This window comes from Xanthobacter autotrophicus (assembly GCF_005871085.1).
GTDB classification, from domain to species: Bacteria; Pseudomonadota; Alphaproteobacteria; order Rhizobiales; family Xanthobacteraceae; genus Xanthobacter; species Xanthobacter autotrophicus.
Genome location: NZ_VAUP01000015.1, coordinates 562,424 through 620,094, shown reverse-complemented (window position 1 = coordinate 620,094; position 57,671 = coordinate 562,424). Strand labels below are relative to the sequence as shown.

The following is a 57,671-nucleotide window of genomic DNA, read 5'->3' as shown; positions in this document are numbered from 1 at the left end:
GCCCACATAGGTGCGGGATTTGGAGGCCAGGAGGCGAATCGAGACGATGCCGAGGTCACGCAGGATCTGGGCGCCGAGGCCGACCTCGCGCCAGTGGCGGTCGCGCTCGATCTCGCTGGAGGACTTTTCCCCGCCATGGCCCATGGCGATGGCCGGCACGCCGGCGGTACCATCGCGCAGATAGACCAGCACGCCGCGGCCTTCCGCCTCGATGCGCTCCAGCGCGCGCTGGATGGTCTTGCCGCCCCCGAAGGCGTCGGCGATGGGATCGGCGCGGTGCAGGCGCACCAGCACCTTCTCGCCGTCGCCGATGCGGCCCTTGACCAGAGCCAGATGGTTCACGGGATCAAACGGCGTGACGTAGGAAAAGCCCTGCAACTCGCCGACGCAGGTGGGCACGGGGAATTCCGCCGCGCGCGTCACCAGCTTCTCGCGGGCCTGGCGGTAGGAGATGAGGTCCGCCACCGAGATGCGGGTGAGGCCGTGCTTCTCGGAAAAGGCGGTGACCTGCGGGCCGCGCTGCACGGTGCCGTCGTCGTTCACCAGCTCGGCGATGACGCCCACCGGCGGCACGCCGGCAAGCCGGCACAGGTCCACCGCCGCCTCGGTGTGGCCAGAGCGCATGAGCACGCCGCCTTCCTTGGCGATGAGCGGAAAGACGTGGCCGGGCCGCACGAAGTCGGCTGCGCCCATGTTGGGATTGGCCAGCGCCCGCACGGTGTTGGTGCGCTCTTCCGCCGAGATGCCGGTGGTGGTGCCGTGCTTCACGTCGATGGAGATGGTGAAGGCGGTGCCCATGGGGGCATCGTTGTTCGACACCATGGGATCGAGCCGCAGCCGCTTGGCCTCGGACGGGGGCAGGGGCGTGCAGACGATGCCGGAGGTGTTGCGGATGACGAAAGCCATCTTCTCCGGCGTGGCGAGGGAGGCGGCGAGGATAAGGTCGCCTTCGTTCTCCCGATCGTCGTCGTCCGTGACGACCACGATCTCTCCGCGCGCGAACGCTTCGATGGCGGACTGGACGCGGGCCTGGGTGTTATCGGTCACGGGTAAACCTCGGATACTGGGCGCGGGAAGCCCGAGGAAATCGTTGGGCGTGACCTCGTGTCCCGTAGCCTGCGCGATCTTCTCGGCGGTCTCACGGGATATCCAGGCGCGGTCATCGTTGCACAGAGCCGTGACGCTGGCGGGCGACATGCCCACCTGCTTCGCAAAGGCGCTACGCTTCGTTCCGGTCGCTGAAAGCCATTCCGCGAGCTTCATGCCGACAGCATAGCGCGGGAAAATTCAGTGACAATGAAAATTTTGAATCGTTCACGGGCGCTGAATGTTGTCGAAGTCCAGGCACCATGCCGTTGGGCATCCACTGGGAGCCGCATGAACGGTAGAAAGGCTGCCGGGCAGGCAGCCTTTCCGTTGCGCGGGTTGGATCCAGATCACATGAACCCAGATCACATGAACCCAGATCACATGGCGGTCGCGCCGAACGGCGGCACGCCATAATAGTCCGACACCCGTTTCCCGTTGTCCGAACTCCAGTCGTATTCGTCGGACGGATTGTATTTGGGCGCGTTCTCGATCTGGTCGCGGGAGATGTTGACGCGGAAGCCGCCGACGGCTTCGTCATAGGTCAGCATCTGCCACGGCACGGGATAGTAATCTTCGCCAATGCCGAGGAAGCCGCCGAAGCTCAGCACGGCGTAGGACACCCGTCCGCTGGTCTTCTCCAGGATCAGGCGCTCGACCGAACCAATTTTCTCGTCCTGCGGATCGTAGACAGCGGTGCCGACCACCATGTCGCTGGCGACGAGGCTGGGGGTTTCCTTGATGTTGGGGTTCTGCACGCCGGTATGCATAGGTGTGACCTCCGAAAAGAAGACGTATGCTTACCTAACGCAGGTGCGCCCACCCCGTTCCAGCGACCTGAAAATACTGTTCTCCAGCCAAGCTATACAGTCGAGCTTCAGCGCAAACGCAGTTTCATCCCTTGAGCGGCCAGGCGACGTTTTCGCCCACCTGCCCACGATGGCGCAGGAAATGATCGGCCAGCACGCACCACATCATGGCTTCGCCCACCGGCACCGCGCGGATGCCGACGCAGGGGTCGTGCCGGCCCTTGGTGAAGATCTCCGTCTCCTGGCCGGCGCGGTCCACGGTCTGCCGGGGCGTGAGGATGGAGGAGGTGGGCTTCAGCGCGAACCGGGCCACGATGGGCGCCCCGGTGGCGATGCCGCCCAAGATGCCGCCCGCATGGTTGGAGAGGAACTGCGGCCGGCCCTCGTTGCCGAGGCGCATCTCGTCGGCATTCTCCTCGCCGGTGAGGCGGGCGGCGTTGAAGCCCTCGCCGATCTCCACCCCCTTGGCCGCGTTGATGCCCAAAAGGGCGCTGGCCAAGTCCGCGTCGAGCTTGCCGTAGAGCGGGGCGCCGAGGCCCGCCGGAACGCCTTCCGCCACCAGCTCCACCACCGCGCCGATGGAGGAGCCGGCCTTGCGCACTGCATCCAGATACTCTTCCCAGAGCGGAACCGTCTTCGGGTCAGGGCAGAAGAAGGGGTTGTTGGGGACCTCGTTCCAATCCCAGCGGCTGCGGTCGACCTCGATCTCGCCGATGCGCACCACGGCCCCGCGCACGGTGACGCCGGGCAGCACCTTGGCGGCGATGGCGCCGGCGGCGACCCGCGTCGCGGTCTCCCGCGCCGAGGACCGCCCGCCGCCGCGATGGTCGCGGATGCCGTACTTGATGTCGTAGGTGAAATCCGCATGCCCCGGCCGGTAGGCGCCGGCGATGTCGGCATAATCCTTGGACCGTTGGTCCACGTTCTCGATGAGCAGCGCGATGGGCGTGCCGGTGGTGACGAGGCCGCCTTCGGGATGCTCCAGCGTGCCGGACAGCACCTTCACCTGGTCCGGCTCGCGGCGCTGCGTGGTGAATCGCGACTGGCCGGGCCGCCGTCGATCGAGCGCGGCCTGCACGTCTTCAAGGGTGAATCTCAGGTTCGGCGGGCAGCCATCCACCACGCAGCCAATGGCGGCCCCGTGGCTCTCGCCGAAGGTGGTGACCCGAAACAGATGCCCGAACGTGTTGAACGACATGACGCGACAAAACCCCTCACTCGTCCCGGCTCAATAAACGAGGATCACGCGAGAGGAAACTCAAGTCTCGAATCAAGGCGTCCAACGTCCGGCCCAAGGTCAGCGCGGAACCTGCCTTGCGGCGCCGGGACAATCGGTTTTGCGAAATCGTGGCGTCAAATGTGGCCCGCCTGTCACACAGGCATGCGCAGATGTGCTATGAGGAGCGCCGACGGAGAATTTTCTACCCCGCCATGCCTTTGCTCGAAATCCTGATCGTCCTTTTCCTGGTGTTGCTCAATGCCGTTCTCGCCGCAGCGGAATTGTCCATCGTCTCGTCGCGCCCGGCGCGGCTGAAGACCATGGCCGATCGGGGCCGTCGCGGGGCGACTGCCGCGCTGAGGCTGGGCGAAGATCCCGGTCGTTTTCTCTCCACGGTCCAGATCGGCATCACCCTCATCGGCATTCTCGCCGGCGCCTTTTCCGGCGCCAGCCTGGGTGAAACCTTCAGCAGCTTCCTGCGCGACTCCGGCATGCCGGACAGCTTTGCCCAGCCCATCGGCTATACAGTGGTGGTGGCGGCCATCACCTATGTGTCGCTGGTGATCGGCGAACTCATCCCCAAGCGGCTGGCCCTGCAGAATCCCGAGCCACTGGCCTGCATCCTCGCGCCGCTGATGATCACCCTCTCCAAGGTGTCGCTGCCGGCGGTGTGGCTGCTCGACAAGTCGACGCGGCTGGCGCTGCGGCTGCTGGGTGAACGGGGCGCCAGCTCCAGCGCGGTCACCGACGAGGAAATCCGCGCCATCATCACCGAGGCCGAGACCGCCGGTGTCATCGATCCCGCCGAGCGGCGCATGATCGCCGGCGTGATGCGCCTTGCCGACCGGCCGGTGACCGCCATCATGACGCCGCGTCCCGACGTGGAATGGGTGGACATCTCCAAGGATGCGGAAGAGGTGCGCCAGGTGCTCCTCCACACCCCCCATTCGCGCCTGCCCGCGTGCGAAGGCTCGCCGGAGGAGACCATTGGCGTCATCCAGGCCAAGCGGGTGCTCGACGCCTACCTGAAGGGTGAGCGGCCGGATCCGCGCCAGTTCGTGCAGCAGGTGCCGTTTATCGTGGAGAACGTGGGGGCGCTGGAAGCCATGCGCATCCTGCGCGGGGCCGAGGTGCCCATGGGCATCGTGGTGGACGAGTATGGCGACATGGCCGGCGTCGTCACCGGCTACGACCTGCTCCTCGCCATCACCGGTTCGGTGGACGCGCCCGAATATAACGAGGCCCGCAACGTGGTGGAGCGGCAGGACGGCAGCTATCTGGTGGCTGGCGAAACGCCCATCGACGAACTCAGGGACCTGCTCGACGTGGGCTTCCCGGTGGATGAGGGCTACCACACGGTGGCGGGCTTCGCTCTGTCGCACATCAAGGAGCTGCCGCAGGAAGGCGCGGTCTTCACCGCGCTGGGGTGGCGTTTCGAGATCGTGGACATGGACGGCCGTCGCATCGACAAGCTGATCGTGTCCCGTCCCCACATCCTCCACCGGCAGAAGGTCGCCGGGGAGGCCTGACGATCTTCTCCCAGACCACCCCCGCCCGCTTGGGGCGAGGGCAGGGCAAGGCGGCCTCAGTCGCGTCGGGCGAGGGAGCGCAGGAAACCCTCGTATTCCTCGGTCAGCTCCATATCCACGCCGAAGGCATTCTTCAGCAGGATGTTGGCGATGAAGGGCTGGTCGTTGCGCTTCTCCTCAAGGGTTTCGCGCAGCACCGGCACCGTGTCCTCGATGTGCTTGAGGAAGGCGATGCCCTTCTCCAGCGTCTCGTTCCACTTGGCGCGATGCCAGAGCGCCAGCGGATACATGATCTCGTGCACGAAGTTGGACTTGCGCGCCTTCTCGAAAAACCGCAAGCCAGCGCTCCAGTTCTCCTTGGCACGCAGCGGCGGCGGCGGGATGTCGCCAAGCAGCATCTTCTTGCCGGCCTGACCGACGAAGTCCTCCAGCGTGATCGGCGTGTCGATCTGGGTGCGGAAGTGCCAGAGCGCGAAATTGCCGGGATATTCCTTGCCCATCATGTCGATGAGGGCGGCTTCCACCTTGTCCACCGCGGCTTTGTCGCCTTTCAGCGCTGCGGTCATGCAGAAGGCGAAGACCGCGTCATTGGCCACATTGTGCACGCCGCCATTGGCGAGCTGGGCGGGGGTCAACGCTGGCGTTTTGCCGTCGGCCGGAACAGTGGTCTCGCCCGCGCGCAGGTCGGTGATGAACTTGGTGATTTCGAGCCAGCCCATGTAGTTGGCGATGAAGGCGTCGGGGTCCACGTGCACGATGGCGAGGTTGAGCGGCATCTTCCGCTTTTGCAGTTCGGCCATGTCGGTCATGAAAGGGTCCCCCGGGGGCTCGGGTCAAAAGGCATCAAGGAAAGGCGGTAGCGTCGCGTTCACGACAACGCCGCCGGGCGTACCGGTTTGACACAGCAAGAAAAATGCCAACGGAGCCGGTGCCGCCGGACGTGTGCGGGGACCCTTAGTCCGCCACCTTGAAGCCGCCGGGGGTCACTACATAGACCGCGCCCTGGCGCACGGGCAGGACGGCAGCCTCGCTCGCCGGCATACCGGCCTTCACGTGCAGGAGCGCCCGGATGACGCCGCCATGGGTGACGATGACCGCATCGTCCTCAAGCTCGGCACAGGCCGCGCTCACCCGGTCGCACAGGTCGCCGTAGTTTTCGCCGCCGGGTGGGGTGAAGTTCCACGGGTCGAGGTCGCGCTTGCGCACGTTGAGCTGGTCGCGACGGCGCAGTTCGGGCCAGGTCTGGCCTTCCCACTGGCCGAAGGAGATTTCGGCGAGGCGTGGGTCGGTGGGGAACTCGCTGGCCGGCAGGTCCAGGCTGGTGCGCAGGATGCGCATGGTTTCCACCGCCCGCGACAGGGGGCTCGACAGGTAGGCCAACGCCTTGGGGTCGCCTGCGAGCTGGGGGAGAACCCGGCCGACCCGCCCGGCCTGGATGCGGCCCAGTGCGTTCAGCGGCACGTCGCGCCGACCTTGTAGCCGCCCGACGACGTTCCAGTCGGTCTCGCCGTGGCGCACCAGGAAAAGCCGTCGTGAGGTGGGGGTGGAAGTCGTCATGGCAGTCGCACCGGCGCGCGGCCAGACCCGAGGGGCCGAAGCGCCGTCCTGGAGGTGATCACCGCGCTGGAACCGGAATGACGTGGTCATACCAGACACCGCGCGGCGGATAGGTCACCCTGAGGGTGATCTGCGATCCTGGTGCCGCCTTGCCCTTGAAACTGACCACCAGCCCCTTGGCCTGCCGGCCGAGGCAGAGCGTGGTGGCGCCGCCGTCGATGGCTCGCGCGGTGAAGCTGCCGTAGCGGATGAACACCTGCCCGCCCGGCGGGGCCGACAGCACCCGGATGGTGGGCACCTGGGTCTGCTGGCAGTTGAAATCTGCCGTGCCGGCCGCGAACAGGGCGCTGCGCGTGCCCGACCCACCGATGAGGTAGGCGGTGCCATATTCGTTGGGCGTCACATAATCGGGGAACACCGCGCCGCCGGGGCCGAAGATGCGGTCCCGCAGCGGATACTCCTGAAGGGTCGGCGGACTCTGCGCAAAACCCTCGCCGGAGAAGGCCACAAGACCAGCCGAAACCGCCAGGGCGGACAGGGCGGCGCGAAGGACGATCGCCGGCATGGGGGTCTCCTGATGGCGCGCGCGAGCGCGGCGGGTTTACGGACTCAGTCGCGGACGAGGGCAAGGTCGGGGGCGTCAGGGTGCTTCATGCCGACGATATGATATCCGGCGTCCACATGGTGCACTTCGCCGGTCACACCCCGCGACAAATCGGACACGAGATAGACGCCGGTGTCGCCCACCTCGTCGGTGGTGACGGTGCGGCGCAGCGGGGAGTTCAACTCGTTCCACTTGAGGATGTAGCGGAAATCACCGATTCCCGAGGCGGCCAGCGTCTTGATAGGGCCGGCGGAGATGGCGTTGACGCGAATGGCCTTGGGGCCGAGGTCGGCGGCGAGGTACCGCACGCTCGCCTCCAGCGCCGCCTTGGCCACGCCCATGACGTTGTAGTGCGGCATCCACTTTTCCGCACCGTAATAGGTGAGGGTGAGCAGGGAGCCGCCATTGGTCATCAGCTTCTCCGCCCGCTGCGCCACGGCGGTGAAGGAGTAGCAGGAGATGAACATGGTCTTGGTGAAATTGTCGGCCGAGGTGTCCACATAGCGGCCGTCCAGCTCGTCCTTGTTGGAGAAGGCGATGCAGTGGACCACGAAATCCAGCGTGCCGAACAGCCGCTCGGTCTCGGCGAAGACGGCGTCCAGGGTTTCCGGCTCGGTCACGTCGCAATGGCCGACCAGATGGCCGCCCAGCTCGGCCGCCAGCGGCTCCACCCGCTTCTTCAGCGCCTCGCCCTGATAGGTGAGGGCCAGCTCGGCGCCGTGGGCGCGGGCGGACTTGGCGATGCCGTAGGCGATGGATCGATTATTGGCGACACCGAGAATCAGCCCGCGCTTGCCCTTCAGAAGACCGCTCGCGAAACCGTCCGTCGCCATTGACCCAACTCCACATGCTTTCAAGCCATTGATGCCCTACGGCGCGGCCAAAGGCACGCTCCATGGGGCGCGCTTCCTATGGCATGGGGCCATCCACCGTTCAAGCGAGGTGGGTGCACTGTGCCTCTTGCATCGCGCAATAGGGGGCGCTATACGCAGCGCCTCTGGATCGGAGTGTAGCGCAGTCTGGTAGCGCACCACGTTCGGGACGTGGGGGTCGCAGGTTCAAATCCTGCCACTCCGACCAGCTGATCGATTGGCTTGGAACTCAGGTTCCACCATCCTTCAACCCACGTCATCTTCTTGCTGCCCTGAAACGCTGGAAAGCGCGCAGACATTGCGCCTCAGCGTCGAGGCTTGCCCATTGTGCGGGTGCGTCGTGGTTCGGGCTTCCGGCGAACGGGCGCGAATCCACGCGCGCGAATCGAACTTGCGGGATCTGGATCGGTGCCGCTCGAAGCGACGCCCCTTTGGTCCGTGACGAAACGAATCGCGCCTGGCGCGCGGCGCCATCCCCGGTTTTCGATGGGCAGGGGAATCCTCTTGCCCCGCTTTGCCGGACGCGCCGCAATATATCTCAGGTTGGGATTGCTCTCAGGTCGTCCCCTTCAGCCGCCAGGCGGCAAGGGCGAAGCCGGCGCAGGCCAGCGTTGCGAAGATGGCGAGGCCGTGGGGGTGGACTTGCATGGCAAAGCCGGCACCCAGCGGCCCCACCAGCGCGCCCAGCCCCCAGAACAGGCCCGACACCGCATAGATGCCCACCAGATCGCCGCCCTTGAAGCGGCTTCCCACCAGCGTGATCATGATGGTGTAGATGCCCACGAAGGCGCCGCCCCACGCGAACAGCAGGGCATAGGTGGCCACCGTGCTGCCAAGGGCGAGCGGCCACACTGCCGCCCCTGCGGCCGAAAGCGCCGCCAGCGCAATCACGAGGTGGCGCCGGTCCATCTTGTCGCCCAGCCAGCCGATGGGCAGCTGGAGCACGATGGCACCGATCATCATCACCGACATGAGGCGGGTGGCGTGTTCCTCGCCCCAGCCCAGGCTCACGGCATAGAGCGCAAGGAAGGAGAGCCCCGCCGTTTCGATGGCGGCGTTCAGCAGCGTCGCGCTCAAGGCCAGCGGCGCGAGGCGCACGAAGCGCACGGGATTGCCCACCGTCGGCTCGTCGAAATGGGGCGCGACGACGCGCGGCGAGGCGACGAACAGTGCGGCAAGGAGCGCGATTCCTGCCCCCACCACGTAAGGCAGCGCCCCGGCCGTGCCCACCAGCGAGAGGATGATGGGCCCCAGGGCCAGCCCCACCGAGAGCGCCGCTGTATAGGCCGCCATGGAGCGGGCGCGCGTGCCCTCGGTGGAGAGGGCATTGATCCAGGTCTCTGAGGTCACGAACAGGGCTTCCGCCGCCATGCCGAGGAACAGGCGCAGCACGAACCACGCCGCCAGCATGGGCAGTAGCGGGAAGGCGACAAGCGCCGCCGCCGAAATGGCGATGGAGAGGAAGATGAGCTTGCGCGGCCCCAGCGTTGCCACCAGTCGGGGCAGCGCCACGGCAGTGATCAGCACGCCCACCGCGTGCATGGCCGCGTTGGCGCCGATGATACCCTCGCTGAGCCCGCGGGCCGCGAGGTCGAAGGCGATCAGTGGCGCCGTGAGCGAATAGGTGAGGCCGAACACCATAGCGGTGGCGATGACCGCGCCACGGGCGAGCACGCTGGCCGAGCCTTCGGCTGGGGGGGCTTCCACAGGAGTGGTTTGGGCGGCCTGCTCGCTCATGGTTCGCTCGTGCTTGGCCGCGTGGAGGCGGTGGCGCCCGGGGCGGGATGATGGTGGCCCACGCGCTTAACGAAATCCCTCAGCCGCGCGGCGAATGGCGGTGGGGCGGGCTCGATGATGCGCTTCAAGGTGTTGGCGTAGTCGAGTACCAGACCTGGGGTCCAGCTCATGGCCTCGGCGCGGGAGCGGATATAGGCGCCCGCCCACACGTCCGGATTGGCCAGCAGCGTGGCGACCCTGAGCCAGGGCATACGCGAGGCGAGCACGCCTTCGAGCGCGGAATCGAGGGCCGCCGCCACCACCACGGAGCAGTTGCGGTTGGTGAGGTTATAGGTGTCGTCCTGCCGGTATCCGGCCCAGAACGCACGCAGGCGCCGGGCATTGAAGTGGGTGAATTCCACTCGCGCGTCCGCCTCGCACCAGCTCGCCGATTCGTAGGCGTAGGAGGGCTGGAAGCGGCCCTTCACATCGTTCTCTGCTGTGGCGCGCAGGATGCGGGCGAACTCCTCCGGCGGGTGCTCGATCTCGTCGGCCGGATAGTGGCTGATATAGAGATCCGGCTTCAGTTCCAGCGCCGCATGGCCGGTGGAGATGGCGCCGGCGCGGTCCACGGCGGCGATGTAGCGGTCGATGAGGGGCCGGTGCGCGGACACGTCCGCCGAGCCGACCGGCGTCCAGACATGCACGGTCATTGGACCTTCGGAAGGCGGCAGCGGGCCGCTCTCGTCCACGATCACCGGGGCGTTGTCGTACCAGTTGCGCCCGCCGAACAGTGGCAGGGCGAGGATCGCCACCTCGGCGGGATGGGCGCGGAGCATCAGGCTGGCGCGCATCAGGATCCAGCCGGACATGAGCAGCAGCAGGGCGATGCACAACGGCACTTTGATCTCGTGGGAAAACGGCCAGTGGCTGGCGATGATCGCCGCCAGAATGATCTCAACGACGCCCACCGCCACTGTCGCCCGCCACAGGCGGAAGCGCACCACCAGGGCGGTGGCGATGCGCGCCACGCCGTCGATGAGGAAGGCGGCGCCGAACAGCAGCGACAGCGCCATGCCGTTGCGCGCTGGATAATCCAGGATGAAGACGCCCACGAAGACGAGGGCGAAGGCGCGCACGAGCGCCAGCGTCCAGCTTTGGACGCCATGCAGGGCGAAGACGGCGAGCAGGCTGAGCAGCCCCTCCAGTACGAAAACACCGCCGAAGACCTGGGTCGCCACGGACATTGTGCCGTCCATGGCGTCCAAGAGAATCAGGCCGGCGACGCCGATGAAGGCGAGGGCGAGCACCAGAAGCACCCACCAGCGGTCGCGCAGGGCACGGGCCCCCACCAGGATGAACGCAAGCTGGACCATGAAGGAATGGGCTTCACTCTGGAGAGGACTTATCCCAAGGCGACTTCAGCCTAGGCGGTCACTCCTCTCGTCTGGAGATAAAAGGCGCTTCCTGGTCGGGACGAAAGCGGGCCAGCTCCCCTCCAGACCGATCGCACCTAACGTCAAGTCGCCAGCATGGGACCGTCGGCCCTGCCGATGCAAGAGGTCCCGGGGCTCAGTGCCGGACGTCCTGGCGGCACAAGGGACCAGTCGAGCGGCGGCGGCAAGGGGCTGTCTTCAGGGACGGGCGAGCCATCGCCTTTTGGAACATTGGCGGTCTCTTTGCGGTTGGCCTTCGAGATTCCACCGACACGGAGGTTCGAGATGACCAATCCCCACATGGAACGCTTGAAGGCGGATGCGTCGGGCAACACGGCACTGAGCGCGGTTCTGGCCGACGCGGTCGGCGGCTTTTCCAGTCCGGCGGATGCGGTGGGTTTCCTCGCCTCGCGCGGGTTCGAGGTGACCGCTGCGGACCTGGCCGATGCGGCGGCGGACGCGGATGAGGCGCCCGCCCCGCAGCCAGAGGAACAGGCTCAGGACCAGGCCGAGGCAGACGGCTACGGCGCGCTCATGCGGTTCCTGCGCCGCAACTGATCGGGTTCGTCACAGAATGGTGCCGTGCAGGAACAGCCACGCGACGGAGAAGTAGATGACGATGCCGGTCACATCCACCAGGGTGGCGATGAACGGCGCGGAGGCCGAGGCCGGATCGAAGCCCAGTCGCTTCAGCGCGAACGGCAGCAGAGAGCCGGCCATGGAGCCGAACGTGACGATGCCCACGAGCGCGGCGCCGATGGTGATGGCCAGCAGCGACCAGTGCTCGCCATAGTCGAAAATGCCGACCTTCTGCCAAAGGACGATGCGCACGATGCCGATGACGCCGAGGATGGCGCCGAGCGTGACGCCGGTGGGGAATTCACGCAGCGCGACGCGCCACCAGTCTCTCAGCCGCACCTCGTGCAGGGCCAGCGCGCGGATGATGAGGGAGGTGGCCTGGGAACCGGAATTGCCGCCCGAGCTCATGACCAACGGAATGAACAGGGCCAGCACGATGGCCTTTTCCAGTTCGTCCGCATAGACCTGCATGGCGCTGGTGGTGAGCATCTCCGACAGGAACAGCACGCACAGCCAGCCGCCGCGCTTCTTGATCATCTCGAAGAAGGAGATGTCGAGATAGGGCTTGTCGATGGCCTCCATGCCGCCCATGCGCTGCACGTCCTCGGTCTGCTCCTCGATCATGGCGTCAATCACGTCGTCCACCGTGACGATGCCGAGCACATGACCGGTGGAATCCACTACCGGCACGGCGAGGAAGTCATATTTGGAGATGATCCGCGCCACCTCTTCCTGCGACATGGTGGGAGGCACGGTGATGGGCGCGTAGGGATTTGCCACCGATCCGATGGGGGCGTCCGGCTCGCCGAAGATCAGGCGGCGCAGGGAGACGGTGTTGACGAGGCGCCTGGTGTCCGGGGTCAGGACATAGATGGCGTAGACGGTCTCACGGCTGTGCTCCACCTCGCGGATGTGGGCGAGGGTCTGCCCCACGGTCCAGTTCGAGGGCACGCTGACCACCTCGGTGGTCATGAGCGCGCCGGCGGAGCCGTCGGGGTAGGTGAGCAGGTGGTCGATGCCGTTGCGGGTTTCCGGCGTCAGGGCTTCCCGAAGGCGGCTCTTGGCCGGCTCCTCGATCCAGCGCAGCACGTCGGAGGCGCGGTCGGCCGACATGCCTTCGAGCAGAGCGAGCGCCTTGTCCTGGGGAAGGGCCTCGATGACCTCGCAGGCGTCCTGGAACTGGGGCTGGTCGAGCACCTCCACCGCCCATTGCAGGGGCATGTGGGCCACCAGCTCGGTGGCTTCCTCGGCGGTCTTGCCGTTCAGGAACTCGACGATGTCCGCTACGTGTTCGTGGCCGAGGCGGGCGGCAATGGTCGCCCTGTCCAGATCTTGCGTCGCGACGATGTTCATACGTGCCTCTCCGCCCCAGCTGCGGTTCCGGTGGCGTTCGCCTTGACCGGGTCCGTAACCCACGTAGCGAACCTGTTCTTCAGCGAAATGACACACAGGTGTTGCACGAATGCCCGCTGGTGGCGGGTCAGACGGCCTTGAACGTGCCGTCGTCGTCGAGCATTTCCAGCCGGCCCGTCGCGACGCCGAAATAGGCACCGTGCAACTTCAGGTCCCCGGCGCTGATTCGCTCCGCGACCCACGGAAAGCCGGCAAGGTTCGCCAAGGAGAGCTTGACACAGCATTGCTCGCAGAAGCGCTGCCGCTGGTCGCGGGGAATGCCGGAATCCTCGGCCATGAGGCGGGCGGGCTCGGCGATCTTCATCCAGCCGGCCACGAAGTCCTCGGCGCCGGGCGGTGCGCCCTCCAGTAGGGCGTGGACGCCGCCGCACTGGGCGTGGCCCATTACGATCACGTCCTGCACCTTGAGCACGCGCACGGCGAACTCGATGGCCGCTGACGTGCCGTGATAATTGGCGTCGGGCAGATAGGGCGGCACCAGATTGGCCACGTTGCGGACCACGAACATCTGGCCGGGCCCGGCATCGAAGATCATCTGGGGGTCAACGCGACTGTCCGAGCAGGCAATCACCAGGGTCTCCGGCTTCTGGCCCCGCGCCGCGAGCCGCTCGAAGAGCTGCTTGCGCTCCGGCCATGCGACCTCACGGAATCTCCTGTAGCCCGAGATCAGATCATCCACGCGCCGCTCTCCCGTTCCATCCAACAGGGCACGGAAGTCCGAGCGCGACGGCCGAGTCAAGCCCGCCAAATTGCCTGCCCTCAGGCCGGAGGTGTGGTCGAAGCGGCAAGAGCCCCGTACCCGGGCGCATGATCGTTCCACCCAACCCCATTTCGTCCGGCACAGGTTATCCGTGGAACCCGATGTGCCGAACGCACGTTGCTTATATGCGAAGTCAATTTCAACAACGGGGAAAGATCATGCGCGGGATTCTGCTTTGGCTCATGGGGGTTCCGGTTTTCGTAATCATCCTGCTTTATCTGTTCAACTTTCTCTGAGGCGTGTGATGCGAGCCAGGAGAAGACGATTTCACGAGGTAACGGCACCCACGCGACCGGGCTTGATCGCGACCGCTATACAGTAGTCTGCTTTAAAAATAGGCAATCCAAATGGATTGTGTGCGATGCCGCGTCGCAGAAGTGCGTGGTGTGCGGCGCCGCACGGGACAGCGCAGTGCCTCGCTCTGGATGTTGATACCATTTTCGCCTAAAATTTCAGCGGCACGTTAATCAATTCGTGCCTAATTCATATCCATATGGCCCGACCCTGCGCCTTCCCCGTCGGCTTCGGTTGCGCTTGCGCCTCCGGGTGCCCGGAAGCGGGGCCTCCAGCAAGCCTTGGCACGCGCCTTGCTGTCGTCCTCTCCGGCAGGCCCGATGGGCCGTCGCAACAGGGGAGAGAGCGCATGCTCGGTTTGCTGGGACAGGCGACCAAGGGTTTTGGGGCGCTGGCCGCAGCCGCCGCCATCGTGGGCACGATGGGGATGGGCGTTGCCAAGGCGCAGGAGACCATCAAGGTCGGCATCCTGCATTCGTTGTCGGGCACGATGGCCATCAGCGAGACAACGCTGAAGGACGCCATGCTCATGCTCATCGAGGAGCAGAACAAGAAGGGCGGCGTGCTGGGCAAGAAGCTCGAGGCCGTGGTGGTAGATCCTGCTTCCAACTGGCCGCTGTTCGCCGAAAAGGCGCGCGAGCTGATCACCAAGGACAAGGTCGCCGCCGTGTTCGGCTGCTGGACATCGGTCAGCCGCAAGTCGGTGCTGCCGGTGTTCAAGGAACTCAACAATATCCTCTTCTACCCCGTGCAGTATGAGGGCGAGGAGAGCGAGCGCAACGTCTTCTATACCGGTGCCGCCCCGAACCAGCAGGCCATTCCTGCGGTGGACTACCTCGCCAACGAGGAGAAGGTGGAGCGCTGGGTGCTCGCGGGCACCGACTATGTCTATCCCCGCACCACCAACAAGATCCTGGAAGCCTACCTGAAGTCCCGCGGCGTGAAGGCCGAGGACATCATGATCAACTACACGCCGTTCGGCCATTCCGATTGGCAGACGATCGTGTCCGACATCAAGAAGTTCGGTTCGGCCGGCAAGAAGACGGCGGTGGTCTCCACCATCAATGGTGACGCCAACGTGCCGTTCTACAAGGAGCTGTCCAACCAGGGCATCAGCGCCAAGGACATTCCGGTCGTCGCCTTCTCGGTGGGTGAGGAAGAGCTGGCCGGCATTGACACCAAGCCGCTCGCCGGTCACCTCGCGGCATGGAACTACTTCATGTCCATCGACACGCCGGAGAACAAGGACTTCATCGCCAAGTGGCACGCCTACACCAAGGATCCCAAGCGCGTCACCAATGACCCCATGGAGGCCCACTATATCGGCTTCAACATGTGGGTGAAGGCGGTGGAAAAGGCCGGCACGACCGATCAGGACAAGGTCATCGCCGCGCTGCCGGGCATCAAGCAGGCCAACCTCACCGGCGGCGTCTCCGAGATGCTCCCCAACCACCACATCACCAAGCCGGTCTTCATCGGCGAGATCGAGGGCAACGGCCAGTTCGACGTGGTGTGGAAGACCAAGGACCTCATCCCCGGCGAAGCCTGGTCGCGCTACCTCGAAGGCTCCAAGAGCCTGGTGGCCGATTGGGTGAAGCTGAACTGCGGCAATTTCGACACCGTCAAGAACGTCTGCCTCTCGGCGGCCAAGTGACCGCACCCGCCTGAGCGCATCCGCGTGAGCTTCGCCTCCCTGGGGGTGTGGATTTGGCGGGCGTGGATTTTTGAAGACTTTTTGATCTCGAACGCTCTCGTACCGTCCCGCAAGGGGCGCTCCTCCCTCTCCCCGGCAACGGGGAGGGGGAGCCTCGCTCTTCCCGTCGCGAGCTGCCGGCACCGCCCGGCTGCGCTGGAGCGGATACCTTCATGATGCGCCTTCCCGTTCCGCCGGCCCTCGCGCGGATCCTCGCGCTTCCCCTTCTCGCGCTTCTTCTGGCCGTCCTCCTCCCCGCCGGCGCCGCGCACGCCCAGGGACAAGCTGATATTTCGGCCATCGTCGCGAAATTCGCGAACGACAGCTATTCGGATACGACGGACGCGCTGGTCGAGCTTTCGGCGACCGGCAGCGCCCAGGCCGCAGCCGTGGTGGAGGCGCTGGGCGCCGGCCGGCTGATGTTCGACCCGGCCACCAAGGCGGTCTTCATTCGCACGCCCGCAGGCGTTGTCGACGCGGCTACCGGCGCAGCAGTCGCCAATCCGCCCGCGAACCTCTCCGTGGTGCGCGCCAACAACCGGGTGCGCCGCGCCGTCGATGCGGCCTCTGGCGCGCTCTCGCTGCTCAATCCCGATCCCGTGCGCCGCTCCGAGGCGGCCGCCGCCGTCTTCAAGTCGCGCGATGCCGCAGCGCTGGCGACGGTGGAAGCCGCCATCGCCAAGGAGACGGTGGGAAGCGTCAAGGAAGCGCTGGAGCAGGCCCGCGCCGCCATCCTCGTCGGCAAGGCGGAAGTGCCGGAGGCGGTGCGGCTCCTCGCCATCCAGAAGATCATCGCCCGCGGCGACCAGGAGGCCATCAGCCTGCTGCGCAGCCTACCGGCGGATGCCCCCGCCAGCCTGAAGGCGGCGGCCGAGGCCGGCATCGCCAAGGTGGAGCAGAACCTCAAGTTCTGGGCCGTGGCGCAGAATGTCTGGTACGGCCTTTCGCTGGGCTCGGTGCTGCTGTTGGCGGCCATCGGGCTCGCCATCACCTTCGGCGTCATGGGCGTCATCAACATGGCCCACGGCGAGATGGTGATGCTGGGCGCCTACACCACCTTCGTGGTGCAGGACTTCATCCGCCATTCGGCGCCCGGCCTGTTCGACTGGTCGCTGGCCATCGCACTGCCGCTGGCCTTCCTGTTCACCGGCCTCGTGGGCATCCTCATCGAGCGCACGGTCATCCGCTTCCTCTATGGCCGGCCGCTGGAAACCCTGCTCGCCACCTGGGGTGTCTCGCTGATCCTCCAGCAGGCGGTGCGCTCCGTGTTCGGCCCCACCAACCAGGAGGTGGGGGCGCCATCCTGGATGTCGGGCGCGTTCCAGGTGGGGCAGCTCTCCATCACCTACAACCGCCTGTGGATCATCGTCTTCGCCCTGCTGGTGTTCTTCGCGCTGCTCCTGGTGCTGAAGCGCACGCCCCTCGGCCTCTATGTGCGCGCGGTGACCCAGAACCGGCGCATGGCGGCGGCCATGGGCATTCGTACCGGGCGCATCGACGCGCTCACCTTCGGCCTCGGCTCCGGCATCGCCGGCATCGCCGGCGTGGCGCTGTCGCAGATCGACAATGTGAGCCCCAACCTCGGCCAGGGCTACATCATCGACAGCTTCATGGTGGTGGTGTTCGGCGGGGTGGGGAACCTCTGGGGCACGCTGGTGGGCGCCTTCACCCTCGGCATCGCCAACAAGCTGCTGGAGCCCTTCGCCGGCGCGGTGCTGGGCAAGATCCTGCTGCTCGTCTTCATCATCCTGTTCATCCAGAAGCGCCCGCGCGGCCTGTTCGCGCTCAAGGGCCGGGCGGTGGAATCGTGAAACAGTCCGGCATCATCGACCGCACCGGCGGCATCTTCCTTCTCGTCATGCTGGCGGTGGCCGTGCTGGTCCCCGCCTCCAACCTGCTGCTCCCGGCCGGCCATCCGCTGCATGTGCCGGATTACATGATCCCGCTGCTCGGCAAGTACCTCACCTATGCGCTGCTCGCCGTGGCGGTGGATCTGGTATGGGGCTATTGCGGCGTGCTCTCGCTGGGCCACGGCGCCTTCTTCGCGCTGGGCGGCTACGCCATGGGCATGTACCTCATGCGCCAGATCGGCCCGCGCGGCGTCTACGGCAATCCGGTTTTGCCCGATTTCATGGTGTTCCTGAACTACAAGGAACTGCCGTGGTTCTGGCATGGCTTCGACATGTTCCCCTTCGCCATGCTCATGGTGGTGGTGGTGCCGGGGGCGCTGGCCTTCGTGTTCGGCTGGTTCGCCTTCCGCTCGCGGGTCACGGGCGTTTACCTGTCGATCATCACCCAGGCCATGACGTTCGCGCTCATGCTCGCCTTCTTCCGCAATGACATGGGCTTCGGCGGCAATAACGGCCTCACCGATTTCAAGGACATCCTGGGCTTTCCCATCTCGGCACCGTCGACCCGGCTGACCTTGTTCGTGGCCTCGGCGGTGGCGCTGGCCCTGGGCTATCTGATCTGCCGGGCGCTGGTCACCTCCAAGTATGGCAAGGTGCTGGTGGCAGTGCGCGACGCGGAGAGCCGCACCCGATTCCTCGGATACCGGGTGCAGAACTACAAGCTCCTCGCCTGGGTGCTCTCGGCCATGCTGGCGGGGGTCGCCGGTGCGCTCTATGTGCCGCAGGTGGGCATCATCAACCCGTCCGAGTTCGCCCCGGCCCAGTCCATCGAGATGGTGATCTGGGTGGCCGTGGGCGGTCGCGGCACGCTGGTGGGGGCGGCGCTGGGCGCCGTCATCGTCAATGCGGGCAAGACCTGGTTCACCGGCGTGCTGCCGGAGGCCTGGCTGTTCGCCCTCGGCGCGCTGTTCGTGCTGGTCACCCTGTTCCTGCCCCGGGGCGTGCTGGGCCTGGCCTCCAGCATTTCCGAACGCTGGAAGGCGCGGCGGCCCGCCGCGACGCCCACCCCCGAGCCGGCGGAGTGAGCGCCATGAGCTTTGAAGCCCAGTCCTCCGAACCCTATGTGGTGAAGTCCCACGGCGCCCTGGCGCTGGAGGCGGAGATGCGCGAGATCGCGCAGGACCGCCCCGGCGCCAACCGGATGTCCATGACGCCGGCGCTGCTCTATCTCGACAACATCACCGTCTCCTTCGACGGCTTCCGCGCGCTGAACGCGCTCTCCCTCGTCATCGAGGAAGCCGAGATGCGGGCTATCATCGGCCCCAACGGCGCCGGCAAGACCACCATGATGGACGTGATCACCGGCAAGACCCGCCCCAACCAGGGCGTCGCCTATTTCGCCGGCACCCACGACCTCACCAGCCTGGACGAGGCCGCCATCGCCCAGCTCGGCATCGGCCGCAAGTTCCAGACGCCCACCGTGTTCGACATGCATTCGGTGGAGGACAACATCCTCCTCGCTTTGAAGGAGGACCGGCGGCCTTTCTCCAACATCTATTGGCGCCGCACGCCACACGAGCGCGAGCGCATCGACGAATTGCTGGAGCGGGTGCGCCTGAAGGACGCCCGCTTCCGCCGCGCCGGCGATCTCTCCCACGGGCAGAAGCAGTGGCTGGAGATCGGCATGCTGCTGGCGCAGGAGCCGCGCCTGCTGCTGGTGGACGAGCCCGCCGCCGGCATGACCGACCAGGAGACGGCGGACACCGCGGTGCTGCTGCGCGAGATCGCCAAGACGCGATCGGTGGTGGTGGTGGAGCACGACATGCAGTTCGTGCGCGACCTCGACGTGAAGGTCACCGTGCTGCACGAAGGTTCGGTTCTCGCCGAAGGCCCGCTCGACCAGGTGAGCGCCGACGAGCGGGTCATCGAAGTGTATTTGGGGAGGTGAGGGGATGCTGAAGGTTGAGAACCTCGACCTGTATTACGGCGCAGCCCACACCCTCAAAAAGGTGTCGGTGGAGGCCCATGCGGGCAAGGTCACCTGCGTGCTCGGCCGCAATGGCGTGGGCAAGACCTCGCTGCTGCGCGCCATCGTCGGCCAGCGGCCCATCGCCGGCGGCTCCATCACGCTGGACGGCAAGGAGATTTCGCGGATGCCGACGCCGGACCGCGCCGGGCTCGGCATCGGCTTCGTGCCGCAGGGGCGCGAGGTGTTCCCGCTGCTCTCGGTGAAGGAGAATCTGGAAACCGGATTCGCTCGCCTTGCCCGCAAGGACAAATACGTGCCGGACGAGGTGTTCGAGCTGTTCCCGGTGCTCAATTCTATGCTGCGCCGGCGCGGCGGCGACCTCTCCGGCGGCCAGCAGCAGCAACTCGCCATCGGCCGCGCGCTGGTGACGCGTCCGCGCCTGCTGGTGCTGGACGAGCCCACCGAGGGCATCCAGCCCTCAATTATCAAGGATATCGGCCGCGCGATCTCCTACCTGCGGGACAAGGGCGATATGGCCATCGTACTGGTGGAGCAGTATTTCGAGTTCGCCCGCGACCTCGCCGACAGCTTCATCCTGATGGATCGCGGCGAGGTGGTGGCGAGCGGGGACAGGAGCGGGCTCGATGGTGACGACGTCCGCCGCCTCATGGCGATCTGATCGCGAGGTGGATGCTGCCGCCGGGGGCGCCGGCCTGCCGGGTCCGTCCATCGCTTCTTCGCGAGAGCGCGCGCTGCGCCAGCGCAGTGAAGGGCGTGTGCGGATTGCCGCATCCGCGTTCGGTGGCGTGACGCGCCTGACCGACCTGGCCGAAATCGGCGCCTTGCGCGCGCGCCTGCCACGGGGCGGGCCGGGGCTGGAAGCCGTCATCGTCAACACCGCCGGCGGGGTCGCCTGCGGCGATGTCTTTGCCATCGAGGCCAAGGCGGGGCCGGGCGCCCATCTGACGGTGGCGACCCCCGCCGCCGAGAAGGTCTATCGCTCGGACGGGCCGTGCGCCGATATCCAGGTGCGGCTTGTCGCGGAGGCCGGCGCGCGGCTCGACTGGCTGCCGCAGGAAACCATTCTCTTCGACCGCGCCCGCCTCAGGCGCCGCTATGAGATCGACCTCTACGGCACGGCCTCCTTCCTCTCCTTCGAGGCGCTGATGCTGGGCCGCCTTGCCCACGGTGACGCCATGGGGGAGGGGCATCTGGAGGATCACTGGCGGGTGCGGCGCGACGGCGCCCTCGTCTTCGCCGATGCCCTGCGCCTTTCCGGCCCGGTGGGCGCGCTCCTCGCCCGGCCGGCGGTGGCCGGCGGGAATCGGGCACTGGCGACGCTGCTTTATGTGGGGCCCGACGCCGAAAACCGGCTGGAGGAGGCCCGCGCGCTGCTCGAAGGCGCCCGCTGCGAGGCCGGCGCCAGCGCGTGGAACGGGCTTCTGTGCGTGCGCCTGCTCGCCCCCGACATCGAAACGTTGCGTCGGGATGCGACCTCGTTTCTCATGGCCTTCAGACAAGCCCCGCTGCCCCGCGTGTGGGCCACCTGACGTTCGCTTCAAGGAGATTGCCGTGCTGCTGACGCCGCGCGAGAAGGACAAGCTCTTCATCGCCATGGCCGCCGAGGTGGCCCGCAAGCGCCTCGCCCGGGGCGTGAAGCTGAACCATCCGGAAGCTGTCGCCCTCATCACCGATTTCGTGGTGGAGGGCGCCCGCGACGGCAAGACCGTGGCCGAGCTGATGGAGCTGGGCGCCCGCGTCATCACCACCGAGCAGGTGATGGACGGCATCTCCGAGATGATCCATGACATCCAGGTGGAGGCCACCTTCCCGGATGGCACCAAGCTCGTCACCGTGCACCACCCCATTCGCGGCGCGCCTTCCGAGACGGTACCCGGCGAGCTGGTGCCCCAGGAAGGCGACATCCACTTTAACGAAGGCGCCGAGCGGGTGCGCCTCACGGTGTCCAACACCGGCGACCGGCCGATCCAGGTGGGCAGCCACTATCATTTCTACGAGACCAACCCGGCGCTGGCCTTCGAGCGGGAACAGGCGCGCGGCATGCGCCTCGACATCGCCCCCGGCACCGCGGTGCGCTTCGAGCCGGGCGCCTCACGGGAAGTGACGCTGGTGCCGTTCGGCGGCAAGCGCGAGGTGTTCGGCTTCCGTGGCGCGGTGCAGGGCAAGTTGTGAGAGCGTGAAGGTGTGAGCGCCCCCTTCCGGCTCCGCTCGCTCGTTTCCGCCCGCCCGTTTCTGCCGGTTTGAATTCCTGAAGGCGATTGCCCCATGTCCTCTTCCAAGATGCCCCGCGCCGCCTATGCCCACATGTTCGGCCCCACCGTGGGCGACAAGGTGCGGCTTGCCGATACGCAGCTGTTCATCGAGATCGAGAAGGATTTCACCATCCATGGCGAGGAGGTGAAGTTCGGCGGCGGCAAGGTCATCCGCGACGGCATGGGCCAGTCGCAGGTGGCCAACGCCGACGGCGCCGTGGACACCGTCATCACCAATGCGGTGGTGCTGGACCACTGGGGCGTGGTGAAAGCCGATGTTGGCCTCAAGAACGGCCGCATCGTGCGCCTCGGCAAGGCCGGCAATCCGGATGTGCAGGACGGGGTGGACATCATCATCGGCCCCGGAACCGAGGTGATCGCGGGGGAGGGCAAGATCCTCACCGCCGGCGGCTTCGACAGCCACATCCATTTCATCTGCCCGCAGCAGATCGAGGAGGCGCTGGCCTCCGGCGTCACCACCATGCTGGGCGGCGGCACCGGGCCGGCCACCGGCACCTTCGCCACCACCTGCACGCCGGGGCCGTGGCACATCGCCCGCATGATCGAGGCGGCGGACAGCTTCCCCATGAACCTCGCCTTCGCCGGCAAGGGCAACGCCTCGCTCCCCGCCGCGCTGGAAGAGATGGTGCTGGCCGGCGCCTGCGCCCTGAAGCTCCACGAGGACTGGGGCACCACGCCCTCGGCCATCGATTGCTGCCTCTCGGTGGCGGACGCCCTCGACGTACAGGTGATGATCCACACCGACACGCTCAACGAGAGCGGTTTCGTGGAGGACACCATCGCCGCCTTCAAGGGCCGCACCATCCATGCCTTCCACACCGAAGGGGCGGGCGGCGGGCATGCGCCGGACATCATCAAGGTGGCGGGGCTGGCGAACGTGCTGCCCTCCTCCACCAATCCGACCCGGCCCTACACCCGCAACACCATCGACGAGCATCTCGACATGCTCATGGTGTGCCACCATCTCGACCCCGAGATCGCCGAGGACCTCGCCTTCGCCGAGAGCCGCATCCGCAAGGAGACCATCGCGGCGGAGGACATCCTCCACGACCTCGGCGCGCTCTCCATGATGAGCTCGGACAGTCAGGCCATGGGCCGGGTGGGCGAGGTGATCATCCGCACCTGGCAGACGGCGGACAAGATGAAGCGCCAGCGCGGCAAGCTGCCCGGCGAGCGCGACAGCGACAATCTGCGCGCCCGGCGCTACATCGCCAAATACACCATCAATCCCGCCATCGCCCACGGCATGTCGCGCCATATCGGCTCGGTGGAGGCCGGCAAGCTCGCCGACCTCGTGCTGTGGACGCCGGCCTTCTTCGGCGTGAAGCCGGACCTCGTCATCAAGGGCGGGGCGATCGCCATGGCGCAGATGGGCGATCCCAACGCCTCCATCCCCACCCCGCAGCCGGTGCATTACCGGCCCATGTTCGGCGCCTATGGGCGGGCGCTGACCCACACCTCGCTCACCTTCGTCTCGAAATCGGCCATCGAGGACGGGCTCGCCTCCCGCCTCGGCATCCAGAAGGAACTGGTGGCGGTGGAGAACACGCGCTCCGGCATCTCCAAGAAGAGCATGATCAACAATGACGCCACCCCGGTGATCGAGGTGGACCCGGAAACCTACGATGTGCGCGCGGACGGCGAGTTGTTGGTCTGCGAGCCGGCAGAGGTGCTGCCCATGGCCCAGCGCTATTTCCTGTTCTGAGGGGAGCGAGAAAGAATTCGCGCGCGGCGGAACCTATGGCGTGGCTGGTCGCTTCTAGCGGGTGTTGCAACTCGTTTTGATTGAGGAGCCACCCCATGTCGAATGTGCGTTCATTGTCCAAGAAGTCGGCCAAGGTTTCCACCGTAGCCAAGACAGCGGCCCTCGCCACTCCCACGGATCTCGACAGCACGAAGGCGCAGAAGGTGGCGGACGCCATCAACCGCGTGCTGGCGGACACTTTCGTGCTGTACCTGAAGACCAAGAACTTCCACTGGCACGTCAGCGGCAAGCATTTCCGCGACTATCACCTGCTGCTGGACGAGCAAGCCGCAGCCATCTACGCCACGGTCGATCCTTTGGCCGAGCGCGTACGCAAGATCGGCTGCCAGACGGTGCATTCCTATGCCGAGATCCTGAAGCTCAGCGGGCTGAAGGAGAACGAGGCGGCCTATGTGGCGCCGCAGGGCATGTTCGCGGAGCTGATCGCCGACAACAAGGCAGCCATCGCCTCCATGCGCGAGGCCCACGGCATCTGCGACGAGGCGGAGGACATTGCCACCGCCAGCCTGCTGGAAGAATATGTGGACGAGGCCGAAAAGCGCCTGTGGTTCCTGTTCGAGACCAACCAGAATCGGCAGGACAGCGCCACCTGAGCGCACAGGTCCGCTCCATGCAAAGGGGCGGGCGGCGTTCGGGGGCGGTTCCGGAGTGAAGTCATGATCCGCGCCACCGTCGTCGTCCGCCGTCCCGCCGTCCGCGCGGAGAAGGTGGCCGACGAGATCACCCTCGATCACCACGCCCGCCACCGCCGCCGCTTTGCCCTGACGGCGGACGGCGGCACGGCCTTCCTGCTCGACCTCGACAAGGCGACGGTGCTGGACGACGGCGACGCGGTGAAGCTGGAGGATGGCCGCCTCATCCGCATCAAGGCCGCACCGGAGGATCTGGTGGAGGTCACCACCGCCAATCCGCTGCGGCTGATGAAGGTGGCGTGGCACCTGGGCAACCGGCACGTGCCTGCGGAGATCACCGAGAGCGCGGTCTATTTCGTGGACGACCACGTGCTCACCGAGATGGTGCGCGGCCTCGGCGCCGGCGTCGCCAGGGTGACGCGGCCGTTCCGGCCCGAGAAGGGCGCCTACGAGGCGGCCGAGGCTCATGGCGGCCACGGTCATGAAGAGCATGGGCACGAAGGGCACGGGCACGCTCATGGCCATCATGAGCATGGGCACGAAGGGCATGCTCATGGTGCGGCCCACGCCGAGGCGCATGTGCATGGGCCGGGCTGCGGGCACGATCACCCCCACGATGATCACCCCCACGATGATCACCCCCACGATGATCACCCCCACGATGATCACCCCCACGATGACCATGCCCATCATGCTCATTCCCATGGCGCCGAGCCGCACGGCAAATCCCACGCCGCCCATGGCGAGCCGGGCCACGTCCATGGTCCCGACTGCGGCCACGATCACGACCATGATCATCATGGCCACACCGACGCTGCTCACGATGCGCCGGGCCACATTCACGGCCCGGACTGCGGTCATGATCACGGCCATGGCCATGCCGGCCACAAGCATGGCTGAGTCCGGTTCGGACGATCCCTCTTCCCCCGCTCGCCCCGCCATGCCGGGGAGGGCGGGGGAGCGCCTGCAGGCCGATGCTGCTGCACCCATCAGCCTCCTGCCTTTGTTCGCCTGGCTCACCCCCTCCTTTCCGGTGGGGGCCTATGCCTATTCCCACACCTTGGAATGGGCGGTGGAGGCTGGCGACATAAAGAACGAGGACAGCCTCGGCGCCTTCCTGGGTGATCTGCTGGCCCTGGGGTTTGGGCGGTCCGACGCCATCCTCGCCGCCCACGCTCATCGCGCTGCCGTGGCCGGGGATGAGACGGCGCTGGCGGAAGTGAATGCCCTCGCCGTGGCGCTCGCCTCGTCCGCCGAGCTGCGGCTGGAGACCTGCCAGCAGGGCCGCTCCTTTCTCGATGCCGTGCGCGCGGCCTGGCCAGCGCCGGGCCTTGATGCGGCAGCCTCGGCGCTGGTGGGTGAAGTGGCCTATCCCGTGGCTGTCGGACTGGCGGCCGGCATCCACGGCCTGCCGCTGGCGCCGACGCTGGAGGCCTTCCTGCTCGCAACGGTGCAGAATCTCGTGTCCGCCGCCGTGCGCCTCGCGCCCATCGGGCAGACCGCAGGCACCCGCGTGGTGGCGCGGCTGGCGCCCACGGTTCACGCGCTGGCGCTGGAAATCCCCGCGCTCACGCTGGACGATCTCGGCAGCGCCACCTTCCGCGCCGATCTCGGCAGCTTCCGCCACGAAACCCAGTATACGAGGCTCTTCCGCTCATGAGTTCCGGAAACACCCCCAAGGGCGCGCCGCTGCGCGTGGGCATCGGCGGCCCGGTCGGTTCGGGCAAGACGGCGCTGATGGAGGCGCTCTGCAAGACCTTCCGCCAGCGCTACGACATCTGCGCCATCACCAACGACATCTACACCAAGGAGGACGCCCGCCTCCTCACTGTGGCCGGCGCGCTGGAGCCGGAGCGCATCCTGGGGGTGGAGACCGGCGGCTGCCCGCACACGGCCATCCGCGAGGATGCCTCCATCAACCTGCGTGCGGTGGCGGACATGAGCGCCCGCTTCCCCAACCTTGATCTGGTGCTGATCGAATCCGGCGGCGACAACCTCGCCGCCACCTTCTCGCCGGAGCTGGCCGACATCACCATCTACGTCATCGACGTGGCGGGCGGGGAGAAGATCCCGCGCAAGGGTGGGCCGGGCATCACCCGCTCCGACCTGCTGGTGGTGAATAAGACGGACCTTGCCCCCATGGTCGGTGCCGACCTCTCCATCATGGAGGCGGACACCATCCGCATGCGGGCCGGGCGGCCTTATGTGTTCGCCTCGATCCGCAACGGCGACGGGGTGGATGTGGTGGCCCGCTTCATCGAGCAGGCCGGGGGGCTGGTGGCGGCGGCCTGAGGGCCGCCCGCCCGGCCCGTGATCAGCTCTTGGGCTTGGCGCAGGCCGCCTCGAACTTGGCGGCAGCCGGGGCGATGCCGGTGAGCGACACGCCGCGCTTGGCGCCCTTGACCTCGATCGTCAGGGTGCCGCCCGCCTTGGCGATGGCCTTGAGGTCGGCGATCTGGGCCGGCGCCTCCACGTCCACAGCGCCGCTTTCCTCATTGGCGATGCCCTTGCCGGCAAGGCTCTTCTTGGTGCCACCGGCGGTGAGGATGAGACGGGTATCTGCGTCCTTCTCGAGGCCCTTCGAGCCGATCATGGACTGCACAGTGAGGCCGGGGGTGCCGGGCTTGCACAGGAAGAAGATGGCCACCTCATCCGTCTCCGGCACGCCGAAGACCAGGGCGGCGCTTTCATCGGACTCCTGCGTATGCCAAGTCATCTTCTGCTGCGCGGCTGCGGGCGCAGCCAGGGCGAGAAGAGTTGCGAATGCCAGGGCGGGACGAAACATGACGGGGGTCCTCGTTGCGGCGCGGATCATAACCGCTGCGCGGCAAAGAGGAAGATGGGCGCAGTGCACCGTCAGCTGTCGCGGGAGCAACCTTGCAACTCGGTAAATCCCTCCAGGAAAACCATTGAATTATAATGCGGTTTTCATGAACTGGCGGGAGAGGGACGGGCAGGGGCGCTGGCTGTCACGAGCCTCGCCCCCACTATGTTACCGGCCGGTGAGGCAGACTCTCCGGAAGTCGGCGAGCTTGGCCTTGGCGCCGGCGAGGGGGTAGCTCTCACTGGCGCCGGGCATCCGCACGATGAGCGTCTCGCCCTCGGTAAACAGGTCCAGCACCCGGCCATCCAGCGACACCGCCGCTTCCACCACCACGCGTCCCTCGGTTGCAGCCCGGAAGGCGGAGGCGGCCAGCTCCAGACGCCGCTTTCCTGCCACGAGGGTCAGGGCAACGCCATCCCCGGCCTTGACCTTGCCCGAGGCCGCCTCGACCGTGAACTGGATGAGCTGGGCCCCCGGCTGGCAGGCCACGGCGAACACCGGATCTGGGGCACGCGGCGTGCCGTAGCGCAGCACATAAGTGTCCTCCGCCTTGGCGAGCACCCATACGCGCGGATCGGGTTTGGCTTCAGGCTTCTTGGCATCCGGCTTCTTGGCTTCAGTCTTGGCCTTGTCCTTCGGCGCCGCCGTCACCGGCATCGCCGTCAAGGAAGCAAGCATCACCGCCAGCGCCGTCGCCACCGCCATCCGCGAAACATTCCATGCGCCCATGGATCAGAGATCCTCGCCCAACAGAGGGAAAAAGCCGTCTTCAAACACGCGAATTGAGCCCGTTCCGACCGGAACGCGTCCGACGTCCCACCTGATCCCCGTCGCCGCGGAGCCGTCCAGTGCCGATGGTTCCGAAAAGGCAGGTGTTTGCGTCCCCCGGAGCCATCGCATATCACGGCCCCCGGCGGCCTGCGACCTCGGGCAAGACGCCGCACGGAAAAAATGGTGAAGACCCAACCCGATCCACACCACGTTATGCCCGCGGCGTCCCCCTCCGGAGCGGCGCGGCGGACGCGCATCGACCGCCTGCTGGTGGATCGCGGCCTGTTCGAAAGCCGCGCCCGCGCGCAGGCGGCGCTGGCAGCGGGCCTGGTGCGGGTGGATGGCGTCGTGGTGTCGAAGCCCTCTGCCGAGGTGGCGGCAGATGCGCTGATCGAGGCGGCGGATGTTCACGATTTCGTGTCCCGCGGCGCGCTCAAGCTCATGGCCGGGCTCGACGCCTTCGACATCGATCCGGCGGGCAAGGTAGCGCTGGACGTGGGCGCCTCCACCGGCGGCTTCACCGAGGTGCTGCTGCGTCGGGGCGCGCGGCGGGTCTATGCGGTGGACGTGGGGCGGGACCAGTTCCATCCCCGCCTCGCCACTCGGCCGGAAGTGCAAGTGATGGAGGGCACCGACATCCGCGCCCTCGGCCGTGATGCCATCCCCGAGCCCGTCGACCTGGTGGTGGTGGACGTGAGCTTCATCTCGCTCGCCTTGGTTTTGCCGGCGGCGCTCGCCTTTGCGGGGAAAGAAGCGCATCTGGTGGCGCTGGTGAAACCGCAGTTCGAGGCGGGCCGCGCCGCCGTCCGCAAGGGCGTGGTGCGCGATGCCGCCGTTCATGAGGTGTGCTGCACCCGTGTGGAAGGGGAGATCGCGGCGCTGGGCTGGCGTCTCCTCGGCCGTGTTCCGTCCCCCATCGAGGGGGGAGACGGCAATCGCGAGTTTCTGGTGGGTGCAGTCCGGGAGAGCGGTGGGTTGTGACTGAATTTCTGATTACCGGCATGGGCGCCCAGGGTGATGGCCTCGCCCAGGGTCCCGACGGCCCCCTGTTTGCCCCCTTTACGCTGGCCGGCGAGCGCGTGCGCGGGCACATCGACAAGGACCGCCTTGCGGTGGACGCCATCCTGGCACCAAGCCCGGAGCGGACGGAGCCCTTCTGCCCCCACTTTGGAACCTGCGGGGGCTGCCTGCTCCAGCACTGGCAGCTTGAGCCCTACTTCGCCTGGAAGCGGGCTCTGGTGGTGGAGGCGCTGGCGCGGGAGAGCATCGAGGCGGAGGTTCGCCCGCTGGTGGATGCCCACGGCGCCGGCCGGCGGCGCGTCATCTTCCATGCCCGCCAGCTGGGCGCGCGCACGGTGGTGGGGTTCGCCGAGCGCAAGTCCCACGCCATGGTGGCGCTGGAAGCCTGCCCGGTGCTGGCGCCCAGCCTCGATATGGCCTTGCCGGCCGCGCGGGCGGTGGCGGCGGCCCTCGCGCCGCTGAAGAAGCCGCTGGACCTGCAGGTGGTGGCCACCGACACCGGGCTCGACATGGATGTGCGCGGCTCCGGCCCTCTGCCGCCGGCCCTGCTTGCGGAGGTGGCGGCCATGGCCGAGCGCTTCGGCCTCGCCCGCCTGACGCGCCACGGGGAGTTGGTGCTCCAGCGGGTGGCGCCGATCCTGTCCATGGGCCGGGCCAAGGTGGAACTGCCGCCCGCCGCCTTCCTCCAGGCCACCGCCGAGGGCGAGCGCGTGCTGGCCGATGCCGTGCTGACCGCCACCCAGGGCGCCCGCAAGGTGGCCGACCTGTTCGCCGGCGCCGGCACCTTCGCCCTGCGGCTTGCGGAAAATGCCCGGGTGTTCGCGGCCGAGAGCCATGCCGGCGCGCTCGCGGCGCTGACCAAGGCGTCGCGCGCCACCTCGGGCCTCAAGGCCGTGGACGGGGAGGCGCGGGACCTGTTTCGCCGCCCCCTCATGGCCGCCGAGCTTGGCGCCTTCGACGCGGTGGTGATCGATCCGCCCCGCCAGGGCGCGGAGACGCAGGCGCGGGAGCTGGCGCAGGCGAAGCTTGCCCGCGTGGTCTATGTCTCGTGCAACGTGGCCACCTTCGCGCGGGATGCGCGTCTCTTGGTCGCCGGCGGCTTCCGGCTCGGCGCGGTGACGCCCGTGGACCAGTTCCGCTATTCGCCCCATGTGGAGTTGGTGGCCACCTTCGATCGCGGCTGAGCGGGCCATTCCGCCGCTGCGAAAGCTAGGCGCGGCACCGGTTCTGCGGTTTAATGCGGTGCAGCATGGTGCTGGACCCGCCGGGGCTCGATGGCCCTGCGGGCCGGCCCGACCGTTTTCGAGGCTGCCCCGTGAAATCCCAATTGGACAAGGCCTTATCAGGAGTCGCCGGCGTGGATGAGCCCGCCGGCATCCGCGCCGTGGAGGCGCGTTCCCTCGAAGGGGCGCGCCTGCGCTATTACGATTATTGCATGGTGGCCTTTGCGGTCATCCTCATCTGCTCCAACCTCATCGGCGCCGCCAAGGTTTCGGTGGTTCAGGTGCCGTGGGTCGGGCCGGTCATCTTCGGCTCGGCTGTGCTGTTCTTTCCGCTGTCCTACGTGCTCGGCGACGTGCTCACCGAGGTCTATGGCTATGCCCGGGCGCGGCGCGTGGTGTGGGTGGGCTTCTTCGCCTCGGTCTATGCGGCGGCCATGGCGGCGGCCGTGGTGGCCATGCCGCCGGCTCCCGGCTGGCCGGCGCAGGAAGCCCTGACAACGGTGTTCGGCCAGACTCCGCGCATCTTTGCCGCCTCCATCCTCGCCTTCTGGTGCGGCGAGTTCGCCAACGCCTATGTGATGGCGTGGATGAAGATCCTCACCGGCGGCCGGCACCTGTGGACCCGCACCATCGGCTCGACGGTGGTGGGGCAGGCGGTGGACAGCCTCATCTTCTACCCTCTCGCCTTCCTCGGGGTGTGGGAGACCCATCTGGTAGTGATGGTGATGATCTCCAACTACCTGATGAAGGTCGGCTGGGAGGCGATCCTGACCCCGGTGACCTACAGAATCGTCGGCTTCATGAAGCGCCGCGAGGGCATCGACGTGTATGACGTGGGCACGGACTTCACCCCGTTCCGCACCAAGGTGTGAGCGGCTGCTGCTGCGTCCGATGCAAGCGGCGGCGGAAAGCCGAACGGGCGCACCGGACGAACAGCTCCGGATCGGGCGGCGCAGGCTTTATTTCAGCCACAGGCGCCGGTAACGATGCCCCCGCTCGGGCCGATCCTCGCCGCATTTTCAACAGGGGCGAACGGCGGGGAGGGGTCCGGTGGGCCGGCATGCTGCCGGTTCAGGAGCGAGAAGGTTCTGTCGGGAGACGCCGGCTCAATGGACAAACAGGTATCCGGCCGTGCCGAATCGCCTCCGGCAGCCGTACGTCGCAGCTGGCGTTCAACTGTGATTCTCACCGTCGTTGCGCTGGCGGCCCTCGGTGGCCTCGGCGCCCTGTATTGGCGCGGGGCGGGCTCCGCGCCGGCAGGTCCGGGGGGCCGGATGCCTCCACAGCAGGCCAGCGTTTCCGTGGGGACGGTGGAGCGCGGTGACATCACGGTCACCGTTCAGGCGCTCGGCACGGTGACCTCGACTTCCACCGTGACGGTGCGACCGCAGGTCAGCGGGCAACTGCTGAGCGTGAACTTCAAGGAGGGCCAGAGCGTCAAGCGCGGGGATCTCATCGCCCTGATCGATCCGCGCCCGTTCCAGGCCACCCTTGACCAGGCCAAGGCCCAGGTGGATCGCGACCAGGCCCTGCTGGAGGGAGCCAAGGTCGATCTCCAGCGCTATCAGGGCCTCTCCGCCCAGAACGCGGTGCCGCGCCAGACCCTCGACACCCAGAAGGCCCTTGTGGCGCAGTACACGGCGACCATCGAGGCGGACAAGGCACAGGTCCAGACCGCCTCGATCAACCTCGATTTCACCCAGATCCGCGCCCCGGTGGACGGGCGGGCCGGATTGCGCCTCGTGGACCAGGGCAATTACGTCACGCCCGGCGACACCAGCGGCATCACGGTGCTCACCCAGCTCCAGCCCATCAGCGTAGTGTTTTCCGTGCCGGAGGACCGCCTGGCGGAGATTTCGCAGCGCCTCAAGGCCGGTGCGAAACTCGCGGTGCATGCCTTCGACCGTACCGGCCAGAACCGGATCGCCGAAGGGGTGCTGGAGACCTTCGACAGCCAGATCGACCAGACCACGGGCACCATCAAGCTGCGCGCCAGCTTCCCCAATGAGGACCAGCGGCTCTACCCGAACCAGTTCGTCAACGTGACGCTGGATGTGGACACCCATGCGGGCGTCGCCATCGCCCCGACATCGGGGATCCAGCGCGGTGTGCCGGGCACCTTCGCCTATCTGCTCAATGCAGACCAGACGGTGTCGGTTCGGCCCGTCACCCTCGGCGTCACCACGGGCGAGAAGGTAGAGATCCTCTCCGGCCTCGCCCCCGGCGACCCGATCGTTGTGGAGGGGGCCGACCGGCTGCGCGACGGGGCCCATGCGACGGTGCGACCGGGTGCGACCCGAACACCGCCCGCGACCGGCGGGTCGCCAGCGCGGCCAAGTGGTCAACCGGGGGCACATCAGGGCCGCCAGCCGGATCGCGCGGCCGCGCAATGAACCCGTCGCGCCCGTTCATCCTGCGGCCGGTGGCCACCACGCTGGCGATGGTGGCGATCCTGCTTTCGGGCGCCATCGCGCTGCTGTTCCTGCCGGTGTCCGCCCTGCCGCAGGTGGATTACCCCACCATCCAGGTGCAGACCTTCTATCCCGGCGCCAGCCCGGACGTGATGACCTCGTCCGTCACCGCGCCGCTGGAGGTACAGCTGGGGCAGATTCCCAACCTCGCGCAGATGGCCTCGACCAGTTCGGCCGGCGCCTCCATGATCACGCTCCAGTTCAACCTTGCCGTGCCGCTGGATGTGGCCGAGCAGCAGGTTCAGGCGGCGCTGAACGCGGCGGGAAATCTCCTGCCGTCCGATCTTCCGGCCCCGCCCATCTACGCCAAGGTCAATCCCGCCGACGCCCCGGTGCTGACGCTGGCCCTGACCTCGAAAACCATGAACCTGCGGGAAATCCAGGCGCTGGCCGATACCAGGCTGGCGCAGAAGATCTCGCAACTGCCCGGCGTCGGGCTCGTCAGCATCAGCGGGGGACAGCGGCCGGCGGTGCGGGTGCGGGCCGACCCGCGGCGCCTTGCCGCCTACGGGCTGAACCTCGACGACCTGCGCTCCACCCTCGGCAACGCCAACGTCAACACGCCCAAGGGCGGCTTCGACGGGCCGACGCGCGCTTCAACCATAAACGCCAATGACCAGCTCCAGAGCGCCGCGCAGTACGAGGATGTCATCGTCGCCTATCGCAACGGCGCGGCGGTGCGGCTGCGCGAGGTCGCGACCGTGGTGGACGGGGTCGAGAACGACAAGCTCGCCGGCTGGATGAACGATGCCCCGGCCATCATCCTCAACATCCAGCGCCAGCCCGGCGCCAATGTCATCAATGTGGTGGACCGGGTGAAGGCGCTGCTGCCGCAGCTTCAGGCCGCCCTTCCCGCCGAGATCGACGTGGCGGTGCTGACCGACCGCACCACCACCATCCGCGCCTCGGTGCGCGACGTGGGCTACGAGCTGGCGCTGGCCGTCATGCTGGTGATCCTCGTCATCTTCGCCTTCCTGCGCAGCGCGCGGGCGACCTTGATCCCCAGCCTGTCGGTGCCGCTTTCGCTGGTGGGCACGCTGGGGGTGATGTACCTGTTCGGCTACAGCCTCAACAATCTGACCCTGATGGCGCTGACCATCGCCACCGGCTTCGTGGTGGACGACGCCATCGTGGTGATCGAGAACATCACCCGCTACATCGAGGAGGGCGAAAGCCCGCTTCAGGCGGCGCTGAAGGGATCGGAGCAGATCGGCTTCACCATCATCTCCCTCACGGTGTCGCTGATCGCGGTGATGATCCCGCTCCTGTTCATGAGCGATGTGGTGGGGCGGCTGTTCCGCGAGTTCGCGGTCACACTGTCCACCACCATACTGGTGTCTGGGGTGGTGTCGCTCACCCTCGTGCCCATGGCCTGCGCCAAGCTGCTGCGGCCTTATGCGGAGGCCCACGAAAACCGCTTCCAGCGGGCGAGCCGCACCTTCTTCGATGGTATCATCCGCGCCTATGCCCGCGCGCTGGACGTGGTGCTGGCCCGCCAGGGCCTGACGCTGGCGGTTTTCTTCGGCACGGTGGTTCTCACCGGCTATCTCTACGTGATCATTCCCAAGGGGTTCTTTCCCCAGCAGGACACCGGCGTCATCCAGGCCATGACGCAGGCCTCCCAGTCGGTCTCGTTCGCGCGGATGGGGGACCTGCAACGGGAGGTCGCCCGCATCGTCCTCGCCGACCGCGATGTGGAGAGCCTGTCCTCCTTCATCGGCGTGGACGGCGCCAATACCACGCCGAACATCGGCCGCATGCTCATCAACCTGAAGCCGCACGCGGTGCGCTCGTCCTCGGTGGATACCGTCATCGCCCGGCTGAAGCATGCCGCCGCCGTGGTGCCGGGCATGGAGCTGTTCCTCCAGCCGGTGCAGGACCTCACCATCGACGGCGGCGTGAGCCGCACCCAGTATCAATTCGTGCTGCAGGACGCCAACGGGGTGGAGCTGGCGGAATGGACGCCCAAGCTGCTTGCCCGGCTCGCCAGCCTGCCGCAGCTCGCCGACGTGGCGAGCGACCTGTCGCAGACCGGCCTGTCGGTGCGGCTCGACATCGACCGCGACCGCGCCGCCCGCTTCGGCATCACCCCCGCCACCATCGACAATGCGCTCTATGACGCCTTCGGCCAGCGCATCGTCTCCACCATCTTCACCACGTCGAGCCAGCAGCGGGTGATTTTGGAGGCGGACCCGACGCTGAAGACCTCGCTTGAGGCGCTGTCCTCCCTCTATCTTCCGTCCGCCTCGGGCACTCAGGTGCCGCTGTCCGTGCTCACCACCACCCATGTGGAGACCGCCCCGCTCCTGGTCTCCCATCTCGGCCAGTTCCCGGCCACGACCATCTCCTTCAACCTCGCGCCGGGCGCTTCCCTCGGCGAGGCCATCGCCGCGATCCGCGAGACCACCGCAGACATGGGGATGCCGGCGAGCATCGTGGCGAGCTTCCAGGGGGCGGCCCGGGCGTTCGAGGCGTCGCTCGCCAACCAGCTGCTGCTGGTGCTGGCGGCGCTGGTCACCGTCTACATTGTGCTCGGCGTGCTCTACGAGAGCTTCGTCCACCCGCTGACGATCCTCTCCACTTTGCCGTCCGCTGGCATCGGCGCGCTGATCGCCCTGATGATGGCCGGCGAGGAACTGACCATCATCGCCATCATCGGGCTCATCCTGCTTATCGGCATCGTCAAGAAGAACGCGATCATGATGATCGACTTCGCCCTGGATGCGCAGCGCCGCGAGGGCATGACGGCCGAGGCGGCCATCCGCGCCGCCTGCCTGCTGCGCTTCCGGCCGATCCTGATGACGACGCTCGCCGCCATCCTCGGCGCCCTGCCGCTGATGGTGGGCACCGGCGTCGGCTCGGAGCTGCGCCATCCGCTCGGCGTCTCCATCGTCGGCGGCCTGCTGCTCAGCCAGCTTCTGACGCTGTTCACCACGCCGGTGATCTACCTGTGGTTCGACCGGCGCCGTGGCCGTGCGCCCGCGCCGGACGGCCTCGCCATCACGCCGCCGGGCGTGGCGCCATGAGCCTGTCCGCGCCCTTCATCCGCCGGCCGGTGGCGACGACGCTGATCACCTTCTGGGTGTTCGCGGCCGGCCTCGTGGCCTATCCCCTGCTGCCGGTGGGGCCGTTGCCGGCGGTGGATTTTCCTGTGATCTCGGTTTCGGCGAGCCTGCCCGGCGCCAGCCCGCAGGTGGTGGCGGACACAGTGGCCAGCCCGCTGGAGCGCCATCTCGGCGCCATCGCCGACGTGACCGAGATGACCTCGTCGAGCACCAACGGAGCGGCCCGCATCACCCTGCAATTCGGCCTGTCCCGCGACATCAACGGCGCCGCCCGCGACGTCCAGGCGGCCATCAATGCGGCCCGCGCCGACCTGCCGTCGAGCCTGCGCTCCAACCCCACCTATCGCAAGGCCAACCCGGCCGACGCGCCGATCATGATCCTGTCGCTCACCTCCGACACCCTGTCGCGCGGCCAGATCTATGATGCGGCCAGCACCGTGCTGGCGCAGCGCCTGTTCCAGGTGGACGGCGTCGGCGACGTGACGGTGGGCGGCGGGTCGCTGCCGGCGGTGCGGGTGGAGCTGAACCCCAACGCGCTCTACAAATACGGCATCGGGCTGGAGGACGTGCGCGCGGCGCTGGCCTCCGCCAATGCCCACGCCCCCAAGGGCGCCATCGACGGCGACAGCCTGCGCTTCCAGATCTATGCCAACGATCAGGCCCTGAAGGCCGAGGACTACCGCAACCTCATCGTCGCCTATCGCGCCGGCGCGCCGGTGCGCCTGTCGGACATCGGCGAGACGGTGGATTCCATCGAGAATATCCGCTCCGCGGGCCTCGCCAACGGCAAGCCGGCGACACTGCTCATCCTGTTCCGCTCGCCCAACGCCAACATCATCGCCACGGTGGACCGGGTGCGCGCGCTGCTGCCGTCGCTTGCCGCCTCCATCTCGCCGGCCATCGACCTCAACGTGGTGATGGACCGCTCCGCCACCATCCGCGCCTCGCTGGCGGATGTGGCGCTCACCCTCGCCATCTCCGTGGTGCTGGTGATCGTGGTGGTGTTCGCCTTCCTGCGCGACTGGCGCGCCGCGCTGGTGCCCATCGTGGCGGTGCCGGTCTCCCTCGTGGGCACGCTCGCGGTGATGTATCTGTGCGGCTTCAGCATCAACAACCTGTCCCTGATGGCGCTGACCATCGCCACCGGCTTCGTGGTGGACGATGCCATCGTGGTGCTGGAAAACATCTCGCGCCACCGCAGCGCCGGGCTCTCGGGCGTCGATGCGGCCCTGAAGGGAGCAGCGGAGGTGAGCTTCACCGTAGTGGCCATGAGCGTGTCGCTCATCGCCGTCTTCATCCCCATCCTGCTCATGGGTGGGCTGATCGGGAAGATCTTCCGCGAGTTCGCCCTGACCATCACGGCGACCATCCTGGTGTCGCTCTTCGTGTCCCTCACCACCACGCCGATGATGTGCGCCCTGCTCCTGCGCAACGAGGAGGGCCGCCAGCACGGCCGCCTGTTCCGCGCCAGCGAGCGGGTGTTCGATGCGGCGCTCTCCGCCTACCGGCACTCGCTCGCTTTCTGCCTGGACCGGCCGCGCATCCTGCTCGCGGTGTTCTTCGCCACGCTGGCGCTGACGGTCCATCTCTACATCATCATCCCCAAGGGCTTCCTGCCCCAGCAGGACACCGGCCGCATCACCGGCATGATCCAGGCCGACCAGTCCATCTCGTTCCAGGCCATGTCGCAGAAGCTGAAGAGCTTCGTGGATATCGTGCGGTCCGATCCGGCGGTGGACTCGGTGGTGGGCTTCACCGGGGGCGGGCAGGGCAATTCCGGCTTCGTCTTCGCCGCGCTGAAGCCGCTGGCGCAGCGGGGCGTCTCGGCGGATGAGGTGATCCTGCGGCTGCGCGGCGCGCTGGCGGTGGTGCCCGGTGCCAACCTGTTCCTCCAGGCGGCGCAGGACATCCAGGTGGGCGGAAGGCCGGCCAATGCCCAGTTCCAGTACACGCTGGAGGGCGACAGCTTCCAGGAGCTCGCCGAATGGGTACCGAAGCTATTGGCGGCGCTCCAGCGCGACCCGCGCGTCACCCAGGCCAACAGCGACCAGCAGTCCCGCGGCATCCAGACCGAGATCGTCATCGACCGCGACACTGCCGCCCGGCTGGGCATTTCGGTGGGGCAGATCGACAACACGCTCTATGACGCCTTCGGCCAGCGTCAGGTGTCCACCATCTATGTGGCGCGCAACCAGTATCACGTGGTGATGGAGGTGGCGCCGCGCTTCTCCCAGCACCCCGAGGTGCTGAACGACGTCTTCATCAGCACGTCCGGCGGCGCGGTGGGCGGCTCGCAGGGGACGGGCGCCGTGGCGGGCACCTTCTCCGCCCCCGGATCATCGGCGACCACCAGCACTGCGGCCAGCGCCGCCCGCAATGCCCTGACCAACGCCATCGGCGCCACCGGACGCGGCTCGACCTCCACCGGCTCGGCGGTGAGCACCAGCGCGGCGCCCATGATCCCGCTGTCGAGTGTGGCGCGGTTCGGCACCGGCTCCACGCCGCTGGCGGTGAACCACCAAGGGCTGTTTGTCGCCGCCACCTTGTCCTTCAACCTGGCGCCCGGCGCGGCGCTCAGCGATGCGGTGGTGGCGGTCGATGCCGCCAAGGAGCAAATCGGCCTTCCGGCGTCCATCCACGGCAGCTTCCAGGGCACGGCCCGCGCCTTCCAGCAATCCCTGTCCAGCCAGCCGCTGCTCATCCTCGCGGCGCTGGTGGCGGTCTATCTGGTGCTCGGCATGCTCTACGAGAGCTTCGCCCACCCCCTGACCATCCTCTCGACCCTGCCATCGGCCGGAGTCGGCGCGCTGCTGGCACTCATGGCGTTCGGAGGCGAATTCAACGTCATGGCGCTGATCGGGGTGATCCTGCTCATCGGCATCGTGAAGAAGAACGCCATCATGATGATCGACGTGGCCCTCGATGCCGAGCGCAACGGCGGCATGGCGCCGCGCGAGGCCATCTTCCACGCCTGCCTGCTGCGCTTCCGCCCCATCCTGATGACCACCATGGCCGCCCTGTTCGGCGCCATCCCACTGATGGTTGGCTTTGGGGAAGGCAGCGAGCTGCGCCGTCCGCTGGGCGTGGCGGTGGTGGGCGGGCTGCTGTTCAGCCAGCTTCTCACGCTCTATACGACGCCGGTGGTCTATCTCTACATCGATCGTCTGCGCCGGGGGCGCCTCCACACGGACCGGCCTGCCCATCTGCGGACGCCGCCAGAGCCGGCCGCATAGATGAGGCCTTTCCGCGCATTTGGACGGTGCCCCCGTGGAGCGCTTGTGGCGGCAGGTGCCCTCGCGCTGCTGCTTGCCGGCTGCCTGCCGCAGGAGCCGGCGCCGGACGTGGGCATCGCCACCCCCACCCATTACGTGGAGGGGCCAGCCAACCCCAACGCCCACCTGCCGCCGGCCGAATGGTGGCGGAGCTTTCGCTCCAACGACCTCGCCCGCTTCGTGGCAGAAGCGAACGTAGACAATCTCGACATCGCCGTCGCCACCGCTGAAATCGTGCAGGCCGACGCTCAGGTCGGCATCTCGGGCGCGCCGCTCTACCCCAACCTCACATTCGCAGGTACCGCTGCGCAGATCCGCTCCAGCGGTAGCAACGGCAATCCGGGCAACACCAGCGGCCAGTATATTCTCGGCCTGTCGGCCGGATACATGGTGGACTTCTGGGGCAAGAACCGTTCCGGCCTGCTCGCCGCGGAGGAGAACGCGGCAGCGGCGCGGTTCAATCGCGATGTGGTGACCCTCTCGACCCAGGTGGCGGTGGCCAATACCTATTTCCAGATCCTCGGCGCGCGAGACCAGCTGCGCATCGCCCAGAACAGCCTTGCCGCCGCAACCCGCATCCTCGACATCGTGAAGCGGCAGTTCGCAGGGGGCACCGTCTCGCAGCTCGACGTGTCGCAGCAGGAGGCGCTGGTGGCGCAGGTGCGGGCCTCGATCCCGCCCATCGAGATCACCCTGCGGCAAAACTGGGCGGCCCTGGCCGTGCTGCTGGCGCGCACCCCCGTCGCGCTCACCCCGCCGCAGGGAAGCCTCTCCCAGATCACCGTGCCGCGCATAACCCCCGGACTGCCTTCCGACCTGCTCACCCGCCGACCCGATATCGCCCTCGCCGAGGCCCAGTTGCTGGCCGGCGGCTACAATGTGGAAGCGGCGCGGGCGGCGATGCTGCCGCAGATCCAGCTGACGGGCACGGGCGGGGTGCAGAGCGCGGCGCTCCAGGCGCTGTTCGCTCCCGGCGCCTGGTACTACACGCTGGTCGCCGGGCTGACCCAGCCCATCTTCGACGGCTACCTGCTGCAGAGCCAGCTGGACCAGGCCAAGGGCGTGCAGGTGCAGGACCTGCAGGTCTATCGCAAGGCCATCCTGTCGGCCTTCGCCGATGTGGAGAAGGCGCTGGTTGCGCTGGATCAGACCAACAAGCAGGTGAAGCTGCAGGCCGATGTGGTGGAAAGCTCGCGCACCGCCTTCCGCGTGGCCGAATCCCAGCTGGCGGGTGGTACGACCACCCTCGTCGCCGTGCTTCAGGCGCAGCAGACCTATTTCACCGCCGAGAATGGCCTGGCGCAGGTGCGGCTGGCGCGTTTGCTGGCTGCCACCAGCCTGTTTCAGGCCCTTGGCGGCGGCTGGGGTCCCTGAGACTTACGGCGCCACCGCCGCCACCGCGTCGTCCACGCTGTAGCTGCAGCGCTCCACGAGATCGCTGGCTCCGGCGGCCGCCAGCAGATCGCGGACCCGATCATGGGCGCGGGCGAGTTGCAGGCGCAGCCCGGCCTGGCGCATGACGGCGTCGAACTCCACCAGGGCGTCGAGGGCCGTGCTGTCCAGATCGAAGCTTTCCTCCAGGCTGACCACCACCGCGTGAATGTCCGGCTCGGACCGGGAGCTGGCTGCGATGATGCCCATGATGCGGTCGGCATTGGCGAAGAACAGCGGCTGTGCCGGTCGCCAGATGGCGATGCCCTTCGGGGCGACGGCATCGGGATGGCGGGCGAGATCGACATAATCGTGCGTTGTTCCCAGACGCCCCAGTTGCGCCACCTGGGGGGCCGCCAGGCGCTGCACCACGGCGGTGAGGGACAGGGCGATGGCCACCAGCATCCCGTTCAGGACGCCAAGCGCCAGCACGGCCACCGCCGCGGCGACGGCCACATACTGGTCGCGTCCCAGCGCCCAGAGGCGCGCGAGCGGCGCCGGATCGAGCGCATGGACGAGGGCTGCGATCACCACTGCCGCCAGCACCGGCTCGGGCAGGTGCGCCACGAAACTCCCACCGAAGATCACGAGGATCGCGAGGCCCAGCGCGGTGATGATCGCCGTGGCGCGGGTGGCGGCGCCGGCGGCCTCGCTGGCATTGCCGGCCGAAAATCCCGCGCCCACGGGCATACCCTGGGCCAGCGCGCTGGCCATGTTGGCAAAGCCGAGCGCCGCCAGTTCCCGGTCCGCCTCCACCGCCTCGCCATGGCGCAGGGAGAGCGCCCGGATGGTGCCCCACGATTCGGCGAAGAGAATGAGGACCAGCGGCAGGGCGAAGCGGGCGAGCTGTGAATAGTCGGGCCAGCTCAGGGCGGGCCAGGATGGCCACGCCGGCATCATGTCGATGGTGCCGACCACGGCGACCCCGTGCGCCTCCAGATGAAAGACGGTGGACACGGCCACGCCCCCGGCAAGGACGAGGAAGGCGCCCGGGATAGCCGGGAATCGCCGCAGGAGAAGTAGCGCCGCGAGCGCGGTGCCACCGCAGGCCACAGCGAACGGGTTCCAGTGCGGCACCTCCGCCACGAGCTGCGGGATAATATGGAGGAGATCGGACGATGCCGCATCCAGCCCCACCAGATGCGGAAGCTGGCGGACGATGATGGTGACTGCCAGCCCGAACGCGAACCCGCGCAGCACTGGCCGGGAGACAAACCCCGTGAAGTTCCCCAGCCGTGCCACGGCCGCCAGCAGCAGGAAGGCGGCAACGAGCACCACCACCACCGTGGTCGCGGCGAGCTTGACGGCGCCTTCATCCGGCAGGGTCGCCAGCGTGGCGGCCAGAATGGCGGCGGACGACGAGGTCGGCGAGACGATGGCGAAGCGGCTGCGCCCCACCAGTGCGTAAACGAAGCATCCGGCGACGGCGGCGAAGATGCCTTGCTGCGGCGGCAGGCCGGCGATGCTCGCATAGGCTACCGCCTCGGGCAGCAACAGCCCGGCAACGCAGAGCCCCGCAATGAGGTCGCCCGTGCGTGGCCGTGGAAGTGATGACATGGCCTCACCTGTCGACGCACGGCGGCTGGCGAATCTCAGCGTTGCGCGCCGCCTGCCTGCCGTATGCGCCATCATAGCGCGTCATGGGAAGGATGGGATGTCGGGGCACAAAACCCTGTCGCTCGCTCTGCGGCGGCGGAGTGATGGCAAGAGGACCCCTCGGCGTGCTTGCGCACGGGGAGGGATCGCTATTGTGCCACAGTTTACCGCGAAGGCGCCTTATTCTGATTTTGCGGTTTTTTGATACCGTCTTTATCTATATCGATTTCAATATAGCTTTATGATTGATGCCCTGAGGATTGCCAGCCGTGCCGTCCGATGCCGAGGTGCGCGCCCTCTACGAGGCCAGCAAGAGGATGCTGGTGGAGCCGCCCCGATGCCGGCTGGCCCCGGTCTTTATCGCCGCGCCAAGCGGACAGGTCACGAGCGCGAAGCTCGACGAGGTGACCGCCAGGCTGAAGGCCAAGGGGGCAACCTCGGAGGCGGGGTTCGCGGCCCTGGCGAAGGCCGATACGGATTCGAAGGTGGGAGCGGCCCGCAGCGGCGAGATCGGCTGGCTCGCCGAGCCCGCCATCGCCCCGGAGATCCGCGCGGCGCTCAAGGACCTCAAGCCCGGCGAACTGGGACGGCAGCAGGTCGTCGGCGAAGAGGATCGCGTTGTCCGGCAGCTCCAGCGCCGTCTCGTTCCGGCCGCACAGGACCAGCAGGACGCGCCGCTCGATGTCGAGCAGGTCCGCCGCGCGCTCCGCCAGCACTTCATTGCCCAGCTGGCGCAGGGTGGTGATCTGCGTTTCGACAGCAATCTGCCAGGCGAAGGCGGCGCTCCTGCCGGCGGTTATCATCTCGTCGGAGGTGGAGCGCAGGTAGGGATCGTCGAGGAAGGAGAGGTGGGCCGTCAGGATCTCGGTCTGCTGGTTGCCGTGGGAGCCATGCTCCACCGGCCCGGGCTCGCTGAAGTGGGCAATGGCGCTCTCGATGGCGCTGCGGGTGCGGGCGATGGCATCGGTGAGCGCGGCCATCTCCAGCTCAATCCCGGCACCGTTCTCTGGGATGTCGAGCTGCTCATGCACCAGCCGGCGCGAAACGCCTACGGCCAGGCCCGGGGCGGCGGAGACGCCGGAAAAGACGCGCCGGATGCCGGGCGCGTCCAGTGCGACCGCCACCAACGGCTTCGCTGCGAGAGCAGGGGCTGGAGCGGATGCCGGCCGTGGCTCGCGGGCGGCGGCCCCGCTGCCGGGCGCGGCGATGAGCTCGGCGATGTCCTGCGCATCCTTCTGGGCGGTTGGGCCGATGGCCTCCACATGCACCACGTCGCCGGCCTGCGCGCCCATGAGCATGATGGCGACCGAGCTGCGCGCGTCGGCCGAACACCGATGTTATTGAAATCACTGCGATTTAGGAACGTCCCAGAAGTGGGCTTGGCTCGGCGACTCGGTTCTCGTCGATCAGATGGGCCGAATGCTGTTATCAAACGAATGCTGAACCCGTGACTGGCCGGAGCTTCGATCGTTGCGGCTCACTGGTCGGGAAGGCCGGCTTTGTGCAGGCCCTCAGCGAACAGGGTGAAATCTTCCTGTCGGCGGATCGGCAGCCAGTCCTTCAGGGAGGAGAGGCGCAGCGCGGGGCTGAGCTCAAGTAACCGATCCATGGTCCGGCGGGCGTCCTCCGTACGGCCCGACAGTGCCTGGCTGGCTGCGCCGGTGGCCACGGCCATGAGGAAGCTCGGCAGGTTCCGCTGGGCCTGCTCCGCCCATAGCGACGCGGTCTCGAAACGGCCGCCGAATAGATGCGCCATCGCGATTCCGGCCTGCATCCTGTAGAGCTCGGGATCGACAGGGCTCAGGCGCATGGCGTGCTCGAAATACTCGATAGCCCCTTCCGGCTCGCCGTGCCAGACGCGCAGGAACCCGCCGAGGAACCAGGCGGGCGCCATGTTGGGATTCAGGAAAAGCGCCCGGTCGAGCAGGGCGATGCCGCTGTCGAACTCGCCCGCAAGATGCGCCAGGGCATGGCCGGCCCTCGCAAGGACCACCGCGTCGTCCCGGCCGAGTTCCAAGGCACGACGGGCGAGGGCTATGCCCTCGGCCGTCTCCTGCACGGGATCGATTGTCCAGCCATTGACCTTGCGCCAGAAATAGCACCAGGCGGCCATCGCGTAAGGCGGCGCGAACTCGGCATCGAGCGCGACCGCCTTGCGGAACAGCGGCAGAGCCTCCTCGGCGGCCTCCCTGCCGCCGCGGTGCAGATGCGCAAGGCCGCGCAGATAGCAGTCATACGCGCTGAGGTTTTCGGTGGGCTTGCGCCGCGCGCGCTCGATCTCCGCCAGCTCCATCTGCGGGGCAATGGCGCCGACGACATTGCCGGAGATACGGTCCTGAAGCGTGAAGATGTCGTCGAGGGCGCCCTCGAAGCGGTCCGCCCAGAGATAGCCGTTGGTAGTTGCATTGACGAGCTGGCCGGTGATGCGGAGGCGGTCGGCGGCCTTGCGCACGCTGCCTTCGAGTACATAGGTGACGCCGAGCTCCCGGCTGATCTGCTGCACGTCGGCGGGGCGGCCGCGATAGGCGAAACTCGAATTGCGGGCAACGACGAACAGCCAGCGCACGCGCGAGAGGGCCGTGATGATCTCTTCCGCTACCCCATCGGCGAAATAGTCCTGCTCGGGGTCGCCGCTGAGATTCTGGAAGGGCATGACGGCGATGGAGGGCTTGTGCGCCGTCACAGCCGTCGGCGGGGTGGCGATCTCCGGCATGATCGCGGCTTCGCGCGACGCTTCCGGCAACCCGACCTGCCGGATGTCGCCGACGAAGCGGAATCCCTTGCGGGCGACGGTGCGCACCAGACGCTGCTCGGCGCCGCTGTCACCGATCGCCCTGCGCGCCGCGTTGATGTGGCTGGTCAGCGTGGAGTCGGAGACGACACGGCCGTTCCAGACAGCATCGAGCAGGCCGTCCTTGCTCACCACCCGTTCGTGGTTCTCGACGAGATGGACCAGCAGGTCGAAGACTTGCGGACCCACGGCGACCGTCTGTGCCGCGCGGGTCAGCTCCCGGCGGTCGAGGTCGAGCACGCAGTCTGCGAACCGGTACTTCAATCCAGCGCTCCATCGCCTATCCGCAGGGCGTAGCAGTTGGCCGCGCCGCTCTACGGATCGCCTTGATACCATGGTCCGGACGGAGTTTTTCCCATAAGGCCGCTTCGCGTCGTTTTGGACGCAAAAGCAAGATCAATTCAATCGCGCCGCAAGGACTTCGCGCCGGCCCGGACGCACTCTGCGCTCACGATGCAACCGAACCGTGAGCGTGGATCGATGGACGAGACCATCCTGCGCGTGCCCTCGCCAGAGGATCTGTTCCGCACTTCCCGACGCACCGAAGAACAGCCGTGGACAGCCTCCCGGCCACCGGCGGGCGAGATGGCGCGCGTCCTCGGCACCACGCCACGCCGCATCGTCACCGAGATTTCCGGCAGTTCCATCGCCCATTGGAAGCACGGCGAGCTGCACGATGTCGTCGAGCCGATGAAGGACCATGTCATCATGACCTATATCGGCACGATGCAGCGCCTGGAACGCCGGACGGGCAAGACCCTGGCGTCAGGAACGGCGCGGCCGGGCGCGGTGACGATCATTCCCTCCGGTACCAGTTCGCGCTGGGACATTGGCGGAGCGGTCAACGTCCTCCAGCTCTATCTGCCGCACGCCGTCCTGGAGCGCGTCGCCGCCGAAGCCGACACGGCCGGCTCCGCGCCCTTGCTTGAGCGTACCGGTCATCTCGATCCGACGACATCCCGCCTCTTGATGAGCGCGGTGGACGTCCTCGACGGCAGTGAGGCCCTCGACGCGCTGTTCCGGCAGCAGCTCGCCGAGCTTCTGGCGGCGCGGATTCTGTCCGTGCACACCGGTGCCCCGGCGAGCTATCAGCCGGCATCGGGCGGACTGTCGCCGACGGCGCTGCGCCGCGCCATCGAGCGCCTGCGCTCGGACAGCGACACCGACCTGTCGCTTGCCGCGCTCGCCGCTGATGCGCACTTGTCGCGCTTCCATTTCTGCCGCGCCTTCAAGCAGAGCACCGGGCTGTCGCCGCATGCCTGGCTGCGGCAGCACCGGCTGGCGCAGGCCTCGACCCTGCTGCGCGACACCGATGAGCCGGTCGTGTCGATCGCGGTGGCGCTGGGCTACGGCTCGCAGTCCGCTTTCGGCGCCGCGTTCAGACGCCTGACCGGTGAGACGCCGAGCGAATGGCGCCGCCGCGCACGTTAGCGGCAATCGCTCTCGAACCGGGGCAATCGCTCTCGGGCGGCCCCGCATCCCTCGCGCTAATCCCATGTCGTGCCCACCGACCAAAGGAGACAGACGATGCCCGGACAGCTTCCCCGCCTATCACGCCGCAACGTCCTGGTGACGGCCGTCGCCGGCGCGATGTCCGCGACGCTCCGTGTCCCTTCGGCGGAAGGGGCGAGTAACGATAGTCTCACGGAGAGGAGCACGACCATGCGTACCGTCACCACCAAGGACGGCGTTGAGATCTTCTACAAGGACTGGGGCCCGAGGACCGGACAGCCGATCTTCTTCCACCATGGCTGGCCGCTCTCTTCCGACGATTGGGATGCGCAGATGCTCGCCTTCGTCGGCCGGGGCTATCGCGTCGTCGCCCATGACCGCCGCGGGCACGGCCGCTCGACCCAGGTGAGCGAAGGCCACGATATGGACCACTATGCCGCCGACGTCGCGGCAGTGGTCGAGCATCTCGATCTCCGCAACGCCGTCCATGTCGGCCATTCCACCGGCGGCGGCGAGGCGACCCGCTACGTCGCGCGCCACGGCAAGGGCCGGGTGGCCAAGCTGGTGCTGATCAGCGCCGTGCCGCCGCTGATGGTGAAAACATCGGCAAATCCCGGCGGATTGCCGATCGAGGTGTTCGACGACCTGCGCACGAAGCTCGCCTCCAACCGTTCGCAATTCTACCTCGATTTCGCCAGCGGCCCGTTCTTCGGCTACAACCGGCCCGGCGCCGAGCCCTCGCAGGCGGTCATCTGGAACTGGTGGCGCCAGGCCATGATGGGTGGCGCCAAGGCGCAGTATGACGGCATCCGCGCCTTCTCCGAGACCGACTTCACCGACGATCTCGCGCGCATCACCGTGCCGACGCTGGTGATGCACGGCACCGACGACCAGATCGTGCCCATCGCCGACTCTGCCCTGCTCTCGGCGAAGCTCGTGAAGAACGGCACGCTCAAGACCTATGAGAAGCTGCCGCACGGCATCTGCACCGTCCATGCCGATCTGGTTACAGCCGAGCTGCTCGCCTTTGTAGCCGGCTGACGCTTCCCCGCGTTCCCGCATCGCAGCCGCTTCCCAAGGCCTCGCCGGTTCAACGGCGCGGCAGCGGCGGCCTACGCCCTTCTGGAATCCCTCACAGGAGTAGTTCACATGCGACTGATCATCGTCGGTGCCGGCTTCGCCGGCATGTATGCCGCCCTTTCCGCCGCGCGCCTGCGCGATCTCCAGGGCATCTCGCCCGACCAACTCGAGATTGAGCTGGTGGCGCCGCAGCCGACGCTGGTGGTTCGCCCGCGGCTCTACGAGCCCAAGCCCGAGACGCTGACGGCGCCCCTTCTGGAACTGCTTGAGGCGATCGACGTCCGCTACGTGCAGGGTACCGCCGAGACAGTCGACAACCGGGCCAATTCGGTGGGGATCGTCACCGGCGGCGGCGAGCGCAGGACTCTGGCTTATGACCGGCTGGTGCTCGCCACCGGCAGCCGGCTGTTTCGCCCGGACATTCCCGGTCTCACCGAGCACGTGTTCAGCGTCGACCAACTCGACGACGCCGTCGCCCTCGACCGCCATCTCCACGGGCTGGCGCGCCAGCCGGTTTCGGCTGCCCGTGACACGGTGGTTGTCGCCGGCGGCGGCTTCACCGGCATCGAGGCGGCGACGGAAATGCCGGCGCGGCTTCGGGCCATTCTCGGCGACAAGGCCGCTATCCGCGTCGTCATCGTCGACCGCAACGACGACATCGCGCCCGACATGGGCGCCGGTCCGCGCCCGGTCATCGAGAACGCCCTGCGCAAGGTGGGCGTGGAGACCCGGCTCGGCGCCGGCGTCGCTTCGGTGGATGCAGGTGGCGTGACGCTCACCGGCGGCGAGCGCATCGAGAGCGCGACGGTGATCTGGGCCGCCGGCATGCGCGCCGCGCCGCTGACCCAGCAGATCCCGGCCGAGCGCGACAATCTCGGCCGGCTGCTCGTCGACCGCGCCCTGCGCGTCCCGGGCGTGGGCGGCGTCTTCGCCACCGGCGATGCCGCCAAGGCGCCGCGCGACAACGTCGGAAATTACGCTCTGATGTCCTGCCAGCACGCCACCCGCATGGGCGCCTTCGCCGGCCACAACGCCGCGGCTGAACTGCTGGGCGTGCCGACCATTCCCTACCACCAGGAAGCCTATGTGACCTGCCTCGACCTCGGCGACGCTGGCGCGCTGTTCACGCGCGGCTGGGACCGCCAGGTCGAGTTCGTGGGCGCCGAGGCCAAGAAGCTGAAGCGGGAGATCAACACAGTGTGGATCTACCCGCCCCGTGCCCAACGCGACGTCGCCCTCGCCTCGGCGGAGCCCGAGCGTGTCACCGACCTTTAGGCGCGACCAATGCCGCGCGTGCCGCATCCGCGGCTGCGAGCTGATCCTCACGACAACCCATTCCATCGGCGGAGCCGACCCAGTCGGTTCCACCACCTCAGGAGGCAAACATGAACGTGCAAAACACTTCCGCTCCCCGTCGAACGGGACACGAAGAACTGGTGCCGTCGCGCTACGCGGTGCGGGTCGGCGAGATCGAGGTGCTGATCGTCAGCGACGGCGTGCTGCCGCTTCCGACGAAGATGCTGGGACACAACGCCGAGCCGGCGGCACGGGCGGCCTGGCTGAACGATATGTTCCTGCCGACCGAGGCTTTCGACTGGGCGCTAAACGTGGTCGTTGTCCGCAGCGGCGGGCAGACCATCCTCGTCGACGCCGGGCTGGGCCTCGACCCGGACCTGAACCTGCCGCGGGCCGGGCAGCTGATCAAGCGGCTCGCGGCTGTCGGCATCGACCTGGCCGCCGTGACCGACGTGGTCCTGACCCACATGCACATGGATCATGTCGGCGGGCTGCTCATCGACGGAGTGAAGGAGCGGCTGCGTCCGGATCTGCGGATCCATGTGGCCGCCGCCGAGGTTGAGTTCTGGAAGGCGCCCGATTTCTCCCACGTCGACATGCCGCCGGGGTTCCCGGATGCGCTTCGAGCCGCCGCGAAGCGGTTCACCAAAGAGTATCAGGGCCATCTGCGGCTGTTCGATGAGGAGTCCGAGGTGGCGCCGGGCGTGGTCGTCTCTCGCACCGGTGGCCACACCCCCGGCCACAGCGTGGTCCGCGTGGCGTCCGGCGGCGACCGGCTGATGTTCGCCGGCGACGCCGTGTTCGCGGTCGGGTTCGAACACCCCGAATGGTACAACGGCTTCGAACATGACCCCGAAGAGGCCGCCCGCGTCCGGGTCCGTCTCTTGAAGGAACTGGCGGCTACGGAATCATCGCTGGTGGCCACCCACCTGCCGTTCCCGTCCGTCGGCCATGTAGCGGTCGAGGGCGACCACTTCCGCTGGGTTCCGGTCTTCTGGGACTACTGAGCGCCTGGCGCCGACCGGAGCATCTCTGCGCTAAATGCGGAGATGCTCCGGGACGCCCGATCCCGCCATCATTCCGGCTCGGCCGGTGCCGTCTACCGCAAGCAATCCCGGCGAATCTCTCCCATGTCTGGCGATGACCACTACCTGCCGCTTGCCCTGATCAACATCCTGGGCATTGCCGGCATCGTCGTCTGGCACGTTCAGGGCCGCAGCCGCCCGACAGGTCGCCTGATCGTCCAGATCCTGTTCTTCGCCGCCATGAGCCTCGTTCTTTACACGGGAGGCATCGCGCCGCATCAGCCCGATGACGTCTACACGGAGGGTTTCGCCGCGTTGCTGTCGAAGTCCGCCAGGGTTCTTTGGTGGACCCATCTCGCGTGGACAATCATCGGCCTCATCCACATTTACATCAGGCTCAATCGCAAGCCGCGAGAAGCACATCTCATCTTGGATATGGCCGTTGCCGTCATTTATCTCGGCGTCGCGCTGTCGGTGATGGGCTTCGTGTTCGGCATGCCTATCGCCACTCTGGTGACGACCTCGGGCGTGGTCGCCGTCATCTTGGGTCTGGCACTCCAGAATACGCTCGGCGATGTCTTTTCCGGCATCGCGCTGACACTCGGCAAGGCCTATGCGATAGGCGACTGGGTGCAGCTGAGCGATGGCACCGCTGGCCGTGTCATCGAAACCAACTGGCGCTCGACCAATCTGCTGACCGGGGCGAACAATATCGTCGTGCTGCCCAACAGCATGCTGGCAAGACAGGGCTTGACCAGCCTCAGCCGTCCCGACGAAACGCATCAGATCACATTGGGCGTGCGTTTCGCTGCCGTGCAGCGGCCGCGCCGGATCGAGGAGGCGATGCGGTCCGTGCTGCAAGCCAGCAACTGCATCGTGAAGGATCCGCCGCCGGCTGTTGCGCTGACGTCCATCGACGCCGTCGCGATCGACGTGGAACTGCAGTTCCGCGTCGCCAGCCTCGCCATGGGAACGTCTGCCAAGAACGAGATCATCGACCTCATCTACAACCACTGCGAAGCAGGTGGGCATTCCCTGGCCTTGCCCACACAAAGCCTCGTGTACGTGCCGGCGACAACGCGCGGCGAGGCTTTCGCCCCCCGTGCCAAATCGCGCTCGCCCGGCGCGCCTTAGAACCGATGAAAGTATCCTCGCCGTCGGCCGGACGCGTGTCTCGCAACAGTATGTCTGCAAGGTCCGCCAGCGTGACGCTGCGCAGCTTCCGGCGTCAGCCTTCGTCGGCTTCCCATATGATAGAAGCCACGACATTAGGGGTGCCAGCGCAATAACTCTTTGGGCAGCAGGGATTGTTGGCGCGGCTATTCGCTGCCCTTTGCTCTGGAGGCCTTCCGGCGGCTACCTCGCACCGCGGAGAACAATCGGCGGTGCTGGCGCGCCGACCAGAGTGAAACTACGAACACCTATGTCATTGAGATTTCAATGGTTTAAAAAGCGCCGAGGAGTGGGTTTGAGCGCCGTTGGCGCCCAACATGCCTCGGGTCCTACGTCAATGAGTAAATTCTTTCGAATCGCGCGCTTCGGTCTGGTGCGAATCCCGATCGCTCCGCCAACTTGCAGATTTCCTTCTGTGGCCCAATCAATGCATGCACCACGCGGTATATCGAGCCGCGCCATTGCGGTTATGCGGCGCCTATCAAGCTAATTCCAAGAACTGCCATCTGTACGTGGCGCGACCGCCAGGAAAGCTCGGCTCGCGGCCGCTCTCACATCATTGTTTCTCAACGGACGGCTTTGTGACGAACCGCCCGAACTCCCGTGGATCGTAACCCACCTCCTCAAGCAACGCGATCGACTTGATTACGATAAGTTCGGGATTGCCGACTTGGGTGTAGCGGATCGCGTCCGAGGATGCGACCGTACGCGCGGCGCGCTTTGCGATCGTACCGCTGTCCTCGCTGAGATGTTCGCCGAGCGAAGTCAGCGTAGCGTCCCACCAATTGGGATCTTGGTTGGTGGTTGCGATGATTGCCGCCATGTTCAGCTCCGAGTACTGCGCAAAAGTGAGCTTGCCGGCCGTGAGCAACGGGAAGATGAGGTCGTAAACGAGCAGCAACCGGAACATGCCGCCCATAACCTCGCTCCACAACACCGCGCGGCCATTGGGCCCGGTCACTGCCGGCAGATACTCGGCGATCCGCCAGACCAGCCGAGCGATGAACACCGCGGCATCCGCCGCGCGAAGCGGCAGCAGGCTGGCTACCACCGTCGTGGCGCCGGCGCTCAGGAACCCGTTCGCCGTGGTCGCGTGCGAGCGGTCGGCCGCCTGCGTGTCGCAGGCGCTGAGGATCACGATCGGTGGGACATGGATCTCGTCGCGGAGGTCCCAGATCGAAACGTCTTCCTTACCGATCTTGAGCGTTGCGGTGCCGCTCGCTTGGTCGTGGTGGCCATGGCCGTCGAAGATCATGACCGCGCCGCGATAGGCGTTCATCGCGGCGACGAACGCCGCGCGCGTCTGCACCCGCACGATCCGCAACGTGATCCTGCCCTCATAGCCATCGCGCCAGCTTTCAAGTGCATCGAGCAGCACGTTGGCGATCGGATCCTCGCGGTCGATCGCCGAGATCACCAATACTTCGCGGAACGCCTCTACAGAGAGGTGGAGGAGCTGTGATCGCGCGAGCGTGCCGATCAGCAGATTGCCGGGCGTCGCGGTAATCCGCGACACGTTGTGGCGCAGCATCAGCGGCAAGTTGCCGACAGGCAGCCATTCGAGCGGCACGTCGGTGACCAGCTTCACCCCGGTTTCAGAGCGCGCGATCACCGCGCCGAGCGTGGAGCCGACCGCCTCGTTCAACCGGTGCTGCACGTCGGCGAAGGTCTTAACTAGCTTAGCCGCCGGCTTGATCTTCTCCGAGCGCGCATGGTTGGCCATCTGGCGCACGGTGCCTTGCGCGCGGTTGACCCCGGGCGGCAACCGCACGGTGGCCGAGAGGGTACCGGCCGCGGCCAGGCCCGCCGCTGCTACCTGGATCTGTGTTTCGCTGCGCCGCATCGCCAGCAGCGCCTGCGCTAGCGGGCTCTTGAGGCTGCTGGCCCAGGCCCGGCCGGCCCCGGTCAGGCGGTAGCCGGTCTGGCGCTGCATCATCTGCAGCATATCGCGCACGGCGCGACCGTTCGCGTCCTTGGGGAAATCAAACCCGCCTTCATAGACGTGGGCGAAGAGCGCGGGGGCGGTCACGTACAGGTCGGGCTGCGCAGGCGTCGTACGCAGTGCGGGCGAGCGGTACGAGCGCTGGCGTTCGTCGAGCACGGCGTTGGCAGTTTCGGCGATCCACCGCTGATAGTCTTCGGGGTCGGCGGGAATCTCCGGCCCGGCGTCGACGAAGCGGAACCCGATTCCTTGCAGCGCCATGACGTTTGACATGGTTACATTGTGCCCAGGTACCGGTACGGGGAAGTCGCGCGCCGGGCGTCCTTTCCAGTGTTCAAGACCTTCACTGACCAGCCGGCGCTCAAGCTCGGGCTCGTCCGCGGCGACTTGGGCGAGGAGCGCACGGAAATGGTCCCGCAATTGGTCGGGGTCAACCGTGTGGGCATTGGCGCGGCCTGGGCCTGCCGCCTCGCTTATGTGGAGCGGCTTGTAGTGCTGGGTCGCGATCCAAGCGTCGACCGCGGAGGCGACCGCCGGATCATGCGTGAGCATCACCCAAAACGGCATCTCGGCGGAGACGACTAGCTCCGTCAATGCGTAGAGCGCGACGGGCATCCAGTGCCATGATGCGACGCCGTTGACCCGGCGGCCAGACAGAACGGGCTCGGGTAGCGCGAATTCGACGACATCGGCCGGGAGATGGACCAGCGAGCGAACCAAGTTGTCGACCCTAGTGATGCCGTGCGAGAACCCTTGCAGCGCGCTGGCCGCTCCCGGATCGTCTTCGGGTACGATCACGAAATAACGGATTTCGGGGCGAACCAGCCGCAGGGCGCCTGAGGGCTGGGATTCGTCATCGCCCGGAGCGCGGCTCGGCATGATTCGACTTTCAAGCGAAGAGACGCCTAACGATAACACGGGCCGCTGATTGGCTCGGAAGACCTCGGATGGCGCCTCCCGCGCTAGCCGCCCGCGACCGCCGCTCCGTGGCGTGGGTGACGGTACGCGTCACCCCTTACTCTGCCACTGCGGGACTTGTCGTTCGCTGTAGCCGCCGGGAATGGAGGATAGGTTCCAGTTGTTACCGTTTGATCAAGCACTCGCGCAAGTTGGACAAACGGGGCAGATATCCGGGGAGCGACTGAATGGCGACAATCACGGCTTTGCCGAAAACACCCCGTCGAACATCCCCGATGGCCGCTGTTATCCACATAAATGCAGCGACACCCGCCGATAGTCGGCGGGTGTCGCTGCCTACGGGTCTACAAATCGAGTGCAGCTCCGTTGATCCTAAGCCACTGCTTCCGCTCCCTGTATCGCGGCAAAACCTTGTCAACCTCGTTCCAGAATGCGTCCGAGTGATCTCGGTGGTGAAGGTGGCAGAGTTCGTGCACGATGATGTAGTCAATGACGGTTTGGGGGGCCATCACGGTCTTCCAATGAAAGTTTAGCGCACCACCGACGCCGCATGAGGCCCAATGGTAGCCCAGTTCCTTAACTGTGACCTCTCCAGGGGCCACGCCGACCAGTGGCGCAAGGCTTCGAACTCGCTCCGTAAAAATTTGGACCCCTTTGGCGATGTAGAAATCCCGAAACGCCTTGCGCGTGGCGGCCTCTCCTTCCCGACCAAAGAAGGCTCCCGACAATTCCCACTGACCGTTTTTGAGGCGCAATGGAACGTCGGCATCAGTGACGAACTTCAATCGATACGAGCGACCGAGATAGAAGAAGCCCTGTCCTTGGACCAAAGGTCGGTGCCGGCGGCTGGAATTCAGGTCCTCCCATTCCGCAAGCGAGCGATGCACCCATAAGGCCCGGTCGGCGACGGCTGCGCGCACCTGCTCGTCGTCCAGCCCGGCGGGGGCACGAACGATCACGTCGCCCGAGCGCTCGATCACGATGTCCGCCGTTTTCCGGTCGCTGCGGATCAGGGTGAATTCGATATCCTGGGCGCACATCTTCATGACCAGATCAGCTCCGCGTGACGCTTTTCGGCGAGTTTGGTCAACTCCACGGCGATGCGTTGGTGCTGGTCCTGAACGGGGCCGATGCCGGAGACCATCAGCTCGGTATCGATATTCGCTCTTAGGCGACGCACCTGGTCCGGTTTGCGCCAAAAATCGATGATCGAAATGGAGTCACGGATGACGTCGACAAGCCGGGTAGACAGCGCGTCCAGCAGGGCAGCATCCTCTGCCGAAATCGCGGCCCCGTCACCAATCAGATCGTAGAGGTTGTCACGGAACACCACCACTTCAGGCGGGTGCTCGGCTATTACGCCACTGCGTCCCGCCTTGATTTCCGACCGCAGTTCTTCGTAACGCTCGGCTAGAGCTTTCCAGTCTTCGCCATGCTTGGCAATCAGCGTGTCGAGCTTCTCGCTCATCCGCTTGAAGAAGGCCGGGTCCTCGTCGAAATGGATGGTACAGTGCTTGCGGATGGCGTGCTCCATCTCGCTCGCCTTTGCCCGAGCGCTTCCCTGCGCGTGACCCGTCACCTGCTCGACAAAGTCCGGGTCCAGTAGTTCGACCGGGGGGATTTTAGGATCGATACCCAACTCTATCAGGTGCTTGTTGATCAGCGCGGCGACCTTTTCGCCGACCCCCGCGAAATCGATGGAATCGTCTTTGAACCGCTCTTTCGTCGTGCGCATCAGATAGCCTAGGCGCCTCGCGGGTCCGCGATACGGATGCGCGGCTGCGCCCGGCAGGATGAGATCGAGGCTCATCAGGAACTTCTTGAGATAAACCTCGAAGTCCGCTCGCGCCTTAATGGGTTCGAGTGCGTCAACAGCCTTGTGGATCACGCGAACGTCCTCGTCGGGTTTGCCGAGGGTGCCCGACAGGAAGGCCTCGATGTCGTGCACACCTAACCCTTGGAAATGCTGGAGTAGCCGACGATAGCGTTCTTCGAGAATAGGTACTTCCGAGGTCAGATTTTTCAACCCGGCCTGCAGGTCCGCGAGGTCTTCGGTGGCGTAGATCTTCAGCGCGTCGGTGAGATGGTTGGCGAGGCCGATATAGTCGACGATGAAACCGCGCTGCTTGCCTTGCGCCACCCGGTTCACGCGGGCAATGGCCTGCAGCAGGTTGTGCTCTTTCAGCCGCTTGTCGATGTACATGACCTGCTCGATAGGCGCGTCGAAGCCTGTCAGCAGCATGTCGCAGACGACGAGGAAGGCGATGCCCGTATTGACCTTGTCATGGTCGTCCAAACAGAACGGCCTGCAGAAATTCTCGACCGCATTAAGCTCCCGTGATTCCCTGCGCGCAGCGGTGATTTCGGCGGGCTCGTTGGTGGCGTCCGCCGAAACAACGACCGCCACCTTGAGGAAGGCGATGCGGCGGATGAGGTCAGCGTCCGGATCCGGCTTAGCGTGTTCCGCTTCCAGCCGTTCCTTCAAGGCCTCGCGCAACGCGCGGCCATATCGCACGGCGGCGAGTTTAGAGTGGCAGACGACCTGTGCCTTGAATTCGTTGGGCAGGATGTTGTCGACGTAATGGCCGACCAGATCACGGGCGATGGCGCCGATACGGCTTTCCGCCTCGAGGATGTCTCCGGTAGCGCCGTATTTCTTTTTGATGGCGAGCAGGTCCTCGGCCGAGCGTTCCGCGAAGAGGTCTTCGAATGCGGTGTCGAACTCGGCCTTGTCGCGCAGAGCGGTGTTGGCGGTGCGGCCTTCATAGAGGATTTGCAGGGTTGCCCCGTCCTCCACCGAATCCATCAGCTTATAGGTGTCAATATACTCGCCGAAGCGCTTCACCGTCCGCTTGCCGCCATGCCGCTCGGTGATCAGCGGGGTGCCCGTGAAGGCGACGCGGGCGGCATTGGGGAACGCTTCGAACAGATTGTCCCCCATGTCCGACCCCTGCGTGCGGTGCGCCTCGTCCACCATGATGAGGATGCGCGCGGAACCGTTGACGACGCCAAAGCTCTCGGCGCTGGGCGGCGGGGCATAGCGCCCGAGTTTTTGGCGCAAGCTGTCGGGCAGGTCGTCCTTCATCTCCACGAACTTGTGGACCATCACCATGTTCACGTCGGAGGCGGGAGAGGCGAGCACATCGCGCACGGCGGCACGGCTGTCGACGAGGTTGATCTTCCCGCCGATCAGCTTCGCGGTACTGGCAAGCTGGTCCTCCAGATCGGCACGGTCCACCACCATCACGATCTTCATGTCGTTCAGGTCGCGGCTGGCCCGCAGCATCCGGCCGACAAAGACCATCGTGAGCGACTTGCCCGACCCTTGCGTATGCCAGACCACGCCGCTTCGCTCCATCGGCGTCTCGCCGCTGCGCAGACGCGCGACGATCCGGTGGGCTGCGCGGTGCTGCTGATAGCGGGCCAGCACCTTCACCCGCTTGCCGTTCGGCAGGTCCATGAAGACCGAGCAGGTGCGCAGCATGTCGAGCAGGCAGTGCGGGTTGAGCAGGCCCTGTACCAGTTCCTCCTGCGCGCGGACCTCGCCCAGTGACGGGGTGATCGCGGCGAACTGTTCCGGCCACACGTTGCGCCAGCCGTAGAAGTGTTCGGGAGCGGAACTGATGGTGCCGAACTCCGCCGCCTCGCCGCAGGTGCGGATCACGGCGAGGTTGGGATAGAACAGCTTCGGCTCGCCCTCGCGCAGACCGGCGCGGGCGGTGTCGGGCCGGGCATCGCGATAGCGCTGCAGCTGCACGAAGGCCTCGTGCATCGGGTTTGCCGTGTTGGCGTCGCCGATTTTGGCTTCGATCACCACCAGCGGCAGGCCGTTCACGAACAGCACCACGTCGGGGATGATAAAGCCCTTCACGCATCCCGGCGTGTCGACCCGGAACTGGTTGATGGCATGGAAGCTGTTGCGCTCCGGACGAGCGAAATCGATCAGGCGGACGGTGGGGTCCTTCTCCCCGGTCAGCTCGTTGCGGTCCACCTGTGCCTTGAACAACAGCGCCTGAACCGCCTCGTTGGCGTCAAGCAGACCCTTGCCCGGCTGGCGGAAGATATCATCGATCAGGCCAGTTAACTGCCGTTCGGTGAGCCACTCGCGACCATCGGGCAGGGTATTGAGCGCCCGCACGCTCTCGCGGAACACCTGCGGCAGGATAAGGTCGCGAAAGCTCGACCGTAGCGATACCGCCGGGTTCTGCGGGATCGTCTGGCAGCCCTGGTCGATCACCGTCCAG

General features: G+C 66.7%; 44 protein-coding genes, 1 tRNA gene and 2 pseudogenes (2 of these 47 running past the window's edge). 28 read left to right on the top strand and 19 right to left on the bottom strand.

Translation table 11 applies throughout. The features are described from left to right. The 3 genes from ribB to aroC form a co-directional block, all read right to left on the bottom strand. A protein-coding gene (ribB, locus tag FBQ73_RS07645; protein ID WP_138398864.1) for a 3,4-dihydroxy-2-butanone-4-phosphate synthase crosses the window boundary here: on the bottom strand, window positions 1-1,263 show its 5' portion. Its footprint begins 51 nt before the window's first position; only the first 1,263 of its 1,314 coding nucleotides appear in the window; its start codon is at window positions 1,261-1,263; its stop codon lies off the left edge, out of view. 203 nt (window positions 1,264-1,466) lie between these two features. Continuing rightward, on the bottom strand, window positions 1,467-1,856 hold the full coding sequence (locus FBQ73_RS07640) for a PRC-barrel domain-containing protein (protein WP_138398863.1): 390 nt from the start codon (window positions 1,854-1,856) through the stop codon (window positions 1,467-1,469). Between the two features lie 124 nt (window positions 1,857-1,980). Next, the gene (gene aroC, locus FBQ73_RS07635; protein WP_138398862.1) at window positions 1,981-3,093 is read right to left on the bottom strand and encodes a chorismate synthase; all 1,113 of its coding nucleotides are present in this window, start codon (window positions 3,091-3,093) and stop codon (window positions 1,981-1,983) included. 233 nt (window positions 3,094-3,326) lie between these two features. On the opposite strand from aroC, the gene FBQ73_RS07630 reads away from it, so the two are divergent. Then, window positions 3,327-4,643: a hemolysin family protein gene (locus tag FBQ73_RS07630; protein WP_138398861.1), complete on the top strand. Its 1,317-nt coding sequence runs from the start codon at window positions 3,327-3,329 to the stop codon at window positions 4,641-4,643. A gap of 56 nt (window positions 4,644-4,699) precedes the next feature. Here FBQ73_RS07630 and FBQ73_RS07625 read toward each other — a convergent pair whose 3' ends face one another. The 4 genes from FBQ73_RS07625 to fabI all read right to left on the bottom strand — a co-directional run bounded on the left by FBQ73_RS07625 (window position 4,700) and on the right by fabI (window position 7,637). Beyond that, window positions 4,700-5,452, bottom strand: coding sequence for a hypothetical protein (locus tag FBQ73_RS07625; RefSeq protein ID WP_138398860.1), 753 nt, complete (start codon window positions 5,450-5,452; stop codon window positions 4,700-4,702). Window positions 5,453-5,597: 145 nt separating this feature from the next. Continuing rightward, window positions 5,598-6,200: a histidine phosphatase family protein gene (locus FBQ73_RS07620; RefSeq protein ID WP_138398859.1), complete on the bottom strand. Its 603-nt coding sequence runs from the start codon at window positions 6,198-6,200 to the stop codon at window positions 5,598-5,600. A gap of 58 nt (window positions 6,201-6,258) precedes the next feature. Further along, window positions 6,259-6,765 (bottom strand): hypothetical protein, encoded by a 507-nt coding sequence (locus FBQ73_RS07615; RefSeq protein ID WP_138398858.1) that lies wholly within the window; start codon window positions 6,763-6,765, stop codon window positions 6,259-6,261. 44 nt (window positions 6,766-6,809) lie between these two features. Next, complete coding sequence (fabI, locus tag FBQ73_RS07610; RefSeq protein ID WP_138398857.1) at window positions 6,810-7,637, bottom strand: enoyl-ACP reductase FabI; 828 nt, start codon at window positions 7,635-7,637, stop codon at window positions 6,810-6,812. A 170-nt stretch (window positions 7,638-7,807) separates the two neighbouring features. Between fabI and FBQ73_RS07605 the strand changes: the two genes are divergently transcribed. Continuing rightward, window positions 7,808-7,884, top strand: a tRNA-Pro gene (locus FBQ73_RS07605). Between the two features lie 347 nt (window positions 7,885-8,231). Here FBQ73_RS07605 and FBQ73_RS07600 read toward each other — a convergent pair. Together FBQ73_RS07600 and FBQ73_RS07595 are read right to left on the bottom strand one after the other, a co-directional pair. Then, the gene (locus FBQ73_RS07600; RefSeq protein WP_210236692.1) at window positions 8,232-9,413 is read right to left on the bottom strand and encodes an MFS transporter; all 1,182 of its coding nucleotides are present in this window, start codon (window positions 9,411-9,413) and stop codon (window positions 8,232-8,234) included. Next, a complete protein-coding gene (locus FBQ73_RS07595; protein ID WP_138398856.1) occupies window positions 9,410-10,768 on the bottom strand; it encodes an HdeD family acid-resistance protein in 1,359 nt (452 codons plus the stop codon). Before FBQ73_RS07595 ends, FBQ73_RS07600 begins: the two co-directional genes overlap by 4 nt. 345 nt (window positions 10,769-11,113) lie before the next feature. Between FBQ73_RS07595 and FBQ73_RS07590 the strand changes: the two genes are divergently transcribed. Further along, window positions 11,114-11,386 (top strand): hypothetical protein, encoded by a 273-nt coding sequence (locus FBQ73_RS07590; RefSeq protein ID WP_138398855.1) that lies wholly within the window; start codon window positions 11,114-11,116, stop codon window positions 11,384-11,386. Window positions 11,387-11,395: 9 nt separating this feature from the next. Here the strand turns inward: FBQ73_RS07590 and mgtE are convergent, their stop codons facing one another. Beyond that, window positions 11,396-12,760: a magnesium transporter gene (gene mgtE / locus FBQ73_RS07585; protein ID WP_138398854.1), complete on the bottom strand. Its 1,365-nt coding sequence runs from the start codon at window positions 12,758-12,760 to the stop codon at window positions 11,396-11,398. Between the two features lie 127 nt (window positions 12,761-12,887). Next, window positions 12,888-13,499 carry a carbonic anhydrase gene (locus FBQ73_RS07580; protein ID WP_138398853.1) on the bottom strand — a complete coding sequence of 204 codons (612 nt, stop codon included), beginning with the start codon at window positions 13,497-13,499 and terminating at the stop codon, window positions 12,888-12,890. Between the two features lie 796 nt (window positions 13,500-14,295). On the opposite strand from FBQ73_RS07580, the gene urtA reads away from it, so the two are divergent. The 12 genes from urtA (at window position 14,296) to ureG (ending at window position 26,369) form a co-directional block, all read left to right on the top strand. Further along, window positions 14,296-15,528 (top strand): urea ABC transporter substrate-binding protein, encoded by a 1,233-nt coding sequence (urtA, locus tag FBQ73_RS07570; protein ID WP_246089623.1) that lies wholly within the window; start codon window positions 14,296-14,298, stop codon window positions 15,526-15,528. A 212-nt stretch (window positions 15,529-15,740) separates the two neighbouring features. Next, window positions 15,741-17,378: an urea ABC transporter permease subunit UrtB gene (urtB, locus tag FBQ73_RS07565; protein ID WP_138398850.1), complete on the top strand. Its 1,638-nt coding sequence runs from the start codon at window positions 15,741-15,743 to the stop codon at window positions 17,376-17,378. Window positions 17,379-17,425: 47 nt separating this feature from the next. Beyond that, on the top strand, window positions 17,426-18,502 hold the full coding sequence (gene urtC / locus FBQ73_RS07560) for an urea ABC transporter permease subunit UrtC (protein ID WP_138399034.1): 1,077 nt from the start codon (window positions 17,426-17,428) through the stop codon (window positions 18,500-18,502). Between the two features lie 116 nt (window positions 18,503-18,618). Continuing rightward, window positions 18,619-19,365 carry an urea ABC transporter ATP-binding protein UrtD gene (urtD, locus tag FBQ73_RS07555; RefSeq protein ID WP_138399033.1) on the top strand — a complete coding sequence of 249 codons (747 nt, stop codon included), beginning with the start codon at window positions 18,619-18,621 and terminating at the stop codon, window positions 19,363-19,365. A gap of 4 nt (window positions 19,366-19,369) precedes the next feature. Further along, a complete protein-coding gene (gene urtE, locus FBQ73_RS07550; protein ID WP_138398849.1) occupies window positions 19,370-20,065 on the top strand; it encodes an urea ABC transporter ATP-binding subunit UrtE in 696 nt (231 codons plus the stop codon). Further along, window positions 20,034-20,936, top strand: a complete 903-nt coding sequence (locus FBQ73_RS07545; RefSeq protein WP_392567225.1) for an urease accessory protein UreD — start codon at window positions 20,034-20,036, stop codon at window positions 20,934-20,936. Before urtE ends, FBQ73_RS07545 begins: the two co-directional genes overlap by 32 nt. A 22-nt stretch (window positions 20,937-20,958) precedes the next feature. Then, window positions 20,959-21,579 (top strand): urease subunit gamma, encoded by a 621-nt coding sequence (locus FBQ73_RS07540; RefSeq protein ID WP_138398848.1) that lies wholly within the window; start codon window positions 20,959-20,961, stop codon window positions 21,577-21,579. A 93-nt stretch (window positions 21,580-21,672) separates the two neighbouring features. Further along, entirely contained in the window at window positions 21,673-23,385 is a 1,713-nt protein-coding gene (gene ureC / locus FBQ73_RS07535) for an urease subunit alpha (protein ID WP_138398847.1), read from the top strand. Window positions 23,386-23,480: 95 nt separating this feature from the next. Continuing rightward, entirely contained in the window at window positions 23,481-24,038 is a 558-nt protein-coding gene (locus tag FBQ73_RS07530) for a Dps family protein (protein WP_246089612.1), read from the top strand. A gap of 63 nt (window positions 24,039-24,101) precedes the next feature. After that, window positions 24,102-24,977 carry an urease accessory protein UreE gene (locus tag FBQ73_RS23365; RefSeq protein WP_138398846.1) on the top strand — a complete coding sequence of 292 codons (876 nt, stop codon included), beginning with the start codon at window positions 24,102-24,104 and terminating at the stop codon, window positions 24,975-24,977. A 40-nt stretch (window positions 24,978-25,017) separates the two neighbouring features. Beyond that, window positions 25,018-25,737, top strand: a complete 720-nt coding sequence (locus tag FBQ73_RS07520; RefSeq protein WP_138399030.1) for an urease accessory protein UreF — start codon at window positions 25,018-25,020, stop codon at window positions 25,735-25,737. Continuing rightward, window positions 25,734-26,369: an urease accessory protein UreG gene (gene ureG, locus FBQ73_RS07515; protein WP_138398845.1), complete on the top strand. Its 636-nt coding sequence runs from the start codon at window positions 25,734-25,736 to the stop codon at window positions 26,367-26,369. The genes FBQ73_RS07520 and ureG overlap by 4 nt, the downstream gene beginning before the upstream one ends. 22 nt (window positions 26,370-26,391) lie before the next feature. Here ureG and FBQ73_RS07510 read toward each other — a convergent pair whose 3' ends face one another. Next, a complete protein-coding gene (locus FBQ73_RS07510; protein WP_138398844.1) occupies window positions 26,392-26,862 on the bottom strand; it encodes a hypothetical protein in 471 nt (156 codons plus the stop codon). A gap of 207 nt (window positions 26,863-27,069) precedes the next feature. After that, window positions 27,070-27,630 (bottom strand): hypothetical protein, encoded by a 561-nt coding sequence (locus tag FBQ73_RS07505; RefSeq protein WP_138398843.1) that lies wholly within the window; start codon window positions 27,628-27,630, stop codon window positions 27,070-27,072. Between the two features lie 255 nt (window positions 27,631-27,885). On the opposite strand from FBQ73_RS07505, the gene FBQ73_RS07500 reads away from it, so the two are divergent. From FBQ73_RS07500 to FBQ73_RS07470, 7 genes are all read left to right on the top strand, one after another. After that, window positions 27,886-28,653, top strand: a complete 768-nt coding sequence (locus FBQ73_RS07500; RefSeq protein ID WP_138398842.1) for a TlyA family RNA methyltransferase — start codon at window positions 27,886-27,888, stop codon at window positions 28,651-28,653. A gap of 20 nt (window positions 28,654-28,673) precedes the next feature. Beyond that, entirely contained in the window at window positions 28,674-29,876 is a 1,203-nt protein-coding gene (locus FBQ73_RS07495) for a class I SAM-dependent RNA methyltransferase (RefSeq protein WP_138399029.1), read from the top strand. A gap of 173 nt (window positions 29,877-30,049) precedes the next feature. Beyond that, window positions 30,050-30,787, top strand: a complete 738-nt coding sequence (locus tag FBQ73_RS07490) for a queuosine precursor transporter (protein ID WP_138398841.1) — start codon at window positions 30,050-30,052, stop codon at window positions 30,785-30,787. A 402-nt stretch (window positions 30,788-31,189) separates the two neighbouring features. Further along, entirely contained in the window at window positions 31,190-32,308 is a 1,119-nt protein-coding gene (locus FBQ73_RS07485; protein ID WP_246089610.1) for an efflux RND transporter periplasmic adaptor subunit, read from the top strand. After that, entirely contained in the window at window positions 32,305-35,412 is a 3,108-nt protein-coding gene (locus FBQ73_RS07480; protein WP_138398839.1) for a multidrug efflux RND transporter permease subunit, read from the top strand. The genes FBQ73_RS07485 and FBQ73_RS07480 overlap by 4 nt, the downstream gene beginning before the upstream one ends. Continuing rightward, window positions 35,409-38,684: an efflux RND transporter permease subunit gene (locus FBQ73_RS07475; protein WP_138398838.1), complete on the top strand. Its 3,276-nt coding sequence runs from the start codon at window positions 35,409-35,411 to the stop codon at window positions 38,682-38,684. Before FBQ73_RS07480 ends, FBQ73_RS07475 begins: the two co-directional genes overlap by 4 nt. Before the next feature lie 45 nt (window positions 38,685-38,729). Next, window positions 38,730-40,097, top strand: coding sequence for an efflux transporter outer membrane subunit (locus FBQ73_RS07470; RefSeq protein WP_246089609.1), 1,368 nt, complete (start codon window positions 38,730-38,732; stop codon window positions 40,095-40,097). A gap of 3 nt (window positions 40,098-40,100) precedes the next feature. Here FBQ73_RS07470 and FBQ73_RS07465 read toward each other — a convergent pair whose 3' ends face one another. Then, window positions 40,101-41,711: a SulP family inorganic anion transporter gene (locus tag FBQ73_RS07465; protein WP_138398836.1), complete on the bottom strand. Its 1,611-nt coding sequence runs from the start codon at window positions 41,709-41,711 to the stop codon at window positions 40,101-40,103. Between the two features lie 356 nt (window positions 41,712-42,067). Between FBQ73_RS07465 and FBQ73_RS23505 the strand changes: the two are divergent. Further along, window positions 42,068-42,289, top strand: a pseudogene (locus FBQ73_RS23505) (hypothetical protein); the annotation flags it as partial. 174 nt (window positions 42,290-42,463) lie between these two features. On the opposite strand, the pseudogene FBQ73_RS23500 reads toward FBQ73_RS23505, so the two are convergent. Continuing rightward, a pseudogene (locus tag FBQ73_RS23500) lies at window positions 42,464-43,066 on the bottom strand (phosphoenolpyruvate-utilizing N-terminal domain-containing protein); the annotation flags it as partial. Between the two features lie 161 nt (window positions 43,067-43,227). Continuing rightward, a complete protein-coding gene (locus tag FBQ73_RS07455; protein WP_138398834.1) occupies window positions 43,228-44,805 on the bottom strand; it encodes a winged helix-turn-helix domain-containing protein in 1,578 nt (525 codons plus the stop codon). Window positions 44,806-45,021: 216 nt separating this feature from the next. On the opposite strand from FBQ73_RS07455, the gene FBQ73_RS07450 reads away from it, so the two are divergent. The 5 genes from FBQ73_RS07450 to FBQ73_RS07430 all read left to right on the top strand — a co-directional run bounded on the left by FBQ73_RS07450 (window position 45,022) and on the right by FBQ73_RS07430 (window position 50,528). Next, window positions 45,022-45,972: a helix-turn-helix transcriptional regulator gene (locus FBQ73_RS07450; protein WP_138398833.1), complete on the top strand. Its 951-nt coding sequence runs from the start codon at window positions 45,022-45,024 to the stop codon at window positions 45,970-45,972. 231 nt (window positions 45,973-46,203) lie between these two features. Then, window positions 46,204-47,034, top strand: a complete 831-nt coding sequence (locus FBQ73_RS07445; protein ID WP_138398832.1) for an alpha/beta fold hydrolase — start codon at window positions 46,204-46,206, stop codon at window positions 47,032-47,034. 108 nt (window positions 47,035-47,142) lie between these two features. Continuing rightward, complete coding sequence (locus FBQ73_RS07440) at window positions 47,143-48,348, top strand: NAD(P)/FAD-dependent oxidoreductase (RefSeq protein WP_138398831.1); 1,206 nt, start codon at window positions 47,143-47,145, stop codon at window positions 48,346-48,348. Window positions 48,349-48,458: 110 nt separating this feature from the next. After that, the gene (locus tag FBQ73_RS07435; RefSeq protein WP_138398830.1) at window positions 48,459-49,376 is read left to right on the top strand and encodes an MBL fold metallo-hydrolase; all 918 of its coding nucleotides are present in this window, start codon (window positions 48,459-48,461) and stop codon (window positions 49,374-49,376) included. 123 nt (window positions 49,377-49,499) lie between these two features. Next, window positions 49,500-50,528 (top strand): mechanosensitive ion channel family protein, encoded by a 1,029-nt coding sequence (locus FBQ73_RS07430; protein ID WP_138398829.1) that lies wholly within the window; start codon window positions 49,500-49,502, stop codon window positions 50,526-50,528. A 595-nt stretch (window positions 50,529-51,123) separates the two neighbouring features. Here FBQ73_RS07430 and FBQ73_RS07425 read toward each other — a convergent pair. The 3 genes from FBQ73_RS07425 to FBQ73_RS07415 form a co-directional block, all read right to left on the bottom strand. Beyond that, window positions 51,124-53,388, bottom strand: coding sequence for a CHAT domain-containing protein (locus FBQ73_RS07425; RefSeq protein WP_138398828.1), 2,265 nt, complete (start codon window positions 53,386-53,388; stop codon window positions 51,124-51,126). A 383-nt stretch (window positions 53,389-53,771) separates the two neighbouring features. Then, on the bottom strand, window positions 53,772-54,473 hold the full coding sequence (locus FBQ73_RS07420; RefSeq protein ID WP_138398827.1) for a M48 family metallopeptidase: 702 nt from the start codon (window positions 54,471-54,473) through the stop codon (window positions 53,772-53,774). Next, a protein-coding gene (locus FBQ73_RS07415) for a type I restriction endonuclease subunit R (RefSeq protein WP_138398826.1) crosses the window boundary here: on the bottom strand, window positions 54,470-57,671 show its 3' portion. It continues 56 nt past the right edge of the window; only the last 3,202 of its 3,258 coding nucleotides appear in the window; the start codon falls outside the window, past its right edge — the gene reads right to left on this strand; the stop codon is at window positions 54,470-54,472. Before FBQ73_RS07415 ends, FBQ73_RS07420 begins: the two co-directional genes overlap by 4 nt.

Coding starts and splice junctions, on each gene's coding strand:
- FBQ73_RS07620 (WP_138398859.1), bottom strand. CDS start 6,200: ATGACGACTTCCACCCCCACCTCACGACGGCTTTTCCTGGTGCGCCAC.
- FBQ73_RS07435 (WP_138398830.1), top strand. CDS start 48,459: ATGAACGTGCAAAACACTTCCGCTCCCCGTCGAACGGGACACGAAGAA.
- FBQ73_RS07445 (WP_138398832.1), top strand. CDS start 46,204: ATGCGTACCGTCACCACCAAGGACGGCGTTGAGATCTTCTACAAGGAC.
- FBQ73_RS07420 (WP_138398827.1), bottom strand. CDS start 54,473: ATGAAGATGTGCGCCCAGGATATCGAATTCACCCTGATCCGCAGCGAC.
- urtB (WP_138398850.1), top strand. CDS start 15,741: ATGATGCGCCTTCCCGTTCCGCCGGCCCTCGCGCGGATCCTCGCGCTT.
- FBQ73_RS07500 (WP_138398842.1), top strand. CDS start 27,886: ATGCCCGCGGCGTCCCCCTCCGGAGCGGCGCGGCGGACGCGCATCGAC.
- FBQ73_RS07485 (WP_246089610.1), top strand. CDS start 31,190: ATGCCTCCACAGCAGGCCAGCGTTTCCGTGGGGACGGTGGAGCGCGGT.
- FBQ73_RS07495 (WP_138399029.1), top strand. CDS start 28,674: ATGGGCGCCCAGGGTGATGGCCTCGCCCAGGGTCCCGACGGCCCCCTG.
- FBQ73_RS07625 (WP_138398860.1), bottom strand. CDS start 5,452: ATGACCGACATGGCCGAACTGCAAAAGCGGAAGATGCCGCTCAACCTC.
- FBQ73_RS07640 (WP_138398863.1), bottom strand. CDS start 1,856: ATGCATACCGGCGTGCAGAACCCCAACATCAAGGAAACCCCCAGCCTC.
- FBQ73_RS07530 (WP_246089612.1), top strand. CDS start 23,481: ATGTCGAATGTGCGTTCATTGTCCAAGAAGTCGGCCAAGGTTTCCACC.
- FBQ73_RS07600 (WP_210236692.1), bottom strand. CDS start 9,413: ATGAGCGAGCAGGCCGCCCAAACCACTCCTGTGGAAGCCCCCCCAGCC.
- FBQ73_RS07450 (WP_138398833.1), top strand. CDS start 45,022: ATGGACGAGACCATCCTGCGCGTGCCCTCGCCAGAGGATCTGTTCCGC.
- FBQ73_RS07510 (WP_138398844.1), bottom strand. CDS start 26,862: ATGTTTCGTCCCGCCCTGGCATTCGCAACTCTTCTCGCCCTGGCTGCG.
- ureC (WP_138398847.1), top strand. CDS start 21,673: ATGTCCTCTTCCAAGATGCCCCGCGCCGCCTATGCCCACATGTTCGGC.
- FBQ73_RS07595 (WP_138398856.1), bottom strand. CDS start 10,768: ATGGTCCAGCTTGCGTTCATCCTGGTGGGGGCCCGTGCCCTGCGCGAC.
- aroC (WP_138398862.1), bottom strand. CDS start 3,093: ATGTCGTTCAACACGTTCGGGCATCTGTTTCGGGTCACCACCTTCGGC.
- ureG (WP_138398845.1), top strand. CDS start 25,734: ATGAGTTCCGGAAACACCCCCAAGGGCGCGCCGCTGCGCGTGGGCATC.
- FBQ73_RS07465 (WP_138398836.1), bottom strand. CDS start 41,711: ATGTCATCACTTCCACGGCCACGCACGGGCGACCTCATTGCGGGGCTC.
- FBQ73_RS07590 (WP_138398855.1), top strand. CDS start 11,114: ATGACCAATCCCCACATGGAACGCTTGAAGGCGGATGCGTCGGGCAAC.
- FBQ73_RS07430 (WP_138398829.1), top strand. CDS start 49,500: ATGTCTGGCGATGACCACTACCTGCCGCTTGCCCTGATCAACATCCTG.
- urtA (WP_246089623.1), top strand. CDS start 14,296: ATGGGGATGGGCGTTGCCAAGGCGCAGGAGACCATCAAGGTCGGCATC.
- FBQ73_RS07425 (WP_138398828.1), bottom strand. CDS start 53,388: ATGCCGAGCCGCGCTCCGGGCGATGACGAATCCCAGCCCTCAGGCGCC.
- FBQ73_RS07475 (WP_138398838.1), top strand. CDS start 35,409: ATGAGCCTGTCCGCGCCCTTCATCCGCCGGCCGGTGGCGACGACGCTG.
- FBQ73_RS07520 (WP_138399030.1), top strand. CDS start 25,018: ATGCCGGGGAGGGCGGGGGAGCGCCTGCAGGCCGATGCTGCTGCACCC.
- urtC (WP_138399034.1), top strand. CDS start 17,426: ATGCTGGCGGTGGCCGTGCTGGTCCCCGCCTCCAACCTGCTGCTCCCG.
- FBQ73_RS07440 (WP_138398831.1), top strand. CDS start 47,143: ATGCGACTGATCATCGTCGGTGCCGGCTTCGCCGGCATGTATGCCGCC.
- FBQ73_RS07505 (WP_138398843.1), bottom strand. CDS start 27,630: ATGGGCGCATGGAATGTTTCGCGGATGGCGGTGGCGACGGCGCTGGCG.
- FBQ73_RS07630 (WP_138398861.1), top strand. CDS start 3,327: ATGCCTTTGCTCGAAATCCTGATCGTCCTTTTCCTGGTGTTGCTCAAT.
- urtE (WP_138398849.1), top strand. CDS start 19,370: ATGCTGAAGGTTGAGAACCTCGACCTGTATTACGGCGCAGCCCACACC.
- fabI (WP_138398857.1), bottom strand. CDS start 7,637: ATGGCGACGGACGGTTTCGCGAGCGGTCTTCTGAAGGGCAAGCGCGGG.
- FBQ73_RS07480 (WP_138398839.1), top strand. CDS start 32,305: ATGAACCCGTCGCGCCCGTTCATCCTGCGGCCGGTGGCCACCACGCTG.
- urtD (WP_138399033.1), top strand. CDS start 18,619: ATGTCCATGACGCCGGCGCTGCTCTATCTCGACAACATCACCGTCTCC.
- mgtE (WP_138398854.1), bottom strand. CDS start 12,760: ATGAACATCGTCGCGACGCAAGATCTGGACAGGGCGACCATTGCCGCC.
- FBQ73_RS07615 (WP_138398858.1), bottom strand. CDS start 6,765: ATGCCGGCGATCGTCCTTCGCGCCGCCCTGTCCGCCCTGGCGGTTTCG.
- FBQ73_RS23365 (WP_138398846.1), top strand. CDS start 24,102: ATGATCCGCGCCACCGTCGTCGTCCGCCGTCCCGCCGTCCGCGCGGAG.